Raw genomic sequence first — 52,106 nt, 5'->3', positions numbered from 1 at the left:
ATGCATAACTATCTATCTACATTATATAAGTTTTGTTGAATAATTTTTAAATAAAGGGTAAGGTGATGATTTTGTATCAAAGTCAAAATGTACTCGTTTCATATAAATTAAATCAACAAACATCTATTCAAGTAAAACAGATAGACCTTCAACTTAGAAATCAACATTTAACAAAACCTATGCCACAAAAAATCATTGAGCGTATCTTTGACAAACATATTTATGCGCGTAATATTGCGATTGGTGTCAGCCAAGATCCTACTTTAATAGAGAGTGCAGAGCAGTTTAAAGCGCAATTGGAAGACTATTTGGAGCAACAAGGGGCTTATCCTTATGTCGTTAAAATTGTCAAATGGAATGATCATAGTAAAAATATGAAGAAATTTGAGCGCGCTTTTGTTGAGCATGAGCCAGATTTATGGTTCGTGTTTTCAAATGCGTTAGGTTTTTCACGAATGTTAAAACGTTTATATCGAAATGAACATTTTGATGCATCTCGAACATATTGCTTAAGTAATTTGTGTTCTAACTATCTTTTGAACGTGTTAGGTGAGAAATATTTTGAAGGTATGAAAGGTGTAACGCCGACTGGAGAATCTTGGTTTGTAAATAGAGGTGAAATACATATTTTATCTTCATGATATACCAGTAACCAGCTTTTTGATAAACTATAGTTAAGGATTAAATATATTTTAGGAGGAAATCATATGGCATCAAAAGGTTATATTGGCTCTTATACTAAAAAAAATGGTAAAGGATTATACTTTTTTGAATTAGATGAGCAGACCAATCACATCTCTAAACTTGAAACAGCGTATGAAATTAATGCATCTACATACTTTGATATATATGAGAACACTTTAGTGGCGATTACAAAAAATGATACGCATAGTGGGATAGCCACATTTAATATTAAAGATGACGGTAAGTTGGAAAAAGTAAGTGAATGTTTAGATTCACTTAAAGGGTCAGGTTGTTATGTGTCATTCTCACCCGATGGTCAATATATTTTTGAAGCGGTATATGGAGATGGTATTGCACGCATATATGAATTTGATAAATCTTCTCAAAAAATATTGCGTTTAATCGAAGAAGTGTACCACGAATATCCTAAAGGGCCAAATGTAGAACGTCAGGACCAATCACATGTGCACTATTTAGAAGTCACGCCTGAACATAAATATGCTGTCGCTGTCGATTTAGGTGCAGATTTAATTGTTGCATATCATTTCGGTCAAAAAGGATTAGAAGTTGCGCACCGTACTCAAATGCTTCCGGGCGATGGTCCAAGGCACATTGCATACCATAAAACTGGTGCGTATGGTTATGTCGTAAACGAATTATCAAATACTGTTGTGGTCATGTCGTATCAAGATGGACAATTTAAAGAAATTGAGCGTCATTTGACGATTCCAGATGCCTATTTACAACCAACGAAACTGGCAGCGATTCATATTTCAGATGATCAACGGTTTATGTATATTAGTAATCGTGGGCATGATAGCATTGCCATATTCGAAATTTTACAAGATGGTGCACAGTTGCGTTTAGTTGATTTCGTTTCAACAGGAGGCAGTTTCCCTAGAGATTTTAACCTTTCACCATCAGGTCAACATGTTGTCGTAGCTCATCAAGAGGATGAAAGTAACGTAGTTGTGTTTGAACGTAATGAAGAGACCGGCATTTTGACTAAGTGTGATGACACATCATCTGCCCCAGAAGGGGTTTGTGTGAAATTTGTCACTATAGATGGATAAGTACTTAGTTCAAAATCATTTGTTTCATTAATGCAATCTATATTATGAAATTCAATTAGCCTTCAAAATGCATAACAACATGCGTTTTGAAGGCTTTGTAGTATTAACTTTATTTATTTTTGTTGAAAAATTGTTTAATCATATTAAATTTTCCTTTGTATGGAGGAAATAAAATACCTGTTTCGAGTTTTGTAGTTTTAAAAATGTAAGGCTTTTCGTGTGTAAATGTATCAAATGTATATTTTCCATGATAGCGTCCCATACCTGATGCGCCCACACCACCAAATGGTAATTTTGGATTAGCTAATTGTAAAAGCGTATCGTTGACAGCCCCGCTACCAAAAGAGAGTGTGTCTAAAACTAAATTTGATGTATTTTCATCTTCTGTAAAAACATATAGCGCCAACGGTTTAGGTAAGGTTTGTAACCATGCTAATGCCTCATTAAATGACTGATAAGTGACGATAGGGAGTATAGGGCCGAATATTTCATTTTGCATAATTTTATCTGAAGGATGAATATCGTCTAATACTGTTGGTTCTATAAATCTAGAAGCAACATCTTTAGTTCCACCAATGACAATATTATTTTCATGTTCAGTTAACAAAGAAGAAAGACGTTCAAAGTGGTTATGATTCACTATGCGTCCCAAATCTTGGCTTTTTTCAGGATGTTTTCCATAAAATTCTTTTAACGTGGTACGCATTGCATCGATAAATTCATCTTTAACGGTTTCATCAATGAGGACATAATCTGGAGCTACACACGTTTGCCCCAAATTCATAAATTTACCAAAACAAATGCGTTCACTAGCTACTTTTAAATTTGCTGTTTTATCGATAATCGTTGGAGATTTACCTCCCAATTCTAAAGTAACCGGTGTCAGATGCTTGCTGGCAGCTTCATAAACGATTTGACCTACTTTTGTACTCCCTGTAAAGAAGATATGGTCAAAAGGTAATGTTAATAATGATTGAAGTGTGTCTTTACCGCCTTGTACAACTGTGACATGCGTTTCTTCAAAAGTTGCTTCTATGATGGATTGAATCACTTTAGAGACATTAGGGGTTAATTCTGAAGGTTTTACTATCACCGTATTCCCAGCAGCGACTGCGCCAATTAGAGGTTCCATTACAAGTTGAAAAGGATAATTAAACGGTCCAATAATTAAAACAGTGCCTAGAGGCTCTTTCATTAAAAAGCTTTTTGCTGGAAATAAGTAAAACGGTGTTTCAATGGCACGTTTACGCGCCCATTTTTTGAGATCTTTACGATAATGATTAATGGAATTTAACGTATAACCAATTTCAGTTGCGAAAGCTTCTACTGCGTGCTTTCCTAAATCATCTTTTAATGCTTGATATAACGCTTTTTCATGGGACTTAATATTTTTTTTTAAGGATTTTAGTTTTTGTTTTCTAAATGCGAGAGGCTTTGTGGCTTGAGATTTAAAGTATGTTTGAGATGCGTCGAAAAGCATTTGATAATTCAAATCTATCCCTCCTATAAATGATAAAAAAGGTTGAGACATTGCAAATACATTTATGTCTCAACCGTTAGCGTTATGATTTTTTTAAATGCGCAAGTGATGCATCTCGTTCAAATTGAGCATGCACATAAGAACAAGAAGGAATAATTTTTAAGTCTTCTTCTTGCGCCTTTTTAATGACAGCATTAAATAATTGTTTTGCGACACCATGTCCTCTTAAACTCGGATCAACAAATGTATGGTTCACATCTATTGTGTGAGCATCTACAAATGTATAGGTAATTTCTGCATCGGGTGCTTGCGCGTCGTCTCCGATATAAAATTTATGATTACCTTCATTGACTTGAATTGACATCATATCACCTTCGATATTTTTTATGATAATGCGTCGGTAACTTGAGGAACGATTTGTTTCTTACGTGACACTACGCCAGGTAAAAATGCAGTATTGTTGTCTAGTGTTGTGTTAAAAGCACTAGCAATTTTATCTGTATCTGCGCCAGTCACTAAGATTTTTGAATTACTATTTAAGATGTCAGTGACTACTAAAATAAATGATGTATAGTTATGATCTGCGATTTCTTTATTCATTGCATTTTCTAAAGCCTCTTGACGTGCGATAACTTCATCAATATCTACAGTGTTGACTTGTGCGATACGTACTGTACGTTCACCCATATCAAATGATTTCGCATCTTTGTTAAGTAATTGCTCTTCTGTGCTATCTTTTGTAGAAGCACCTGCTTTAAGCATATCAAGACCATATTGATCAACATCTACATTAGCGATGCTTGCAAGCGCACGTGCTGCATTCACATCTTGTTCTGTACAAGTTGGAGATTTAAATAAAAGACTATCTGAGACAATTGCAGAAATCATTAATCCTGCGATTTCAGGTTTGATGTCATAACCACGTTCATTGTACATTTTGTAAAGAATTGTAGCTGTACAGCCTACTGGTTCTGCACGGTAATAGAGTGGTCCAGCTGTTTCGAAGTTCGCAATACGGTGATGATCGATAACGTGTTTAACTTTTGCTTTATTAATCGTTTCAGCACTTTGTTGAAATTCATTATGATCAACTAAAATCACTTCTTGGTCAGTTAAATCATCTGTCAAAAGTTCTGGTGCTTCAACATTAAAATAATCTAAAGCATATTGTGTTTCAGGAGCAACATTTCCTAAGCGATATGCTTTAGCGTCTTTGTTGCCGTGAAGTTGTTCAAAGTCTGCCATAATAATCGCTGATGTGATGGCATCTGTATCTGGATTTTGATGTCCGAAAATATATGTTGTCATTTGATAAACTCCTTATATCTTTACTATTGATTTATTACATATTTTAGCATGGCACACGTATGTTATTCCACCGTTGCGCCTAAAGTATTTTTAAAATGAGCAAGTGCCCATTCATGTCCTAATTCATTGAATGATGCTACGCCATCTTTAGGAATGACTAATTGATAATTTAAATTATAAGCAGTAGATGCTGTGTGTAACACACAAATATCTGTACAAACACCTACTATCTCCAAAGTGTCGATTTTTCTTTCTCTAAGTAATGTATCTAAAGGTGTGCCAAAGAAAGAATCATAGCGCCTTTTATCTATAAAAAATACATGTTCTTCATGTTCAATTGTTTGAAATACTGAACCGACTTGTCCGTATAATTTTCGTCCTTCAGTACCGATAATATTATGTGGAGGAAAACTTTTAGACTCTGGGTGGGTAGGATCATTTTCAAAATGTAAATCCATCATAAAAAAGATATTTTCTTTTTTATCATGATAATGTTGAATGCGATCTACAATGTACCCCTCGATGGCTTGACCAGCGCCCCCACAAGTCAATTTTCCATTGTCTGCGATGAAGTCATTAGAATAGTCAACTACGATTAAAGCTCTTTTTGACATAATGTCCTCCTAAAATTGGGTATACTATCTATAAATCAGAGATGATTATAGTATAACCTAAATATGGAAGGATACTAGACCAATGTTAAAAAATGTTAAAAATTTTGGCGCTAAAACAAAAAATAAATGGTTTGACACTTATGGCATTCAACGTGCATTAAATGTAGTGGCTAGAAATGGGGGTGGTACGGTCTATATACCTAAAGGTGAATATCATATTGCGAAAGCTTTAAAAATATATCAAAATACAACCCTAAAACTTGATGATGAAGCGGTGCTATTACGTAAAGGGCGTGATGCATTATTGAAAAATGGATCAAGTCGTAAAAAATATTATCGTTATGAAGGGAATGGCTATATTAAAATTGAAGGCGGTACTTTTGATATGAATGGAACGGAATGTCCCTATAACAATACCGCCATGTGTTTAGGGCATGCACGTGAAATAGAAGTATCTCATGTTACTTTTAAAAATATTGTTGGTGGTCATGGTATTGATGCTTGTGGCTTAGATGGGGTACACATACATGATTGTGCATTTTTAGGTTTTGCTGATTATGCAGGGGATCGTTGGTTTTCAGAAGCCATTCAACTTGATTTGTTCATTGAGGGTGCTTTTCCAAAATTTGGTGTCAATGACGGTACAATTACTAAAAATGTAGTAATAGAAAATTGTTATTTTGGCAATTCTGGTGAGGGTAACATGGGACCGTGGAATCGCGCAATTGGCTCACATGCTAGCAGACTTTTTCATTATTATGAGAACATCGTCATCCAACATAATGTATTTGAAGGTACTCAATCGTATGCACTCACCCCTTTAAAAGCTAAAAATTTATTTATTGCTTATAATTCGTTTATCAACTGTGCTGGCGTATTACGCTATTTAGGCGTTTACAAAGGGAAGCATATGGTGTCGTTTGATGGACGCATAGAAGGTAAAGAGGGGGGCAAAGATTTAATATTTATTCACAATGATATTCAAAACACAAAAATGCTAGATACGTTGCACATACGCAGTCATAAAGATGCGCCTCATCAGAATATAGATATTTTGCACAATACTTTTTCGGGAGAAAATAATCCAATCCAATTAACAGGTTCTACAGATATTTATATCCACAACAATGAAAATCTCCCTGATATTAATCAAAAAGACGTAGAAAACCTTTATCAAGAGCATCTAAACTAAATGAGAGAATATATATAAATCCCCTTTCAACATATTGAAGGGGGATTTAAATTTGGAGGTTTTCTATATCAACTATGTATGGCATTATGCATCGAAACGACCTAAATGACGGATTTCAAAATCGAGCGTTTCTAAAATGGTTGTGATTTTATGCATATCCTCATCACTAGGGTAGACGCATTGAACAAAAAAGCGATACATGCCTAGTTGCGTTTTTAATGGTCTAGATTCAATCCAACTTAGGTTCACATTAAATAAAGCAAAAGTGTTTAAAATACTTGCTAACAAACCAGGTTTGTCATAACTTGGCGTAATGATGAGCATGCATTGATGACCTTTATTCGGTACAGTAGCCTCACGAGTTAATACTAAAAAACGTGTCATATTATGTGGGAAATCTTCAATATTTTCGATGAGCGGGACGTAACCATAAGCCTCACCACTTCCTTTGGGGGCAATTGCAGCTGTAGTGGCATTAATATATTTTAATGCGTCTACCGTACTTTGTGCATACGCGTAGTCTAACTGTCGTTCGTGAATGAATTTTTGGGTTTGGCTAATGGCTGGTCCAATAGAATACACTCGAGTAATATCCTCTAAACTTGTAGTTGATTGGGTGTATAACGAAAACTCTATATCTAAATGAATTTCTTTAATGATTGTTAAATCATGTTCAACTAGGTTATCCGCGACCACGTTAATCGTACCTTCTATTGCATTTTCAATAGGGACAATTGCTTTTGATTGAGGATTTGCTTGTACAGCTTGAATGACTTCATAAAGATTTTCTTTTGGGATTAATTGATTAAGGTCTTTCTCATATTTTAAGGCAGCTAAATATGAAAAAGTGCCTTTGGGTCCTAAATAAAATAAGGACATAACCTCACCTCACTCGTGAATGTTTGTCCTTATTTTACACAAATCTAATGAAAAGGGCACCCACTCGGGTCCTTTTTTTTATAATAAAAGTTTGTTTCACGCATTGTATTATCGTATCCATGATGGTAATTAGGCGTTAAAGTAGGCGATAATGGTGGTGCAAGCCACGACCATTTTCCTGTCACTGTACGACCTTTAGCGCTTTCTATCGCTTCAAATTTTTCAAACTGCTTGGACGCTGTTAAATGGTCTACCATAGAGACACCATTATCTTTAAAAGATTGGTAGACAGCATCATTTATTTCAACTAATACACGATCTTTATTGAAGCTACTGTTTCTTAACGTATCAAAATCCATTGCGTCTGCTAAAGGTTGCATTAAGTTGTATCGATAAGGGTCAATAAAGTTTCGAACGGCAATCTCATTAACCATATACCAACCGTTAAAAGGCGCTGTTGGGTATGTGATACCGCCAATTTTCAAGTCCATACTGGATATAATTGGCACGGCATACCATTTTAAATTTAACTGTTCTATTTTAGGGTATGCATGATGTCGAATGGGCACTTCCAAAATAAGTGATTTTGGGTAGTCAAAATATTTGATTGGTTGGTCAGGAAGTTGATATATAAGTGGTAAGATATCAAAGTCACTGTGAGTGCCACGCCAACCTAAATGTTCGGCGAGTTGTGTGATATTCTTTTCAGCGGGATCCCCTTTATTTTCATAACCGGCATATCGAATCAACTGATGATTAAAAATTTTCGGTGAATCCTCAAATGAGGGGGCGAAAATTGTAATATATGGTACGATCTTACCATGATTCGTAGCTTTTTCGATGTGAGTAGTGATAGCATTTAAAAATGCTGGTTCGTCTTTAATATGTCTTGCATCTTGAACTTTTAAACTTTCCCAAAACAAGCGACCGATACAACGATTTGAATTGCGCCATGCGAGACGCGCGCCATAAATTAATTCTTCTGATGTATGGTGATAAAAGCCCGTTGTATTAATGTCATGTTCAACCTCTTTAATGCGCTCTAACTTTTTGTAATGAGGTTGATTCGTTTCCTCATAATATTGCGTTATAAATGATATTGCCTCTTTTAACATCGTACCACCTCACCGTTCATTATAATCGATAAATGAAAAATCTTTAGAAAAATTGTATTAATTGTCATATTTTTGTCGATGTTCTTATTAAAAGATGGCAAACATAGTCTAAAAGTGTTATATCATAGATATGACTAAAAGGACGAGGAGAAATTATATGTACCAATATCAAGATGATAGTTTAATGTTACACAACGACTTATACCAAATTAATATGGCTGAATCTTATTGGAATGACGGTATTCATGAACGTACAGCTATTTTTGATCTTTATTTTAGAAAAATGCCTTTCGAAAGTGGCTATGCCGTTTTTAATGGATTGAGAAGAGTAATAGATTTTATCAATCATCTCCATTTTTCTGATACGGATTTAGCTTATTTAAAAGACATAGGGTATGAAGCGGATTTTTTAAATTATTTAAAAGAACTTAAATTTACAGGGCATATTCGTTCTATGCAGGAGGGAGAACTATGTTTTGGGAACGAACCCTTAATGCGTATTGAAGCACCACTTATCCAAGCTCAACTGATTGAAACAGCTTTATTAAATATTATTAATTTCCAAACGTTAATTACAACTAAAGCAAGCAGAATTAAGCAAGTGGCTCCAAATGATACGTTAATGGAATTTGGTACACGACGTGCTCATGAACTTGATGCGGCTGTATGGGGGGCAAGAGCAGCGATTATTGGTGGTTTTGATGCTACGAGTAATGTGAGAGCAGGTAAATTATTTAATATACCTGTCTCCGGCACACACGCTCATGCATTTGTTCAAACGTATGGAGATGAGTACATTGCTTTCAAAAAATATGCAGAACGTCATAAAAATTGTGTGTTTTTAGTAGACACATTTCACACGTTAAAATCAGGGGTACCCAACGCAATCCGTGTCGCAAAAGAATTAGGCGATCAAATTAATTTCATAGGAATACGCCTTGACTCTGGAGATATTGCATACTTATCAAAAGAAGCGCGTAAAATGTTAGATGAAGCAGGTTTTCCTGATGCCAAAATTATCGCGTCTAACGATTTAGATGAAGAAACCATTTCTAGTTTAAAAGCACAAGGAGCTACTGTTGACAGCTGGGGTGTAGGTACGAAATTAATTACAGCATATCAACAACCTGCATTAGGTGCTGTATATAAAATGGTCGCTGTCGAAGATGACAATGGCCAACTTGTAGACCGTATAAAACTCTCAAACAATGCTGAAAAAGTAACAACACCAGGAAAAAAACGTGTATATCGCATTATTAATACGAAAACAAATAAATCAGAAGGCGATTATATTACATTGGATCATGAAAATCCTAATGAAACAACGAAACTTAAAATGTTCCATCCTATTCATACTTACAAAATGAAATATATTAAAAAGTTTAAAGCGATTGACTTACATCACGATATTTTTATAAACGGAAAATGTGTCTATGACTTACCAAGTGAAAATGATGCTAAAACTTTTTTACAACAGAATTTAGAGCTACTATGGGATGAAAATAAACGCTATCTCAATCCTGAAGAATATCCAGTTGATTTAAGTACCGCATGTTGGGAAAATAAACAGCGTCGCATTTTCGAAGTAGCTGAACATGTGAAAGAAATGGAGGAAGAACATGAACATGAGTAAAATGCAAACGATTATTGTGAATGAAATGAAAGTACAACCTGAAATAGATGTCGTTAAGACTATCGAAGAGATAAAACATTTCATTAAAGCATATGTGACGTCTCATTCTTTTATTCGCACGCTTGTATTAGGCATTTCAGGAGGTCAAGACTCTACATTAGTTGGTAAATTAACGCAGCTTGCGGTAAATGAACTCAATGAAAATAGTAGTAAAACGTATGAATTTATTGCTGTAAAACTACCTTATGGCGTTCAACGAGACGCAGATGAAGTAGATGACGCACTCAAATTTATCCAACCTGATAAAACGATTACAGTGAATATTAAACCTGCCGTAGACCAAAGTGTTGCGTCTTTAAAACAAGCAGGTATCACGTTAACAGATTTTCAAAAAGGTAATGAGAAAGCAAGAGAAAGAATGAAAGTTCAATTCTCAATTGCGTCGCATACAGGTGGTATCGTTGTTGGGACTGACCATTCTGCAGAAAATGTTACAGGATTTTTCACGAAATATGGAGACGGTGCTGCTGACATTGCACCTATATTCGGACTAAACAAACGTCAAGGGCGACAATTGTTACAACACTTAAATGCACCTGCTCATCTTTATGAAAAAACACCAACTGCAGATTTAGAAGATGACAAACCACAATTACCAGATGAAACGGCTTTAGGTGTCACGTATCAGGAAATTGATGACTATTTAGAGGGGAAAGCAGTGTCACAACAAGCGGCCACAAGAATTGAAGATTTATATGTACGTAATGCGCACAAACGTGAATTAGCATATACACGATATACATGGCCAAAATAAAAATTTTAATGACATTTGAAATAAATCCTGATACAATGAGCTAAATTTCAAGAAGTGAGGTAAGTTATGAGTGCGATAAATGATAACCCTTTACTACTCATATTGGCAATATTTCTAATTAATGTTGCCTATGTAACTGCGCTAACGATGCGCCTAATATTAACACTGAAAGGGTATAGATATTATGCAGCGGCTTTAAGTTTTGTTGAAGTTTTAGTTTATGTTATTGGTTTAGGTATGGTAATGTCAGGACTAGATCAATTTCAAAACGTCATCGCATACGCATTAGGTTTTTCAGTAGGTATTATTGTAGGTATGAAAATTGAAGAAAAATTAGCATTAGGCTATTCTGTTGTAAATGTTACTACGGCAGATTATGAATTGGACATCCCAAGACAACTTAGAGATTTAGGCTATGGAGTCACACACTTTGCAGCTCATGGTCGAGATGGTGATCGCCTTGTCATGCAAATTTTAACGCCGAAGCGCTATGAGCTCAAATTAATGGATACAATTAAAGCATTGGATCCGAAAGCGTTTATCATTGCTTATGAGCCACGTAATATACATGGTGGATTCTGGGTTAAAGGTGTTCGAAGTAAGAAAGTGAAGGCGTATGACACAGATGAAATTTAAAGTAGAAGACGGCGAAACGATAGAAGCGTGTTTATTGCGCATGAAAGAGGCTGGTTATATGCCAATTAAACGTTATGAAAAACCAGTCTTCAAAGAGAATAAAGATGGCAGTATTGACGTTTTAAAACAGGAAATTATTTTTACTGGGAAGAAAATGAGTCATTAACATTAATTAAGAGACGATTCAAACGCTAGCGTTGACGTCTCTTTTTAAATGCGTATGTTTTTGTTTGAGAATCCGTTAACGTTCGTTTTTAGTAGTTTTTACGAAAAATATTTTAGGATAAATATAAATAAATGGATTGATTCCGAACGTTATATCTGTTTATATAGATAATGTACATATGATGTCCGTTTGCTATAATGTGACTGAATACAATTTTATGTTAGAAGTGTAAGCATACGAAAAAACAAGTTAGGAGATTTTATAATGATTGAACGCTATTCAAGAAAAGAAATGTCAAACATTTGGACAGATCAAAACCGCTATGAGGCATGGTTAGAAGTTGAAATTTTAGCTTGTGAAGCTTGGAGTGAGTTAGGAGAGATACCTAAAGAAGACGTAAAAAAAATTCGTGAACATGCGAAAGTCGATGTTGCGCGTGCTCAAGAAATCGAATTAGAGACACGCCACGATGTCGTTGCCTTTACTCGTCAAGTTTCTGAAACACTTGGTGAAGAGCGTAAATGGGTGCATTACGGGCTCACTTCAACAGATGTAGTCGATACTGCACTAAGTTACCAAGTTAAGCAAGCAAATGACATTATCGAAAAAGACTTGGAACGATTTATAGAAGTCCTAGCAAACAAAGCGAAAGCATATAAGTATACATTAATGATGGGACGTACGCATGGCGTGCATGCTGAACCAACTACATTTGGCTTAAAGATGGCGTTATGGTATGCAGAAATGCAGCGCAATCTTGAACGTTTCAAACGCGTACGAGAAGAAATTGAAGTTGGAAAAATGAGTGGAGCGGTAGGAACATTCGCTAATATCCCGCCTGAAATTGAAGCCTATGTATGTAAGCATTTAGGTATTGGGACAGCACCGATTTCTACTCAAACGTTACAACGTGATCGTCATGCATACTACATTGCGACGTTAAGTCTTATTGCTACTTCGCTTGAAAAATTTGCAGTTGAAATTAGAAACTTACAAAAAACAGAAACACGTGAAGTTGAAGAAGCATTTGCGAAAGGTCAAAAAGGATCATCTGCAATGCCTCATAAACGTAATCCTATTGGTTCAGAGAACATTACTGGTATAGCGCGAGTGATTCGTGGTTACATTACAACAGCGTATGAAAATGTGGCACTTTGGCATGAACGAGATATTTCACATTCATCAGCAGAACGAATTATGTTACCAGATGTGACAATTGCACTTGATTACGCGTTGAATCGCTTTACTAACATTGTTGATCGTTTAACAGTTTATGAAGAGAACATGACAGAAAACATGAATAAAACGTTTGGTCTCATTTATTCACAACGTGTGTTATTAGCGTTAATTGATAAAGGTATGGTACGTGAAGAGGCTTATGATACAGTACAACCTAAAGCAATGGAATCTTGGGCAACAAAGACCCCATTTAGAACACTTGTTGAAGGGGACGCTAAAATTACAGAAAAATTATCAGAAGATGAACTGAATGCTTGTTTTGACCCTAGACATCACTTGAATCAAGTTGATACAATATTTAAAAGAGTAGGTTTAGCATAAAAATACTACACTTTAATGTATTAATTCGTTAAAATATCCTTAAACATATAAAAAATAGGGGTTGTATACCATGCAAATTGAAAAGTTACGTGGACAAGCATTAGATGAATTATTTGATGCAATTTTGACACTAGAAACACGCGAGGAATGTTATCAATTTTTTGATGATTTATGTACAGTAAATGAGCTCCAATCGTTATCACAGCGCCTACAAGTCGCGAAGATGATTAAACAAGGTTACACTTATGCAACAATAGAAGCTGAATCTGGCGCATCTACTGCGACGATTTCTCGAGTGAAACGCTCACTTCAGTGGGGAAATGATGCATATACAATGATTTTAGAACGAATGGATATTGAGACGAAGCATTAAAAATAAAGTAAAAAAGTAAGTGATAAAGTGAACGTTTAACGTGCAGTTTATCGCTTGCTTTTTTTATGTAATTTTTCCTATAAATCCCAAGGTGTTACTTAGAATATCAGTCTTAAAAATGCTATAATATTATCTATGATATTTAAAGGAGTATTCGGTTATGTATGATATAAAACAATGGCACCATATCTTTAAATTAGATCCAGCAAAACCCATTTCTGATGCGGATCTTGAAAAAGTATGTATGTCTCAAACTGATGCCATCATGATTGGCGGCACTGATAATGTTACAGAAGATAACGTATTACATTTAATGAGTCGTGTGCGACGTTATCCGCTACCATTAGCTTTGGAAATCTCAAACATTGAAAGTGTTGTACCTGGATTTGATTTCTATTTTGTCCCAACAGTTATGAATAGTACTGATGTGACTTATCATAATGGATTGTTGTTAGAAGCCATCAAAATGTATGGGCATATGATTCATTTTGAAGATATTATTTTCGAGGGATATGTCGTACTGAATGCTGAAAGTAAAGTAGCGCGACATACGAAAGCGAATACTACATTAGTCACTGAGGATATTGAAGCTTATGCACAAATGGCAAATGACATGTACCGATTACCGATATTATATTTAGAATATAGTGGCACTAAAGGAAGCTTAGAAGATATTCAAGCTGCAAAACCACACTTAAATACCACTCAATTATTCTATGGTGGGGGCATTGATAGTTATGAAAGTGCACAATCATTTGCGTCCATTGCCGATACCATAATTGTTGGGAATTTAGTATATGAGAATATCAAGAAAGCGATACAAACGACTAAAATAAAGGAGAGAACATAATGAATCCACTTGTAAAACATATGAATACTGAACAAAGTGAAGCGGTACGCACAACGGAAGGGCCGCTTTTAATTATGGCAGGTGCTGGATCTGGTAAAACGCGCGTTTTGACACATCGCATTGCGTACTTACTTGATGAAAAAGGCATATCTCCTTATAACATTTTAGCGATTACATTTACGAATAAAGCAGCAAAAGAAATGAAAGAGCGTGTTCAAAAATTAGTAGGTGAAGAAGCTGAAGTCATTTGGATGTCTACGTTTCACTCAATGTGTGTACGCATTTTACGTCGTGACGCAGATCGGATAGGTATAGAGCGCAATTTCACAATTATTGATCCGACAGACCAAAAATCAGTGATTAAAGATGTGTTGAAACGTGAAAATATAGACCCTAAACGCTATGAACCACGCATGTTTATTGGGGCCATTAGCAATTTGAAAAATGAATTGAAAACACCTCAAGATGCATTAGAATCGGCGAACGATTTTTATACACAAATGGTTGCTAAAGTATACGAAGGGTATCAAAAACAGCTGATTCGAAACCAAGCTTTAGACTTTGACGATTTAATTATGACGACAATTAAATTATTTGAGCGCGTACCAGAAGTATTAGATTACTATCAAAACAAATTTCAATACATACATGTTGATGAGTATCAAGATACGAATAAGGCACAGTACACGCTTGTTAATTTAATGGCACAAAAGTTTAAAAACTTATGTGTTGTAGGGGATTCAGACCAATCCATTTATGGTTGGCGTGGTGCAGATATTCAAAATATTCTATCGTTTGAGGAAGATTATCCAAAAGCGAAAACGATATTTCTAGAACAAAATTATCGTTCAACGAAAACCATTTTAAATGCTGCGAATGAGGTTATTAGAAACAATACAGAGCGTAAACCAAAAGGCTTATGGACAGCGAATGCGAACGGTGAAAAAATAAACTATTATGAAGCATTTAGCGAACGTGATGAGTCCGAATATGTGGTGCGTGAAATCTTCAAACAACAGAAAAAAGGACGACAATTAAAAGATATTGCAGTGCTCTATCGCACAAATGCGCAATCTCGTGTTCTTGAAGAAACGTTTTTAAAATCTAATCTACCTTATGTCATGGTTGGAGGACAGAAATTCTATGATCGCAAAGAGATTAAGGATGTATTAAGCTATTTGCGTTTAATTGCGAATAGTGCAGATGATATCAGTTTACGCCGTGTTATCAATGTTCCTAAAAGAGGAATAGGGCCATCATCTGTGGACAAAATCGCAGCGTATGCCTCATCGAACAATATTAGTATGTTTGAAGCTTTAGCTGAAGTTGACTTTATAGGATTATCTAAAAAAGTAACACAAGCTGCATCTGAATTTTATCAATTGATCAATCATCTCATGCGAGAACAAGAGTTTTTAGAAATAAGTGACATCGTAGAGGAAGCGCTCATTAAGTCAGGTTATCGTGAGATGTTAGAACGCGAACAAACGTTAGAAGCACGCAGCCGTTTAGAAAATATAGACGAATTTATGTCTGTTCCGAAAGATTATGAAAAAAATACGCCTTTAGAAGAACAATCTTTGATTAACTTCTTAACAGATTTATCTCTTGTAGCTGATGTTGATGAAGCCAATTTAGAAGACGGTGTGACATTAATGACTATGCACTCTGCGAAAGGTTTAGAGTATCCTGTAGTGTTTATCATAGGGATGGAGGAAAGCATTTTCCCACATGTCCGTGCAATTAAAAGCGATGATGATCATGAAATGGAGGAAGAGCGCCGTATTAGTTATGTAGCCATTACACGTGCGGAAGAAGAATTGTATCTGACGCATGCGACATCACGTACATTGTTCGGACGTTCTCAATCAAATCCACGTTCACGTTTCCTAAATGAGATACCAGATGATTTATTAGCGATACCAGAACGTAAACAATCTTCTCATGTAGCACAAAAACGGACGTCACCTAAGAGAGGATTTAGCCAACGAACAGTAGTGAATAAGCAGGCATCAACGACATCTGATTGGAACGTTGGAGATAAAGTGACGCATAAAAGTTGGGGAGAGGGTATGGTGTCTAATGTGAACGTTAAAAATGGTTCGGTTGAGTTAGATATTATCTTTAAATCGCAAGGGCCTAAACGTTTATTAGCACAATTTGCTCCAATTGAGAAAAAGGAGGACTAAGATTTATGGATTTGAAGGCGCGCGTGCGTGTATTGCATGAACGGTTACATCAATACAATTATGAATATCACGTATTAGATAACCCAAGTGTTCCAGACAGTGAATATGATAAATTGTTGCATGAATTAATAGAAATTGAATCACAACACCCTGAACTTAAAGCTGCAGATTCACCAACGGTACGTGTGGGTGGAGAAGCACAATCGACGTTTGAAAAAGTTCGACATGACACGCCGATGCTAAGTTTATCTAATGCATTTAATGAGACAGATTTACGTCGTTTTGATCAACGTGTAAGAGATGCTGTAGGGGAAGTCGAATACATGTGTGAATTGAAAATAGACGGTTTAGCTGTGTCATTGAAATATGTTGACGGTCGTTTTGTCCAAGGATTAACGCGTGGAGATGGAACGACAGGTGAAGATATAACAGAAAATTTAAAAACGATTCACGCAATCCCACTCACATTAAAAGAACCGATTTCTTTTGAAGTACGTGGAGAGGCTTATATGCCTCGTCAATCGTTTTTGAGGCTTAACGATGAAAAAGAGAAAAAGGGTGAACAACCGTTTGCTAACCCCCGCAATGCGGCTGCGGGTTCGCTACGTCAACTAGATTCAAAATTAGCCGCAGCACGTAAACTTGATATTTTTCTATACAGTATAAATGATTTCACAGAGTTAGATGCCACATCACAAAGTGAAGCATTAGCTGAATTGGATCAACTAGGATTCAAAACAAATCCTGAACGGATGAATGTCAAAACCATAGACGATGTACTGGCGTATATTGACAAGTGGACCTCAGAACGTGATACATTAAGTTATGATATCGATGGTATTGTTATCAAAGTGAACGCCATTGAGCATCAAGAGGAGATGGGTTTTACCCAAAAATCACCGAGATGGGCCATTGCATATAAGTTTCCTGCTGAAGAAGTTGTCACTACTTTAGAAGACATTGAGTTAAGTATTGGTCGTACTGGTGTGGTGACACCTACTGCAATTTTAACTCCAGTTCATGTAGCAGGGACGACTGTTTCTAGAGCCTCATTACATAATGAAGACCTAATTCATGAAAGAGATATACGAATAGGTGATCATGTTGTTGTGAAAAAAGCCGGTGATATCATACCTGAAGTGGTTAAAGTCATTTTAGATCGTCGGTCAGATGACGCTCAGCCTTATCGCATGCCAACACATTGCCCGAGTTGTGGTCATGAACTTGTACGCATTGAAGGTGAAGTTGCATTAAGGTGTATCAACCCAAAATGCCAAGCGCAACTGATAGAAGGATTAAAACATTTTGTATCGAGACAAGCGATGAATATTGATGGTTTAGGCACTAAAATCATAGAACAACTTTATCATCATCATTTAATCAAAGACGTGGCAGATATATTTTATCTTGAAAAGAACGATCTATTACCTCTTGAACGTATGGGTGAAAAGAAAGCAGATAACCTTATTAAGGCGATTGAAAAATCTAAATCACAATCATTAGAACATCTATTATTTGGCCTAGGTATTCGTCACTTAGGTGTCAAAGCCAGTCAAGTGCTTGCAGAAAAGTATGATACGATGGAACGTTTAATGCAAGTCACAGAAGCGGAACTTGTGGAAATATATGACGTAGGTGAAAAGTTAGCACAATCCTTTGTAACTTATATGAGCAATGAGGATATTCAAAAGTTAATTCAAAAAATGTCACAACAACATGTAAACATGACTTACACTGGTCAAAAATCATCACAAATTGATGGCCATCCTGATTTTAAAAATAAAACTGTTGTATTGACTGGTAAATTAGAGCAAATGACAAGAACTGAGGCATCACAATGGTTGAAAAATCATGGTGCCAAAGTGACAAGTAGTGTAACAAAATCAACAGACCTTGTTATTGCAGGTAAAGATGCTGGCTCTAAGTTAACGAAAGCAGAGACATTAGGGACACCAATTTGGAATGAACAAGACTTTATTGATAAGCAAAATGAAATCAATTAAAAAGGGAGATTGTGCCTATGAAAAAAAGGTCTTTTATCATCGTTGGTTTATCATTGGTATTAGTCGCGTGTGGTCCAAATCAATCTGAAAACCAATCTTCAAATGATTCATCTTCTAAAAAAGAAAATAATGTTAAACACATTGCGACTGATAAAAACGTTCAAGGTGATAATTATCGGACAATTTTACCATTTAAAGAGAGTCAAGCGCGTGGTTTAACACAAGAAAAAATGTCTAATCATTTTAATGGTGAAGATTTTGAATCAGGTTTATTAGAAATCAGTAAAGAAATTTATCCTACAGATGACTATTTATATCAAGATGGACAGTTTTTAGATAAAAAGACAATTCAAGCTTATTTAAAGCCTAAATTGACTAAAGATGAATTAAATAAAATGAGCGATAAGGAAAAAGAAGAGAAGCAAGCAAGTGAAAATCTCGGACTCAATCCTTCTGTTCATGGTGAAAAAGATGAAGAAAAAATAGCTAAACAATCACCACAAGTGTTATCACATATTTTAGAACAAAATTTCTATGACAATGGCGACACGAGTGGTAAGAAAGTTAAAGGACTTACGATTGGTCTTGCGATGAATCAAGTTTATTATTATCAAAAAGAAAAATACGGTGAGACATTTAGTGTTGATTTAGATAAGAAGAAAGTTGAAAAACAAGGTCGAGAAATCGCTGAAGAAATGTTATCTCGACTACGTGAAAACGATCAGTTAAAAGACGTTCCAATTACTTTTGCGATATATATGCAATCGGGTAAAGATCAAATCGTTCCGGGATCGTTTGTAAGTTATGCGACATCAGATGAGAATGGTGCTGAATTAAAAGAATGGAATAAAGTGAAGGAACAAACCGTATTGATGCCTTCAGGTGAAGCTGCAGATTTGAATGAGCAACTCAATGCCAATTTCCGTGATTTTAATAATAATCTTCAATCTTACTTTACGAACTTTACACAAGCGGTAGGAAAAGCAAAGTTTAAAGATAAAAAAGTGCAATCTTTATCTGTTGATTTGCCAATCGATTATTATGGAAGAGCTGAATTAATAGGTATTACGCAGTACGTGACGCAACTTGCTGAAAAAGACTTCGGAAGTGTAGATACGTATGAAATTCACATTAAAGATGGTAATGAACCACGCGCACTTATCACAAAATCCAAAGATGACAATAGTCCTAAAGTGCACATCTACAATCAATAAAACGGCATATGTGTCATAGTTATAGTTTGACGTGTAGGCATTAGTTACGTCAAGTCAATGCAAATGAAAATAGCCTTCAAAATTCTTTAAAACGAATTTTGAAGGCTATTTTATGTTTAAGTGATTGTACGCAGAGGATTGAACTTATTCATTCAATTCTAGTCTACGTTTAACTTCGTTCATATCATCAATAACGAATGCGTCAGGTTTTTTCGTAAATTTTGAAACTACAATTGTAACGAGTAAACTCATAATAAAGCCAGGAACAATTTCATAAAGTGAAAAAATTTCATATGTTTTACCCAAAGGTAACGCAAAAACTATCCACAATATAACAGTGACTGCACCGGCAATCATACCACTAATAGCACCAGTTCTTGTTAATGATTTCCAATATAAAGATAAAATAACAAGAGGTCCAAATGCAGCACCAAATCCTGCCCAAGCATTACCAACTAAGTTTAATATCGTATCATTTGGTGACCAAGCAATCGCAATTGCGATAATGGCAACTAAAATAACTGAAAGACGACCCACTAATACAAATTCTTTTTCATGTTTTTTTGTATTTGCTTTATCACCACGGATTAACTTATAAAAGTCCTCTGTTAGTGAGCTTGATGTAACGAGTAATTGTGACGAAATCGTACTCATAATGGCAGCTAAAATGGCCGCTAATAAAAAGCCACCAACTAAAGGATGAAACAGTACTTGTCCCATTAAAATAAATAATGTTTCAGGATCCTTAATTTCTACTCCTTGAGCAGGAATAAATGCAATACCTAGAAGACCTACTAATACTGCGCCAATTAATCCAACAGCCATCCATGAAATACCAATTCTTCTAGTGAATGGGAAGAGTTTAATTGAACGAATAGACATAAAACGCACTAAAATATGTGGTTGTCCAAAATACCCTAATCCCCAAGCGAAGAATGAAATGATACCAATGACAGTCGTACCTCTAAATAAATCTAAGTTGGTAGGTTTTAATTCTGCGACTGAATGAAACGTATCTAATCCATTAAGTTTAAGCATGACAACGATAGGGACCATTATCATTGCGATGAGCATGATGACACCTTGGAAAAAGTCTGTAATCGACACGGCAAGGTAACCACCAAAAAATGTATAAGCAATAACGATAACCGCAACTAATAATAATCCAAAACGATAATCTAATCCAAAAGCACTATCAAATAATTTTCCTCCCGACACAAAACCTGCATGTGTATATAATGTGAAGAAAACTACGATAATACCTCCAGAAATAATTTTAATTAAATTAGACTTATCGTTTAAACGATTTTTGAAAAAATCTGGAAGTGTTATAGCGTCACCAGCGATTTCAGTATGTAAGCGTAATCGCGGTGCTACAAGTAAATAGTTGATCCAAGCACCTAACGTTAACCCGATGGCTAACCAAGCAGCTGATAGACCTGTAGAATACACTTCACCTGGTAACCCCATAATCATCCAACCACTCATGTCAGATGCACCAGCTGAAAGTGCAGTAACCCAAGGCCCGATATTACGACCGCCTAACATGTATTCACTTAAGTTACTCGTAGCTTGTTTATAGCCATAATAACCAATACCAAGCAAGATAATAAAATAGAGTGCAATCATAATATACGTTTGCCAGTCAGGGTTGACTTGACTTGATAAAGTTGACCCAAAAATTAACATATATATCCCCCTTTTTGTTACATAAACTAATTATACAGAATTATCGCTAGAATAAAAGTGTAATTTCATACAAAAAGTTAACAATTCGAACTAAAAATAGGACATAAATGTTAAATTAGACTATTGAAGAGGTCAGAGGTGAAATATTGGCCTTATTTGTTATTACTTTTTATGCAAAAATATAACCCTGTGTTATTTCATTTAATGATAAACCTATATTTGAGTAACATTTAACAATAAAAGGGGAACAAGAAAGTCATTTAGCTTGTTAGTGGTTTAAAAGTTAATTAAATGTGCTTGGAAACAATGGAGAGTTGTAGAAAATACTTAGATTTTTACCTTGAAATTTGGTACAATTTTAAGATAAAAGAGTATTTTTAAGGAGGCTAATGAAGTCATGACCGAAATAACACATGAACAAGTGAAGCACATTGCTAACCTTGCACGTTTAAATGTGTCGGATAATGAATCGAAAGAAATTCAAGAGACGTTAGCAGGTGTGTTAGATTTTTGTCATCAAATTGATTCAGTTGATACAGAAAATGTTAAACCTACGAATCACGTATTAGATTTGCAAAATGTTTTAAGAGATGATGTGGCGCATAAAGGATTACCACAAGAAAAAGCATTAGCAAATGCCAAAGAGGTAGAGGCGGGTCAATTTAAAGTGCCTGCAGTGATGAATGGGGAGGACGCATAATTATGAGCATCCGTTATGAATCAATTGAAAATTTACAAAAATTAATTAAAGAAAATAAAATTAAGCCTTCAGAAATCGTAAAAGATATATATGATGCAATTGAAGAAACTGATCCACAAATCAAATCTTTTTTAGCTTTAGATAAAGAAAATGCACTTAAAAAAGCTGAAGAGTTAGATCAAAAGCAAGCTGCAGGTGAAATTGAAGGTAAATTATTCGGTATTCCTATGGGAATTAAAGATAACATTATCACTGAAGGCTTAGAAACAACTTGTGCAAGTAAAATGTTAGAAGGCTTCGTGCCGATTTATGAATCCACTGTCATGAAAAAATTACATGCTGAAAACGGCGTGTTAATCGGTAAAGTCAATTTAGATGAGTTTGCGATGGGTGGTTCTACGGAAACTTCTTATTTCAAGAAGACTGTAAATCCATTTGATCATAAAGCTGTACCAGGTGGTTCTTCTGGTGGTTCTGCTGCTGCAGTTGCTGCTGGTTTAGTTCCATTTACTTTAGGAACAGATACAGGTGGTTCGATTCGTCAACCAGCTGCGTATTGTGGTGTCGTTGGGTTAAAACCAACATATGGACGTGTTTCTCGTTTTGGTTTAGTTGCTTTTGCATCTTCATTAGACCAAATTGGTCCTTTAACACGTAATGTAAAGGACAATGCCATCGTGTTAGAAGCGATTGTAGGTGAAGATGAACTTGACTCTACAAGCGCACCAAATGTATCAAATGACTTTACATCTGATATTGGTAAAGACATTTCTGGAATGAAAATTGCCTTGCCTAAAGAATACATTGGTGAGGGCGTAGACGAAGAAGTGAAGGCTTCTGTGCTTAAAGCAGTAGAAACTTTAAAATCATTAGGTGCGACAGTAGAAGAAGTGTCATTACCACGTACACCTTATGGCATCCCTTCATATTATGTTATTGCGTCAGCAGAGGCTTCTTCTAACTTAGCACGCTTTGACGGTATTCGTTACGGATATCATTCAAAAGATGCTTCTAATTTAGAGGAACTTTATAAAATGTCACGTAGCGAAGGTTTTGGTGAAGAAGTTAAACGTCGTATCTTCCTTGGAACATACGTATTAAGCTCTGGATATTACGATGCATACTATAAAAAGGCGCAAAAAGTGAGAACGTTAATTAAAAATGATTTTGAGAATGTTTTTGATAATTATGATGTAGTCATTGGACCAACAACGCCAACAGTTGCTTTTGATATAGGTTCTGAAATTGATGATCCATTAACTATGTATGCGAATGATTTACTTACAACGCCAGTTAACTTAGCAGGTTTACCAGGTATTTCTATACCTTGTGGTTTAGCTGAAAATGGTCGACCTATCGGCTTACAATTAATTGGTAAACCATTCGATGAAAAAACTTTATACCGTGTGGCATATCAATTTGAAACGCAATTTAATTTACATGATCATTATCATAAATTATAAGGAGTGGCAGTAAATGCATTTTGAAACCGTAATTGGACTTGAAGTCCATGTAGAACTGAAAACAGATTCAAAAATGTTTTCTAACGCACCTGTAGCATATGGCGCAGAGCCTAACACGAATACATCCGTCATTGACTTAGGTTATCCGGGTGTTTTACCTACTGTAAACCGTCGCGCGGTAGACTGGTCGATGCGTGCAGCAATGGCGTTAAATATGGAGATTGCGACAGAATCTAAATTTGACCGTAAAAACTATTTTTATCCAGATAATCCAAAAGCATATCAAATTTCTCAATTAGATCAACCGATTGGTGAGCATGGGTATATTGATATCGAAGTGAATGGCGAAACAAAACGCATCGGCATTACACGTCTTCATATGGAAGAAGATGCTGGAAAATCAACGCATAAAAATGGTTATTCGTTAGTCGACCTCAACCGCCAAGGGACACCATTAGTCGAAATCGTTTCAGAACCAGATATGCGTTCTCCTGAAGAAGCGTACGCTTACCTTGAAAAGCTACGTGCGATTATTCAATATACAGGTGTATCTGATGGCAAAATGGAAGAGGGTTCATTGCGTTGTGATGCCAATATCTCTTTACGTCCATATGGTCAAAAAGAATTTGGTACGAAAGCTGAGCTTAAAAACTTAAACTCATTTAACAACGTGAGAAAAGGTCTTGAATATGAAGTTAAACGTCAAGCTGAAGAGCTATTAAATGGTGGCCAAATTTTACAAGAAACGCGTCGTTTTGATGAATCAACTGGTAAAACAATTCTCATGCGTGTAAAAGAGGCATCTGATGATTACAGATACTTCCCAGAGCCGGATATTGTACCTTTATACATTGATGAAGCTTGGAAAGCACGTGTACGTGAAACGATTCCTGAACTTCCAGATGCACGTAAAGAAAAGTATGTTAAAGAATACGGCCTTCCAGAATATGATGCTCATGTTTTAACGTTAACGAAAGAAATGTCAGATTTCTTTGAAGCGGCAGTGCGTGAAGGTGCCGATGTTAAAATGACATCAAACTGGTTAATGGGTGGCGTTAATGAGTACCTTAATAAAAATCAAATCGAGCTTCAAGATACAGGTTTAACGCCTGAGAACTTAGCAGGTATGATTAAGTTAATTGAAGATGGTACGATGAGTAGTAAAATTGCGAAAAAAGTCTTCCCTGAACTTGCGAAAAATGGTGGAGATGCAAAACAAATTATGAAAGATAAAGGTCTTGTTCAAATTTCTGATGAAGGTGCAGTACTTGAATTCGTTCGTCAAGCCATTGAACAAAATCCACAATCTGTTGAAGACTTTAAAAATGGTAAAGGTAAAGCGATGGGCTTCTTAGTTGGACAAATTATGAAATTGTCTAAAGGTCAAGCGAACCCACAACTTGCGAATAAGTTATTAAAAGAAGAACTAGACAAACTTTAATTAAAACCATGTACGCATAGCTACTTAATGCAATGAAAAAAAGAGTTTATATACCCTTCAAAGGATACAAAATGGGATCTTTTGAAGGGTATTTTTCGTTAATGTCGAGAACTCAAACTTGTTTAACATTGATGTATACAAAATTGGAAAGCGATACTAAAATAGTAATGTAAATAACTTTTAATAGAAGTGAAGTTGCTATAATATAAATGATGAGTATACAAAAATTGAGGGATCTAAATGAGAAAACGTGCGAGAATTATTTATAATCCAACGTCTGGTAAGGAGTTGTTCAAAAAAGCATTACCAGATGTATTAATTAAATTAGAACAAGCTGGTTATGAAACAAGTGCTTATGCGACACAAAAAGTTGGCGATGCGACCGAAGAAGCGGCCCGTGCTATTGATCGAAATTATGATTTACTCATTGTTGCTGGGGGAGATGGGACGCTTAACGAAGTGGTCAATGGTATAGCTGAAAAGCCAAATCGACCTAAACTTGGACTCATTCCAATGGGGACAGTTAATGACTTTGGACGCGCACTCCATTTACCAAATGACATTTTTGAAGCTGTAGACGTCATTATTCAAGGTAAAACTGTTCAAGTAGATATAGGTAAAATGAATAGTCGCTATTTTATTAATTTAGCCGGTGGTGGGAAACCGACTGAAGTATCTTATGAGGCACCAAGTAAGCTCAAATCTATGATAGGTTCCTTTGCATATTATGTAAAAGGGTTTGAAATGTTGCCTCAAATGCATGCAGTTGATGTTCGCATCGAACATGATGAACATGTGTTTGAAGGAGAAATTATGCTATTTCTCCTAGGTTTAACCAATTCGATGGCTGGTTTTGAAAAACTCGTACCGGATGCAAAACTAGACGATGGGAATTTCACTTTATTAATTGTCGAAAAGTGTAATCTTGCTGAAATGGGACATATTATGACATTAGCATCACGCGGTGAACATATTAATCATCCAAAGGTGCATTATTATAAAGCGCAATCTGTTAATATTTCATCATATAGTGATATGGCATTGAATGTAGATGGTGAGTATGGTGGACAATTACCGGCAAACTTTTTAAATTTAGTGCGTCACATCGAAGTATTCTCTCAAACAAAAAAAGAAAATGAATTACTAATAGATAAACCTAAGCAATCTGAATAATAGGGAGTGGATCGACAATATGTGAGCAACAGTTGTTGATCTTCTCCCTTCAGTTTTGAAAACAAATTTTATAGTTAAGAAACGGGGAAAGTATGATGTCAGTGGTACATAAAAATCAAATGTTAGAAGGAGAAGTTGTCGATTTAACTTATGAAGGGCATGGTGTTGTTAAAATTGATGCTTATCCTATTTTTGTCCCACAAACGCTCGTTGGAGAACGTATCGATTACAAAATCATTAAAGTGAAAAAGAATTTCGCTATTGGAAAAGTCATCACAATAAAAAAGGAAAGTGATGCACGAATGGTGCCACCTTGCGACTATTATGATAAATGTGGCGGATGTCAACTTCAACACTTAAATTATGAGGCACAATTAGAAATGAAACGTAATCAAGTGGTGAATTTGTTTCATAGAAAAGGAAAATTGCCACATGTACCGATTCATCCTACAGTAGGTATGGATCATCCATGGTTTTATCGTAACAAGTCACAAATTCCTGTGGGTGGTGAGAAGCAACAAGTTGAAATAGGCTATTATCGCCAACGCAGTCACCATATTATCAATATGGATCAGTGTTTGATACAATATCAAGCTCAAAATGGCATTATGCGCTTATTGAAAGACTTATTAAATCAATACAACATTGCACCTTATCAAGAAACAGTACATCAAGGTTTAGTAAGACATGTCGTTATTCGTAAAGGATACCATAGCGATGAAATCATGGTGACCATTGTGATTAATGGAACCGAACTTCCACACACTCATGACATTATCAATGCGTTAGTCGAAGCCTTCCCTCAAATTAAAAGCATTAAAATCAATATCAATAAAGAGAAGTCTAACGTCATCATGGGTGCTAAAAGCATAACGCTTTATGGTGAGGAAACGATTTCAGATTCATTAGGGGAATTGAATTTTAAAATAAATGACAAGTCTTTTTACCAAATTAATGTATTGCAAACTGAAAAACTTTATAACATTGCGGTTAATTATGCAGGATTAACTGGAGCAGAGACGGTATTAGACGCGTATTGTGGTATTGGCACAATCGCATTATCAATGGCAGACCGAGCTAAACACGTTTATGGTGTTGAAGTTGTTCCTGAGGCGATTAAGGATGCAAAACGCAATGCCCAATTAAATCATTTTAATAATACGACTTTTGTAGCAGGTCCGGCAGAAAAGGTTATTTTAGATTGGCAAAAACAAGGGATACGCCCCGATGTGGTTACAGTAGATCCGCCTCGAAAAGGGTGTGACAATACATTTATTGAAACACTGAATCAGTTGGAACCTGACAAAATCGTCTATGTATCTTGTAATCCAAGCACGCAACTTAGAGATATTCAACTTTTATTAAATAAGTATGATTTAATCGAAGTGACACCAGTAGACATGTTCCCTCATACAACACATGTTGAAACTGTCGCACTTTTAAAACGCAAAAAAAGTGATGAATAGGAGATTTTTGTATGACTAATAAGGAAGTTCGCTTTGAAACGCGTGTAGGACAAGTGACGGGGATAGAATTAAACGATGTTCAAAAATTTTTAGGTATTCGATATGCACATGCGCATAGATTTGCCCAACCAGAGCCATATTCGTATCAAAATGGTACAATTCAGGCAACGTCGCATGCGCCAATAGCATGGCAGTCACAATCGTTTTTTGAGTCATTTTATTTAGGGACTGATTATGAAAACCTCCCACAAACTGAATTTCCTCAATATCTATCGATTACACGTCCTAAAGTGCATCAAGAAAACTTACTTCCTGTCATGGTTTGGATACACGGAGGTTCCTTTGTAAATGGTAGCGGTGAAAATCCTGAATATGATCCAACACCACTCGTCAAACAAGAAGAAGTCATCGTAGTCAATTTAAGTTATCGTCTAGGTGTCTTAGGCTTTATGTATAATCAACACGGAGAATTAGCCAATTTAGGACTTTTAGATCAAATTGAAGGATTAAAATGGGTAAAAGCACATATTGAAGATTTTGGTGGAGATCCAAACAATATTACTATCTTTGGACAATCTGCAGGCGGAGAATCAGTTAGAGCATTACTGGTTGCCGATGGAACAGAGAATTTATTTCAAAGAGCAATTATACAAAGTGCCCCAATCGGATTAATGAAAGGGCGCCAGCACATGACGACAAAAATGTTAACAGCTTTAAAATCGTTAGCATACGATGCAGATTTAGATGAATTTAAATCGATGCAATCGTTTTTAACAAAACATAATCACGGTAAAGGCTTAACTAAGTTGATGCCCTTTGGTCCACACTACGGTGTATATCCTTTACCGAAAGAGGCAGATGTTCAGCGAATCATTGAACGACGTGCGAAACACATAGACTTACTCATCGGTCATACCTCAAGGGAAGTCAATGTCTTCATTTACATTAATGCATTTCAACGAAAATTGAGCGAAATACCTATAATAAAGTGGGGAGTAGCTTCATTTGTAAAACTTTTAACAAAAATGATTTATGCGCGCCCTTCTTATGCGTTTTATCGTCATTTTCTTAATCAACAAGGACGTGCATATTATTATCAATTTAATTGGTTAAAGCATGAACATTTCTTTGCAGCTGGCCATAGTTCTGAGCTTGCATTGTTATTTGATTCTGAACCTTATATGAAATCGCCACTTTTTGCTTTATTACCTAAAGAGAGAATAGAAAAAGCGGGCCAAATCATGAAAAAATTATGGGGTGATTTTGCACGTAATGGTAAAGTTGAAACATCACAACCTAAAGAAGTCATTACTTTTTTAAAGTAGGTTGATAATCTTTAAAATAGAGTTCTACAATATCTTTCATGATTCGGGTATACTATATGTAAGCCTAACAGTAAGAGGGTGTTACGATGTATACGATTAATTTATTTGAAGATTCTAAAGTGCGTAAGCGATTGATACTGACACAATTTATCGTAGCATTGGTATTTATCGTCTTAAGTTATAAGTGGTCGATGGCGTTAACTGGTTTAGAGGAAAAAAACATTATCGCAAATCTCATTATTGGCATACTAGGATTATTAGTTCTTGTTGTGATTCAAGAGCTTATTCGTTACGTGTTATTACGAATGTTATATACGAAAGCAAGGCCTAAGTACAAGCTTACACCATCTTTTATATTAAGTTATTTACCAGATGTAAAGATGAATCGTAAGTCATTTAGTACAATTATGTTATTACCAAGTATGCTTGTAAGTATGATGCTGTTACTTGCATTTATTAATTTGCCTAATACGTATATTATATTTATTTTTTCATTTTACATGGGATATACCTTTTTATCTGTTTATCTTGTTATGCTCGTATTTAGTAACAAACAAGCACAGTCGATTGAACTGACAGAAGAAGGATTGGTCATTTGTTGTGATGAATCGAAAAACAAGGATTAAAATTGCTACGGCTCACTATCAATTGTAATGGATGTAATACGTTGACTTTAGGCTAGGACACACGTGTCTTGGCCTTTCTCTTTATTAAGAATGAGATCAAAGTAATCGTTAATGATATGAGTAGTGATATTTAATAAAATACGATTGGAGGTGGAACGATGGTCGAGAGAAGAATCATTCACATTGATATGGATTTCTTTTTCGCGCAAGTTGAAGTTCGAGACCAACCGCACCTTAGAGGTAAGCCTGTTATTGTCGGAGGTAAGGCAAGTGGGAGAGGTGTAGTTGCAACAGCATCTTATGAAGCGAGGAAATTTGGAGTGCACTCAGCAATGCCCATGGCACGTGCGCATCAACTTTGTCCTGATGGTTATTTTATTACACCGCGTTTTGAAATGTATAAAGCAGTTTCGAAAGAGATTATGTCAATATTTAAAAGTTATACTGAATTCGTTGAGCCATTATCTTTAGATGAAGCATATTTAGATATAACTGAGCTTGTACGACCAGATCTTTCCGCTTCTCAAATCGCTCAATTTATTCGGCGTGATATTTATGAACAAACTCAATTAACTGCGAGTGCAGGTGTCTCATACAACAAATTTCTAGCGAAGTTAGCGAGTGGTATGAATAAGCCTAACGGTCTCACTGTCATTACCTATGATAATGTGCATGACATTCTAATGGCTTTAGATATTGGAGATTTTCCAGGTGTAGGACGGGCTTCAAAAGAAAAGATGCATGCACACGGCATTTTTACAGGAAAAGATTTGTATCGTAAAAGTGAACGAGAATTGATTTATTTGTTTGGTAAAAGAGGGCATCATTTATACGAACGGGCAAGAGGTATCGATCATCGCGTTGTAAAATCCGAACGAATTCGAAAAAGTGTAGGTGCTGAACGTACATTTTCTATAGATACGAATGACGACGACCAAATTTTACGTAAAGTTGAAGAATTAAGCCGTATCATTGAAAGTCGACTGAGTCACCTTAAGCAAGCTGGACGTACTGTGACGGTTAAAATAAAAACAAATGATTTTAAAAATGCATCAAAACAAAGAAGCTTATCAACACCACTTAGTGATGCAGAAACCATTTACCAAATTGCATACGATTTATATTATGAATTGAAAGCGCCTGAAATATCCATTCGATTAATTGGCGTGACTGTTGGTGGTTTAGAGGATGCTTTTTATCGAAATATGACCATTTATGACTTTTTATAAAACATCCTTATCCATTAAATTTTTACCGTAAATACGCAACACATTTTCCAAACTTGGATAATGTTGTAGTAACCGATACGTTATCATTGCACACGCTTTGGCATCATTTAGTGCATCATGATGACCATGAAAATCTAATTGAAAATAGTCCATCATATGTTTTAATCCATTCCGTTTTGATGGAACTGTTTTTCTTGAAAGTTGACACGAACAAAAATAAGTTAAATCAGGTGTTTCGAACTGATGCGCCTTTAAACTCGCATGCAATACGGACATATCAAATGCAGCATTGTGGGCGACTACAGGTAATTGATCTATAAATTGCAACATATAAGGATAAACGTATTTAAAGTCTGGCGTAGATAAAACGTCTTCAGGTTGAATACCATGAACGTCAATATTTTTAGGTGAGAAATAATCATTCGGATTGACTAGTGTATAAAACGTCTCTGTAAGTTCATGATTAACGACTTTAACCATTCCGACTGAGCACACGCTTGTTCGTTTATAATTTGCTGTTTCAAAGTCTAAAGCCACAAAACTATCTTGTATCATCATCGCCACCTCGTTTCAATGTGTGAAATAAGCATATCTTATCATAACAATAAAAAAAGCGCCATCGAGAGATTTCGAGGCGCTCACTTTACTGAATGCTATTCTGTTTCATTAAAAGAACGGCTTGCAAGTTCTTTTTCGTAAAGGTATAACGTATTACAATCATCACCGATACGTTTTAAGTAATCAATATGTCTTTCAAACATTGATTCTTCTTCAACTTGCTCATCTAAGAACCAGTTTAAGAATGAAATCGTAGCATAATCTTTTTTCTCGTTTGCGATTTCAGATAGATTATAAAAACGACGTGTTACATTTTGTTCTTGTTTTAAGCCGTCTTCAAATGTTTCTAAAATAGAATTAAATTCGACTTTAGGTGCATCTAAAGATGAAAAGATAGCTTGTTCACCACGGTCGTTAATATAATCATAAATTTTCTTACCATGAAAACGTTCTTCTTTAGCTTGTTGAATAAAGAAATTTGCAAACCCTTCGTATGCATTATGGTCACAATACGCAGCCATAGCCATATAGGCATGAGCGGCAAAATATTCGTGGTTCATCTGGTCATTCAAAGCTTCTAATAATTGTTTATCTAGCATAATATCCCTCCAAAGATGTCATCCTTCAAGTCCATTGTACCCAATGGCATTAAATATGCAAAGAATAATATCTGGATTATGCTTTTGATTTTGAATTAATGGTGAGCATGGTATAATATGCTAAGTGAAAATTGAAGGAGAATTGGTATGAGACAATGGACTGCGATTCAAATGGCCAAGTTAGCACGTAAAGCGAGTCGTGCGATTGGTAAAAAAGGGACAGACTTACCAGGTCAAGTTGCCCGAAAAATAGACCAAAATATATTACGAAAATTAGCTGGAAAAGTGGATGAAGTAGTTTTTGTAAGTGGTACCAATGGTAAAACGACGACATCTAACTTGATTGGACATACACTTAAAGTGAATCAAATTCCAATCATTCATAATAATGAAGGTGCCAATATGGCAGCAGGCATTACTTCTGCGTTTATCGTACAATCAAAAGCTAATACTAAAATGGCTATCATTGAAATAGATGAAGGCTCTATTCCACGTGTACTGAAAGAAATGACGCCAACGAAGATGGTATTTACGAACTTCTTTCGCGATCAGATGGACCGTTTTGGAGAAATAGATATTATGGTAAATAATATTATCTCTGCCATTGAAAATAAAGGTATTGCTTTAATTTTAAATACAGATGATCCATTTGTGAGTCGCTTAAAAAAAGCAAGTAATGATGTAACGTATTATGGTATGGCAAAAGAGGCTTACCCGTTCGAACAATCTACGATGAATGAAAGTCGTTATTGTCCGAACTGTGGTAAAAAGTTAAATTATGAATATATTCATTACAACCAACTAGGGCATTATACGTGTCAATGTGGTTTTAACCGCGTGGCGCCTAAATATGAAGTGTCGCATTTTGAAATCAATCCATTTTTGACAATGCATATTAATAATGAAACTTTCAACATGAAAATTGCTGGTGATTTTAATGCTTATAATGCACTTGGGGCTTATGCGGTTTTAAGAGAATTAGGTTTAAATGATGCCTCTATCCGTAAAGGATTTGAATCCTATACATCTGATAACGGACGCATGCAATATTTTGAACGAGGATCCAAAAAAGCGTTAATCAATTTAGCTAAAAACCCTGCTGGTATGAATGCTTCAATTTCGATGGGTGAAAAGTTACAAGAACGTAAAGTTTATGTGATGAGTCTGAATGATTTTGCTGCTGATGGACGTGATACGTCATGGATTTATGATGCGGATTTTGAAAAATTAGCCACTCAAGATATTGAAACGATCATTGTGACAGGGTCAAGAGCCGAAGAATTGCAACTACGTTTGAAACTGGCTGAAATTGACGTGCCTATTATTTTAGAAAAAGATATTTATAAAGCAACTGCACGCTCTATGGATTTCGAAGGCTTTACTGTAGCAATTCCTAACTATACGTCTCTCACACCGATGTTAGATCAACTCGTACGTTCTTTCAAGGAGGCGAAATAAATGCATGAATTAACGGTTTTTCATTTTATGCCAGATAAACTCAATTTATATAGTGATATAGGGAATATTATGGCTCTGAAATACAGGGCGAAACAGCGCAATATTAAGTTGAATGTTGTAGATATTAATGAAACTGATAATATTGATCTTTCTAAAGCTGATATATTCTTTATAGGAGGCGGCAGTGATCGTGAGCAATCTTTAGCAACGAAAGAATTAGCCAAAATTAAAACGCAATTGAAAAACGCTATTGAAGATGGATTGCCAGGTTTAACAATTTGTGGAGGCTATCAATTTTTAGGTGAAAAATATATTACGCCAGACGGGGAAATTTTAGAAGGATTAAATATTCTTGACTTTTATACGGAATCTCAAATCGAGCGTTTGACCGGTGATGTTGTTATTGAAAGTGACACATTCGGTACGATTGTAGGTTTTGAAAATCATGGTGGTCGTACGTATCACAAATTTGATACGTTAGGGCATGTCACTTATGGTTATGGTAACAATGCTACGGACCAAAAAGAGGGGATTCATTATAAAAATTTATTAGGTACCTATTTACATGGACCTGTATTGCCTAAAAATCCTGAGATGACCGATTATTTATTAGAAGCTGCTGCGAAACGAAAAGGGATCCCTTTTGAACCTAAACACATTGATAACACAGCAGAAGAACAAGCTAAACAAGTGTTGATTGATCGTGCGCGAAAAAATCAACAAAAGACTTAAATCTTATTATTCGATATATGTTGTTATTCACACGCATGTATGAGATAGAGCTATCCAAGATGTTTAATATCTCTATGTAAAAACAACCCTCAAAATTCAGTCAAAGTGAATTTTGAGGGTTGTTTAAATTTAACTTTTTAAAACGTAACAATAAAATACGATAAATTAATAAGATTTCATAGATTGTGTGACTTTTCACTTGATTGATATCGAATTCGTTTAACCCTTTGACAGAATTTTTAAGAGTGGTCGCTGCTTTACGTTCAGGTTCGAATGTTCCTTTAATGCTAATTTGACTAATTTTATTTGTGATTGCAATAATTGCTTTCTTTTCAGCATCGTTAAATAAAATAAGATCATCTTCAGGTAGATAAATAATATTTGATAGATGTGTAATTAAAAGGCGGTTTTCATGTGCACGGTTCGTAAGTTTTCTAATTCTGAGCCATTCATCGGAACGATTATTAGATTTGTGATATTTTAATTCATCGCGTTGAAAGCCTAACAATTCTTCAACACGTGCATTGTTAATATGTAATTTTTCAACAGCTTTATCACTTTTATCAGAATGATACTGTCCAATAAGTAATTCTTTCATCCGTTGGGTAAATAGTGCATAAATTTGAGATTCTGTTTGATCAATCAATGCATCGATTTGTGTGTAATATTTTGGTGGTAATACAATGAAATTCACTAATCCTGCGGTACCTAATCCAATAAATGCAGTAATGAGGCGTGAGACAAAGTTAAACACATAATCTTCATGAATATCTGGAATCATCGCAAGCGCAGTTAAAGTTGCGACAGTAATCCCAACATGTAAATTAAATTGAATACAAAAAAGTATGGTTAATGTTGCGGTGATCCCATACGCTAGTGCAGAGTCATCGCCAAAAATATAGGTACAAACTACAGCAATAAAAGCCCCCATAACCGTAGCGGGTAGCCGTTTGTATCCTTTTGTGATGGATGCTTTTACAGTCGGCTCAATAGTAACGACAGCAGATAATATAGCGAATATAGGATTTAGATTCAGCCATAAACAAAACAAAGCAGTTAAAAATGTAGCAAGTCCTGTTTTAATGGTTCTAGCGCCGATGACGCTTTTTATGCGTGTACCGTTCCCGTTCATCTTATATGCTCCTGTATATATGTTAAATTTAGTATAACAAATTTTTCACAAAGCGAAACGGGGAATTATGTCTTTTATTCTAAAAGCGTGATATCTTATGAGAATTAAAAACGCCTTCCTTATAAGTGTAAATACCAATGTACTATTGTGATCACAATTATGCTCCATAAACATATGATTATGATGCCCATTAACCAGTTTTTGCGTAACTGTTGCTGAGTTAGATATGTCGCTTCAACTTGATGCCGTTTTATAATGTCATTAGGAATGAACATTAAAGAAAGCCAAATTCCAAATGGAACGATTAACACATCATCTAAATAGCCAAGTATTGGAATAAAATCCGGTATTAAATCAATAGGACTTAATGCATAGGCTATAGTTAATAAAGCGATCATTTTAGCTAAGAGTGGTGTTTCCTCATCTTTATAACACAAATAAACTACAGTTAATTGTCTTTTTAGCGTCTTTATGAATGTTTTTAACTGGATCAAGCCATCACCTCTCTCATGTATTATAAAATAGTTTACATGAATTCAATTTGAATTATCAGATAAATGCTTGGCTTAAAGAAGGATGTTTAAAATTTAATAGTAAGACAATGGCAATTTAGAAAAATAATGATATAGTAAAGTAAATAAGAAATTAAAAAGGAACGGGATTCAAATGATTGTAAAAACAGAAGAAGAACTTCAAGCTTTAAAAGAAATCGGTGCAATATGTGCCAAAATCAGAGATACAATGGTCGAAGCAACAGTACCTGGTATTACAACGAAAGAATTAGATAACATTGCTAAAGAAATGTTTGAAGCTGAAGGCGCACTTTCCGCACCTATTCATGACGAAAATTTTCCGGGTCAAACATGTATTAGTGTTAATGAAGAAGTCGCTCACGGCATACCGGGTAAGCGTGTGATTAAAGAAGGAGATTTAGTGAATATTGATGTCTCTGCATTAAAAAATGGCTATTATGCAGATACCGGCATTTCTTTTGTAGTAGGTGACACAGAGGAGCCAATGAAACTAAAAGTTTGTGAAGCGGCGCAAGAGGCATTTGATGCTGCGATGACTAAAATAAAACCAGGATCCAAATTAAGTCAGATTGGTAAAGCTGTACATGCGACAGCGCGTAAAAATAATTTGAAAGTGATTAAAAATCTAACAGGTCATGGTGTAGGTTTATCATTACATGAAGCGCCTGCGCATATTATGAATTATTATGAACCGCAAGATAAAACATTATTAAAAGAGGGCATGGTATTAGCCGTAGAACCTTTTATTTCTTCTAATGCGTCATATGTGACAGAAGGTAAAAATGAATGGGCTTTTGAAACTAAAGATAAAAGTTATGTCGCTCAGGTTGAACATACAGTGATTGTAACCAAAGACGGTCCATTATTAACTACACAATCCTTAAAAGGATAATCTTCGGACTTAAGTCCTAATGAAAGATGGTTCCATAGCCTATTATAAAGGCTGTGGAACCATTTTATAATAGAGTCGTTATAAGAGGTGATTCTATTATGAAACAACTTAAACGTTATATCGAACGGGTATTAAGAACAATGTACAGCCATCAACTAAGTGCATGTCTCGTGGCATTGAAAGGAAAAATGCATGATATTGATGCAACTATACGCTACTTGCAGCACAAGAAAACACAATTACAGTTGTTAATTGACAGACAGACTATCGCATTAGAAAATAAATATATCGATTTGTTAGATGAACAACATGTGCAATGCCCTGAAAAAATTAACGGTAGAGAAATTACAAAAATGAAACGTGATTTAAATGAAATTGAATATGAGTATGCACATTTAGAGCGATTATTAAATCAATTAAACAACGAACGGAACTATACACAACAAGAGTGTGATTTATTATTAACTTTAAGATTGGCATACTAGAAAGGTGGAAATATGACACAAAAATATATTTCGACTGAGCTTTTAATCATTTTTACAGCGCTAATGATTATAGCCAATTTTTATTATATATTTTTTGAGAAAATTGGTTTTTTATTTGTTTTGTTATTAGGAAGCATCTTAATGTATGTAGGATATATTTATTTTCACAAAGTGCGTGGGCTATTATGCTTTTGGATAGGCGCATTAATGGTGTTATTCACACTCTTGTCTAATAAATATACGCTTGTGATATTATTTATTTTTATGATTATCGTAGCGATTCGTTATATTATTTATAAGCGTAAACCATTAAAGGTGATGTCATCTGAAGATATTGAAACATCCCCAGCTTTTATTAAACAGAAATGGTTTGGCGAACAAAAAACGCCAGTTTATGTTTACAAATGGGAAGATGTCCAAATTCAACATGGAATGGGTGACATTTATATTGATATGACCAAAGCAGCGAACTTAAAAGCTCAAAATACTATCGTCGTACGTCATATAGTGGGGAAAGTGCAAGTCGTTGTGCCACTCAACTATAATGTAAAGCTTAATGTATCCGCATTTTGTGGAAATGTTCATTTCGAAGACCAACGACTTAGACTTGAAAATAACAATATAAAATTGGAGTCAGCTCAAAAATCAGACCGGTACACTGTGAATGTGTTCGTTTCAACATTTATAGGTGATGTTGAGGTGATTGGTCGATGAATCAATACGTACGATCGATAGGTTCAATGCTTATATTAGTGTATAGCTTATTTACAGCTTTCTTCTTTATAGACAATGTATTTACGAATATTATTTTCTTTCAAGGTATGTTTTATACACAAATTTTTGGTATACCTGTGTTTCTGTTTTTAAATCTTATTACCATATTTTTGTGTATTATTGTTGGAAGTGTACTTGCGTATAAAAATAATCAACAAAATGATTGGCTTAAAGTTCAAATTGAACGTGCGATTGAAGGGGAAACCGTTGGTGTAAATGATCAACAAATTGAAATTTACCAAGAAACATTAGAGCTTTACGAAGCACTCGTGCCACTGAATCAAGAGTTACATCGCATGCGTATTAAAACGCAAAATTTAACGAATGAATCGTATAATATCAATGATTCAAAAGTACAAAAAATTATCGAGGATGAACGTCATCGACTTGCTAGAGAACTTCATGACAGTGTGTCACAACAATTGTTTGCGGCAAGTATGATGCTTTCTGCAATTAAAGAAACACCTTTAGAACCCCCATTAAATCAACAAATTCCGACGCTTGAAAAAATGGTGCAAGATTCACAATTAGAAATGCGCGCGCTGTTATTACATTTAAGACCGATAGGCTTGAAAGATAAATCATTAGGTGAAGGTATTCAATCTTTAGTGACGGAGTTACAACGTAAAGTTCCATTGAAAGTAGTTCAAGATATCGGTGAGTTTGATGTACCTAAGGGAATGGAAGACCATTTATTTAGAATTACACAAGAAGCGATTTCTAATACACTCCGTCATTCAAAAGGGACTGAAGTGACGGTGGAATTGTTACAACGAGAAGATTACATATTGCTACGCATTCAAGATGATGGTATCGGATTTAATGTTGATGATAAGATGGAACAAAGTTATGGATTGAAAAATATGCGTGAACGTGCAATGGAAATTGGCGCGACATTTCATATCGTATCATTACCGGATTCAGGTACTCGAATTGAAGTAAAAGCACCATTAGATAAGGAGGGACATAATGACAATTAAAGTATTATTTGTAGATGATCATGAAATGGTTAGAATTGGAATTTCGAGTTATCTTTCTACACAACCAGACATTGAAGTAGTAGGTGAAGGGGCGTCAGGTAAAGAGGCAATCTCAAAAGCACATGAACTGAAACCGGATTTAATTTTAATGGATTTAGTGATGACAGATATGGATGGGGTTGAGGCTACGACACAAATTAAAAAAGAGTTACCACGTATCAAAGTGGTGATGCTTACAAGTTACATTGAGGATAAAGAAGTTTATCGCGCTTTAGATGCCGGTGTCGACAGCTATATTTTAAAAACAACAAGTGCAAAAGATATTGCCGAAGCTATTCGTAAAACATTCCAAGGTGAATCTGTTTTTGAAGCAGAAGTATTAGTGAAAATGCGAAATCGTATGCGACAAAGAGCTGAACTTTACGAATTGTTAACGGAACGTGAAATGGAAATTTTATTGCTGATTTCCAAAGGGTATTCGAATCAAGAAATTGCGAGCGCTTCACATATTACGATTAAGACTGTAAAAACTCATGTGAGTAATATTTTAAGTAAATTGGAAGTTCAGGACCGTACTCAGGCTGTGATATATGCCTTTCAACATGGGTTAATAGAATAATTAGAAGCGGTGATAGGTATGGCAAATGTCGTACCTATCACCGCCTCTTTTTAATTTTATATTAATTATTTACAATGTTCATAGCCATTATGAACGAGTTCTAATTCGCCTGTGTGTGGTTCAATTACTAAGCCGTGCACGGGCACTTTACGATCAAATAATGGGTGACCATAAATCATTTGAATATTTTGACGCACGTTTTCATAAACGTCATCAAAACCTTTTAAAAAGTGTGATACGTCAATCCCTGAATGGCGTAAAATGTCAAACACTTGTTGATTCACACCTCGTGATTTCATCGTATCAATAACATCATCAACGTTAAGATTTCCCATTCCACAATCTTTATGACCCATAATAATGATTTCTTCAGCACCTAAGGCATAGATGCCTACAATGAGACTACGCATTGTAGAGCCATAAGGATGAGAAATAGTTGCGCCGGCATTTTTTACTACTTTTAAATCACCGTTATTAAATCCTAAAGCTTTCGTAGATAAGTCTTGTAGTCTTGTATCCATACATGTGAGCAAAACGGCTTTTTTAGAAGGTTGTTTACTTGTTTCATACGCTTCATACTCTTTATTATCTACAAAAGATTTATTAAATTCTAAAATACTATCTAACAAAGTCATTTACGTGCGCCTCCATCAGCAAGTCAAATTTTAAATTATTTCTTTGTTTTTATATGGTGTGAACGACCTTCATTCTTACGTTCTACTGTCTCTGGTGATTCATATTGGTTATGATTTTGATAATCAACTTGGTGTTTTGGGTTCTTGGCGTGATGGTGTGATTCAGATTCATCTCCCATATTGTTATATGCATCAGCTAAATCCTCTTCACCACGTGCATCCATTTCATCATACGTGATTTCCTCAGGTGTCTTACCTTTAGCGACTTTTCTATGATGGAAAATGGCATTGACCTCTGCACCTAAAATCAATATAAAGCCAGTGATGTATAACCATAGCATTAAAACAATGACACCACCGATACTACCATATGTTTTAGAATAATTACCAAAATTTGAAACATAGAAACCAAATGCAAGTGTACCTAAAATCCAAATCACGGTTGCAAATAACGCACCAGGTAATACAGATTTCATTTTAATTTTTACATTAGGTGCCATTGTATACAATAAAGTAAATACAATAAAGATTGCAATAACCGGTAACACTGTACGTAAGACACTAAATACCCATTTTACAGCTTCATCCAATCCTAAAGGTCCGAATAAAAAGTTTCCAATTTGTTGACCAAACGTAAATAACACTAATGTAATCGGCATCGTAATACCAATAAGTAAAGTGAAGAAAACGGCCATTGCTTTTGATACGAAAAAGTTACGGCTATCTTCTACATCATAGGCTACATTAAATGAATTCATTAAAGCAGTCATACCATTCGATGCTGTCCACAATGCAAGAATCAAACCGAATGATAAGATACCGCCATTTGCATTACTCATGACGTCCGTTAGTATATTTGTAATGATGGATGAGGCTTGCGCAGGTGCATTGGACTCAATTTGACTGATAATTGATTTTTGATTGATGTTAAATAATGGTATTAACGATAAGATAAAAATCAGCATAGGGAATAGTGACAACATAAAATAATATGCCAGCTGTGCCGCAAGTCCCGAAGCATCATCTTTACCTATTCGATAAAGTAAATAGGTGAAAAAGTTTGGGCGATCGGTATATTTTGCTGGTTTATTAATACGCGAAACAAAAAAAGTTTGATTGTCTTTTTTAGCTTCTTTAGATTGGAAAGGTTGTGGTTTTACGAAGTTATGTTCTTCATGGATATCTCCTTTCGCATCTCCTTGACGGTCTGGATTTGGTCCATGTTCTTTTTGATTGTTTTCATCATTTTGGAATTTTTGTTTTGCTTTATCAATGATTCCTGAAGAATGTTTTTTGTTATCTGACATAATGTGACTCCCCTATAAAGTAGTATAAAAAAAGCAATCTCAAGGGGGGAGGCATGAATGACAACTCCCCACGAAATTGCTTAGATTGTTTCATATCAAATACTGATATTAGTCCTTATCGGTTGTTTTTACGTTTTTGGAAAGTTTCTTTCGCGTCACGTAAAGAACGTTCTAATTCTGGGTTATTACGACGAATTTCTTCGATTGTATTCTTCCAGTATTTGAATTCATCTGTTAATTGAGATACTTTCGAACCTTTACCAGTCGATTGACCAGATTTAATATTTTGTACTTGTGATTTTACTGATGAACGCGTATTTTTGTCGATAAGTGCAATCGCACCTCCAACAACCGCGCCAATTAATACACCAGGAATTAATTTGTTTTGCATAATAGTGTTACCCCTTCCTAATATCTTCTAAAATATAATCGATTAAGTTGTCACATGATGATTGTATCATGTCAAAGACACCTTCGAAATTATTTGTATAATATGGATCCGGTACATCGGATGCGTCCATATCACTAAAATCAAGCAACTTAAATAATTTACCTTTAAGTTGAGGATTGATTTGTCTTATATTATCCACATTACTTTGATCCATTGCAATAATATAATCGAAATCATCGTTGTCAGTGAATAATTCACTAATCATATTATCAAAAGGAATATGATGTTGCGTCAAAATGTTTTGCGTTCCTTCGTGAGGCGGTTGCCCTAAATTCCAATGGCCTGTTCCTCTAGAGTAAACGTCTATGTCTGTAATGTGTCGTTCTTTGAGACGTTGACGCATAATGGCCTCTGCCATAGGTGAACGACATATGTTACCGAGACATACAAATGCGACTGTTGTCATGTTGTTCCCTCCATGTCTTAGTTTATATGCCCATTTTATCCCTTTTTTAAACAACTCTAAAGTAAATTTGACAAAAATTTTTCAAAAATTGTAGGACTTTGCTAAAATGATAGAAGTGAAAGGATGAAATATATGTCAAAAAATATTGAAACGATGATTATAGATATTAGAGAACAATTAAATTTAGTAAATCCAGGATTAATCGATCCTGAGAATTTTAGTGAAACACATTATGAAGAGATTGAAGAAATTCACGACTTTGTCATGTCTAAAAAAGATTTTACCCCTAGTGAAATGAATGGAATTACAGAAGCCTTAGGTGCATTACGTCAGCCAAAATAGAAAAGGGGAGATAAATTTGAATTTAAATGAAAAATTAAAACGATATGCCAAATTATTAGTTACTGTAGGATTAAACGTTCAAAAAGGACAACCAGTGTTTATCCGTTCGACAGTGGATGCTGTTGAATTCACTCGAATGATTGTTAAAGAGGCATATCTTTTAGGTGCTTCTGATGTACGAGTACAATATGCAGACCCTATATTAACGCGACTTTCCTATGAACATGAAGATGTTACTTTTTTTAACCAAGAAGTTAAAGCTTATGATGTAGATGTTCGCATGGATTATGTTCAGCGCGGTGCATGCTCATTAGCACTCATTACGGAAGATCCTGATTTACTCAATGGTATAGATTCAGAAAAATTAAAAGCAGCTCAAATTCAAAAAAGTAAAGCGTTTAAGCCCTATATGGTGGCGTCACAAAAAAATGAATTTCCATGGCTTGTCGCATGTTATCCATCAAAAGCTTGGGCTAAGCGCGTATATCCAGATTTAGACGCGGATGAAGCATTTGATCGATTTTTAGATGATATCCTTGAAATCGTAAGGGTAGACAGTAATGATCCTGTTGAAAACTGGAAACAACATACCGCTTTATTGAAAGAAAAAGCAGATATGTTAAATGCCAAAGCATTTACTGCCTTACATTATAAATCTAAAGGTACAGACTTAGTGATAGGCTTACCGAAAGGACATATTTGGGAAGATGCGACAAGCTATACACAAAAGGGCCAAGCTTTCGTCGCTAATATTCCAACTGAAGAAGTATTTACTGCTCCAGATGCAATGCATGTCAACGGTTATGTATCTAATACACTTCCTTTAAGTTATAATGGCACGATTATTGACGGTTTTAAATTAACGTTTAAAGAAGGGAAAGTCGTGGATTTTACTGCTGAAAAAGGGGAAGCAGTTTTACAATCATTACTGGATACAGATGAAGGAGCAAAACGTTTAGGGGAAGTGGCGCTTGTCCCGCACGACTCTCCAATTTCTAATAGAAATACAATTTTTTACAATACGTTATTTGACGAAAATGCTTCATGCCATGTCGCTTTAGGATCTGCGTATGCCTTTAATTTAAAAGGTGGTACTGAAATGACAGAAGATGAATTAAAAGCGCACGGTTTAAATAATTCACTGACACATGTTGATTTTATGATTGGAAGTAAAGATTTAGATATTTATGGTGTCACAGAACAAGGTGAAGAAGTTCCAATTTTTAAAAATGGTAATTGGGCTGTGGAATAGAGGAGTGTAAAAATGCAAGTAAATCATAAAGCGATGAAAGATTCTAAAGTGTATAAATCACGTCAAGTGTTTCCTCAAGATACTAATCATTTAGGAACTTTGTTTGGTGGCACGATGATGGCAAATATTGATGAAGTTGCCGCAATATGTGCATGTAAACATGCTAATACGCAAGTTGTAACGGCTTCAACGGATTCCGTTGACTTTATTCGGCCAATTAAAACTGGGGATATCGTGAATTACGTCGCTATGGTGACCTATTCTGGAACATCGTCTATGGAAGTTTGTGTACAGATATTTATAGAAGATGTATATAATAATGAAGAACATTTAGCAGCACTAAGCTTTTTAACTTTTGTCGCACTGGACGAAAACGGCAAACCTACTCAAGTGCCAGAAGTTTATCCAGAATCAGAAACAGAAAAATGGTTCCATGAAACTGCACATACGCGTGTAGCACGACGTAAAGAGCGTCGACATGAAAGTAAAGACACATTGTCATTTTTAGAAAACATTAAAACACAATCATAAAAATTAAAACGCTATAGAAGTGATATTTATTTAGCTTAAAGACATCATTGTCCTTAACTCTAATGGTTTATCACTCTGTAGCGTTTTTTTAGAGTACTGATATATGAATGTTTGCGAAGCGTTAATCAAAAGATTTTAAGTTTACTGAGTACGGTGCATTTCAATTTCTTTCTGATTAAAATCAACATTAGGATAATACATATTTTTAACCAGTACATTTGGACCTAGACAACGATATTTAGGACAATGGCAATTTAATGATTGTGCGAGTGGTGACTTAAGCCATTTGTCAAAAACATCATTTAGTTCATCATATTTAATATTAGAGATTGTACCGGTTTCATCACCAAAATCTGTTACGATCACATTTCCGGTAAATACGTTTACATTTAGTCTACTACGACCATCAGGGTCATTCCGTAGTGAGACATTTGGGGTATTTAATAATCGTTGTCTTAACTGTTGATCTTCATTGTTTTGAATACATGGGAAAATAGGCAATGTGCCAAATAGCATCCAAGTAGCACTATCGCGAAAATCTAATAAATGATGAATGGTTTCTTTAATGTCAGCCAATGATAGTACGTCAAGTTGGCTTGCAAAATCTGAAGGATACATTGGATGAATTTCATGGCGCTCGCATTTCATGTCATGAACAACTTCATGATGTATGCGTTCTAAATATGGTTTTGTACTTTTGTTTAACATCGTTTCTGCAGATACAAACATTCCTTGTTCACTTAGAGTACGTGCATTTGTAATCATTTGCTCATATAATTTTTCTCGCGCTTTTAAAGGTGGTTTTTGCGCCATTGCGCCAAATCCGACTGATGTAAAAGTGTCAATCGTTCCCCAATTATGTGAAATATGCATGACATCAATATACTCTGCAATGTCTAAATAGCGGTCCAAAGGTAAGGTTAAATTTGAGTTCATCTGAACATAAATACCTCTATCATATGCATAACGTAATAAGGGTTTTACGACTTCACGAATAGATTTTTTTGAAAACATCGGTTCGCCCCCCGTAATGGATAGGGTCTTAAGGTGTGGAATTTCATCTAAGCGCTTTGTTATTAATGACATGGGTAGGGGCGTAGGATCCTGCGTTTGAAGTGTGTAGCCTACAGCGCAATGACTACAACGCATATTACATAAATTTGTCGTTGTAAATTCAATATTACTAAGTGTCAGTTGACCATAAGTATCAACATCGCTGTGCGCCTCCCATGGATCATTGTAAAGTGAAATAGGTTGTTTTTTTGTATGAATCATTCTGCAAGACTCCTCTAAAACTAAGTTTGATTTGATATTTTGAGTTGAGGAATATCAAAATCATGTTATGATAGCATTGATAAATGCAATTATAAAGGAGAATTTAAATCTATGGAAGAGCCTCGTACAATGAATCAAGTAAAAGAAAGATTGACACAATTTTTAGAGGATATCGACCAAGTGAATCCGAATGATGTAGATGTTAAAGAAGTAGATGAATGGATATCACTTTTAGATCAACTTGAAATGAAGGTCAATCAATTGCGTAAATAATCTTTGTTTAAATATCACATTTTCGGATATACATTAGATAGACATGAAATGAAGAAAGGTGATAAATATGGCAAAGAAAATCGCAGTTTTACTCGCTGACGAGTTTGAAGATATTGAATTAACAAGCCCACAAGAGGCCATCGAAAAAGCTGGTCACAAAGTTGTGATTATTGGAGACGAAGCTGATAAAGAAGTCGAAGGTAAGCATGGTGAAAAAGCTAAAGTTGAGGTGGGTATTGCTGACGCAAAACCTGAAGATTATGATGGATTATTATTACCAGGCGGCTTTTCACCTGATCATCTACGTGGTGATAAAGAAGGTCGATATGGTAAATTTGCAAAATATTTCTTAACTGAAAATTTACCAACTTTTGCCATCTGCCATGGTCCACAAATCTTAATCGATACAGATGAATTAAACGGCAGAACTTTAACAGCAGTTTTAAACGTACGTAAAGATTTAAGCAATGCAGGTGCTACGGTAAAAGACGAATCTGTTGTTGTAGATCAAAATATCGTAACAAGTCGTATTCCAGATGATTTGGATGATTTTAATAGAGAAATCACAAATTTATTAAATCAATAAGATCAAAACGTTGGTACATTGATTTATTGATGCGCGTTATTGTTAATGTACACGCGTGAACATTAAATCATTTGTATAAGCTCACGTTTTATATCAATAATAAAAGGCCATCAAAGTTCATTTTTACATGAATTTTGATGGCCTTTCGTTTTAATGATCGCCACACTGCTAAGTAATGAATCAATGATACTCTAAGTTTGATTATTTGCCTAGGACTTTATAAAAATCTTTTTATAGCAGTTGAAAGCGATGGCATGTCTTTAAAAACAAATTTGCCTTCTTCAGTTAAACTTCGATAAGCAAATTTCGCATAATTACGAGCTTCTTCAGGAACGATTTGGCCAGGAAGCGGTGCCGCATTGACATCAACATAAACATTTACAATAGTTGGTTTATGTTGTTGCATTGCAGTTTGAACCACAGCATCGATTTCTTTAGGGTCTTTTAAAGTGAATCCGACACCTCCACAGATTTCTGCAAACTTTGCAAAATCCATATCGCTAAAATCAATGCCGTATTCTAACTCTCCGGCGGCTTGTTGTTCATATTTAATAAACGATAATTCTTGATTATTTAAAACGAAAATAACCATCGGTAAACGATATTGCACCGCTGTGGCAAAATCTTGCATGACCATTTCAAATGCGCCATCACCTGTAATAGCAACCACTTGTCTACCAGGAAATGCGATACGAGATGCGATTGCGGTAGGTAATGCACATCCCATCGTTCCGAGCCAACTTGAAATAATAAACTTATTCTCTGGTCCCAAATTTAAATAGCGTGTTGACCAGACCGTTGACGTACCAACATCTGCAGCAATCACAGTATCTTTATGAATCACTTTATTAATGGCATCCATGAGTCTTTCTGGACGTATAGGTTCAGCGTCATTCTGTTTATCTTCTACCATCCATTGATCCCATGTTTCTTTACGTTTAAGCAGCGTATTCAAAAAATCACGGTTTGAGACTGGATTGATGGCGCGTGTTAGTGCTGCCAAACTTTGTTTACTATCACCGATGATGGGTGCATCGATATTAAAACGATGACCGATAATGTGTTGATCGGTATCAATTTGAATGGCTGGAATATTTTTGTGTGGTAGATAATCTATATAAGGATAATTTGTACCAACTAAAATAAGTAAATCGGCATTTTGCATCGCATAATATGCAGGTTTCGTACCTATTTTGCCAATATTTCCTAGAAGATATGGATGATCATAAGGGACAACAGTTTTTGCTGGCAAGGTAACCATCGTAGGAATTTGAGCTTTTTTGATAAATGCTTGTACTTCTTTTTTAGCATGTTGTGCACCTAAACCGACTAACATCACAGGTTTCTGACTTTCATTTATTAAACGTGCAGCTTTTTGTATATCTGATAAGTCGGGACTTGGAAGATGGGGCTCAAATGGCGTAATTTGATCTGGAATTGAAATCTCAATTTTTTTATTTAAAATATTGTTCGGTAGTGTTAAAACAGCGACGCCCTTTTTGGCGTAAGCAGTACGTATGGCTTCATCAACGATATCAAAAATCCGAGCAGCGTCATTTTCCTTTAATTGATAATTGTAGACTGCAACATCTTCAAAAAGGTGGGGTAAATCTACTTCTTGAAAGGCTTTTGTACCCAACATATCACTATTTGCTTGACCTGCTAAAATCAATTGTGGGACATTATCCATCTTTGCATCATACATACCATTTAAAAGATGGATTGCCCCAGGTCCACCTATACTTAAAGCGACACCAATTTTACCTGTTAACTTTGTGTACGCTGCAGCAGATAAACTTGCGACTTCCTCATGTCGCACGTGTATAAACTTAATACGTGCTTCTACCGATTTTAATCCATCAACAACAGCATCAATAGAATCTCCTGGAATGCCATAAACATGGTCAATGTTCCAAGCTTCTAAAGCTTTAATTAAAGCAGCATTAGCTTTCATCTTATCCATTTCACTCTTTCCTTTCTTAAATAAGTGTTCTCAACGTTATACCCAATATAAGCGTGTTCATGCACTCATGCTATGGACTGATTTTGTTGCAAACATATAGATTAATTTCAGATGTCTTGATACACTCTCATTAAGAGATTTTATAATGAGAAAGTAGGGTCATATTTATGAAGCGTACTGACCGTATTAAAACTAAAAATGCAAAACCTCCATCGAATGAACCATATTACAATACGTATTATCAACCAGTAGGACAACCCCCACGTAAACAACGTCCTAGAAAAATTTTTCGTTCGATGCTTTTAATTGCATGTCTCCTTATTTTACTATTTATTGGTGGCATGTATTTATTATCACAACGCGCGGATGTATCAGATTTATCAAATATCGAAAAGAAATCTACATATGTAGATGCCTCAAATATGCCGAACTATACAAAAGGTGCTTTTATTGCTTTAGAGGATAGACGTTTTTATAACCATAATGGTGTAGATTATAGAGGGAGTATACGTGCCATCTTCGCTTCTTTGAAAGATCGAGATCGACTACAAGGTGGGAGCACCATCACACAACAACTTGTTAAAAACTATTATTATGATAATCAGCAAACTATTACACGTAAATTAAAAGAAATGTTTGTAGCAAAACGTGTAGAGCGAGAATATGAAAAAGACAAAATTTTAAGTTATTACATGAATAACATTTATTTTGGCGATAATAACTATACAATTGAAGCAGCTGCAAACTATTATTTTGGTACCACAGTGAATACAAATCAATCATCGTTACCGCAAATAAGTGTCTTACAAAGTGCAATGTTAGCGAGTAAAATCAATGCACCATCAGTATATGATGTGCATCAAATGTCGCCGTCATTTATAAATCGTACAAAAATGACACTTGAAAAAATGAAACAGGAAAATTATATTACTGAAGCACAATATACCGAAGCGTTGCAACAACTTGGTGGGTAAGGATTTCTGTGGCATAATGTAATATATGAGGGAACTGGGAGAAGTCTAAAAAGACCTTCCAGTTTTTTATATCTCAGAGAGGTGAAATAATGAGGAAAATCACTAAAATTGAAATTCAAAAAAATAATGCATCACGTTTTAATATTTATATTGATGATCATTTTGAACTCGGCGTTTCTGAAGATACATTAGTCAAATTAAATCTAAAAAAAGGTGACAACATATCCACTCAGGACCTTGACCACATAAAACAACATGAATTTCAACAACAAGCGATTCAACAAGCATTACATCATCTTTCTTATCGGAAGCGTTCAGCTAAAGAAATCGCGAAACATCTAAAAAAGCAAGATTTTCCTGAAGCGGTTATCGAGAAAGCCATAGCTTTTTGTAGAGCACAGCGTTTAATTGATCACGAAGATTATGTTGAAAGTTTAAAGAATACGTTATTACAAACTACGGATAAGGGCCCTGAAATTTTTAAACAAAAATTGATAGAAGCTGGAATAGAGGAGACACTTATTCAAAAAGGTGTCGAACAATATGAAGCAGAGCAGTCTAAAGAGTCTATTATTAAATTGGCCAATAAAATTAAATCACGAAAAAAAGGACCTCCAAAAAAAGTACAACAACAAGTTCACCAATCTTTAATTCAAAAAGGTTATACATTTGATACAATACGTGACGTGTTAGCAGCATTAGATTTTTCAGAAGATCACGAGATAATTGATGAATTATTGCAACGTGATTTGGAGAAAGTCTATAATAAATATGTAAAAAAATATGAAGGATATCAACTAAGGATGAAGACGACAGAAGCTTTGGTACGAAAAGGCTACTCATACGATGATATATCAAGAAAATTAGAAGAAAGTGGTATTATAGATGAATCGTAAACGTTTAAGTGAAATGGAAAGACATGAAATCTATCAAGAAATTCAAAAGTATAAAGAAAAAATGCGTAAAGCTGAAATGAATGGCATTATGAATGAATATGATGTTTATGCAAACAAAATTGTCATTGCCGAAAGTTATCTTGTAGATGCTTCTCACATTAAGCTGGGTATGCGCTATACTTTAAAAGATGAAGCGGATGCAACTTTTACAGTCGAAAGGTTAAAAGGTGTATTTGCTTGGGGGTATCGAAATGACTCTAGTCATGAAGAAGGTATACCTCTATCATTATTACAATTATAAAGGGGTTTAAGTGAATGGGGAGTGCAATTGTCCTTAAGATCATTAATGTTACACATTTTTATCGAAATCAAAAAAAACAAAATATCTTAAAACCTTTTAGTTATCAGCCCGAAGACATTGAATTGAATAATATTACATTACATATATATCAAGGTGAATCGTTGGGTATTATTGGTGAAGCGGATTCCTCTAAATCACTCGTAGGGGAAATTTTAGCAGGTACGGTTAAACCTGATAAAGGGCGCATGGTGCGAACTGCGACATTATTTTATGCAAATATGAACCAAAAAACTGTAGAAACAATGTCGGTGCGTGATTATGTTCAAGATGTTATACAACTATATGAATATGAAGTCACAGCGCATAAAGTTGAGCAAATTATAAAATATGCCCATTTAGCTAGTAAGGAAAACGATGCGATACAAAATTTAGCTGACGAGGAATATGCCCAGTTATTATTTAGTATGGCACGTGCATCTAAAGCAGAAATCATTATATTAAGTCATATTTTGACATATTTAGATGAGGACTTTATGACGAAAGCATCCTCAATGGCACGTGAATATATTGATGAGGGGTTAACTTGGGTCACGATTGACAATGATATTACTAAGATCCAAGCAGTGAGTAACTACATTGCTTGGATATCACATGGTCAACTACGTCAAGAAGGGCCAGTCAAACAGGTTGTCGGAGCATTTTTAACGCATGAAAAAGACCGTTCGTCAATTAAATCTGAGGAAGCGTTAGCATATTTTGATGACGACTGGAAACGTAATCGTTCGAGAATGCCTGAACTTACGTATAATTTTAAAAGAATTGAAAGATATCATCATTCAGAGCCACCAGCATTTTTAGCACGTGTATGGATATGGTTAGCTATATTTTTTATGGGCATCGTACTAGGAAGTTTATTCATATTTACCAATTTTGGACAGTTAGAGTCTCAAAAAGTCACAACTGAAGATACAATTGCAAAAAATAATGAAGATCCATTTATTGAAAAGCTTGCTTATGGCATAGTAGATGCTAAAAATGTTCAAATTTCTGGTAAGTCTGGGCAGAAGGATTTGAAATTACCTAGATATGCTATTGCAACGATTACAGGTGAAAATAAAACGTCTTACCGAATTGAAAATAATGGAGAAATTTATACTGCATCTAAATCACAATTTAAGTATATTAACCCGGCTGCACTTTATCGGCATGTAGAGCGTGATGACATTGCACCGTATATGAAATCTAATTATATTAACT

The 52,106-nt window shown here is 35.2% G+C and carries 54 protein-coding genes; 37 read left to right on the top strand and 17 right to left on the bottom strand.

Annotation, left to right across the window (positions count from 1 at the left end; translation table 11 throughout):
- The first annotated feature begins 65 nt into the window (after positions 1 to 65).
- The gene (locus CD172_RS00390; protein WP_103345118.1) at positions 66 to 641 is read left to right on the top strand and encodes a hypothetical protein; all 576 of its coding nucleotides are present in this window, start codon (positions 66 to 68) and stop codon (positions 639 to 641) included.
- Positions 642 to 707: 66 nt separating this feature from the next.
- Positions 708 to 1,757 (top strand): 6-phosphogluconolactonase, encoded by a 1,050-nt coding sequence (pglS, locus tag CD172_RS00385; RefSeq protein WP_103345117.1) that lies wholly within the window; start codon positions 708 to 710, stop codon positions 1,755 to 1,757.
- A 109-nt stretch (positions 1,758 to 1,866) separates the two neighbouring features.
- Here the strand turns inward: pglS and CD172_RS00380 are convergent, their stop codons facing one another.
- The 4 genes from CD172_RS00380 to CD172_RS00365 form a co-directional block, all read right to left on the bottom strand.
- Entirely contained in the window at positions 1,867 to 3,255 is a 1,389-nt protein-coding gene (locus CD172_RS00380; protein WP_234022041.1) for an aldehyde dehydrogenase, read from the bottom strand.
- A 64-nt stretch (positions 3,256 to 3,319) separates the two neighbouring features.
- Complete coding sequence (locus tag CD172_RS00375) at positions 3,320 to 3,601, bottom strand: GNAT family N-acetyltransferase (protein ID WP_060551452.1); 282 nt, start codon at positions 3,599 to 3,601, stop codon at positions 3,320 to 3,322.
- A gap of 20 nt (positions 3,602 to 3,621) precedes the next feature.
- Positions 3,622 to 4,545: a manganese-dependent inorganic pyrophosphatase gene (locus tag CD172_RS00370; RefSeq protein WP_037566973.1), complete on the bottom strand. Its 924-nt coding sequence runs from the start codon at positions 4,543 to 4,545 to the stop codon at positions 3,622 to 3,624.
- Positions 4,546 to 4,607: 62 nt separating this feature from the next.
- Positions 4,608 to 5,159, bottom strand: a complete 552-nt coding sequence (locus CD172_RS00365; RefSeq protein WP_037566971.1) for a cysteine hydrolase family protein — start codon at positions 5,157 to 5,159, stop codon at positions 4,608 to 4,610.
- A gap of 82 nt (positions 5,160 to 5,241) precedes the next feature.
- Here CD172_RS00365 and CD172_RS00360 point away from each other — a divergent pair, with 82 nt between their 5' ends.
- The gene (locus CD172_RS00360; RefSeq protein WP_060551451.1) at positions 5,242 to 6,351 is read left to right on the top strand and encodes a glycosyl hydrolase family 28-related protein; all 1,110 of its coding nucleotides are present in this window, start codon (positions 5,242 to 5,244) and stop codon (positions 6,349 to 6,351) included.
- A gap of 84 nt (positions 6,352 to 6,435) precedes the next feature.
- Here CD172_RS00360 and CD172_RS00355 read toward each other — a convergent pair whose 3' ends face one another.
- Both CD172_RS00355 and CD172_RS00350 read right to left on the bottom strand, forming a co-directional pair.
- Positions 6,436 to 7,230: a prephenate dehydratase gene (locus CD172_RS00355; RefSeq protein ID WP_103345116.1), complete on the bottom strand. Its 795-nt coding sequence runs from the start codon at positions 7,228 to 7,230 to the stop codon at positions 6,436 to 6,438.
- A 44-nt stretch (positions 7,231 to 7,274) separates the two neighbouring features.
- Positions 7,275 to 8,345 (bottom strand): nitric oxide synthase oxygenase, encoded by a 1,071-nt coding sequence (locus CD172_RS00350; RefSeq protein WP_060551449.1) that lies wholly within the window; start codon positions 8,343 to 8,345, stop codon positions 7,275 to 7,277.
- Positions 8,346 to 8,502: 157 nt separating this feature from the next.
- Here CD172_RS00350 and CD172_RS00345 point away from each other — a divergent pair, with 157 nt between their 5' ends.
- The 10 genes from CD172_RS00345 to CD172_RS00300 all read left to right on the top strand — a co-directional run bounded on the left by CD172_RS00345 (position 8,503) and on the right by CD172_RS00300 (position 19,783).
- A complete protein-coding gene (locus CD172_RS00345) occupies positions 8,503 to 9,978 on the top strand; it encodes a nicotinate phosphoribosyltransferase (RefSeq protein ID WP_103345115.1) in 1,476 nt (491 codons plus the stop codon).
- The gene (nadE, locus tag CD172_RS00340) at positions 9,971 to 10,792 is read left to right on the top strand and encodes an ammonia-dependent NAD(+) synthetase (protein WP_060552495.1); all 822 of its coding nucleotides are present in this window, start codon (positions 9,971 to 9,973) and stop codon (positions 10,790 to 10,792) included. Before CD172_RS00345 ends, nadE begins: the two co-directional genes overlap by 8 nt.
- A gap of 66 nt (positions 10,793 to 10,858) precedes the next feature.
- Positions 10,859 to 11,428, top strand: a complete 570-nt coding sequence (locus tag CD172_RS00335; RefSeq protein WP_037566962.1) for a DUF2179 domain-containing protein — start codon at positions 10,859 to 10,861, stop codon at positions 11,426 to 11,428.
- Positions 11,418 to 11,594, top strand: a complete 177-nt coding sequence (locus CD172_RS00330; RefSeq protein ID WP_103345114.1) for an NETI motif-containing protein — start codon at positions 11,418 to 11,420, stop codon at positions 11,592 to 11,594. The genes CD172_RS00335 and CD172_RS00330 overlap by 11 nt, the downstream gene beginning before the upstream one ends.
- Before the next feature lie 264 nt (positions 11,595 to 11,858).
- Positions 11,859 to 13,154, top strand: coding sequence for an adenylosuccinate lyase (purB, locus tag CD172_RS00325; protein WP_103345113.1), 1,296 nt, complete (start codon positions 11,859 to 11,861; stop codon positions 13,152 to 13,154).
- A 70-nt stretch (positions 13,155 to 13,224) separates the two neighbouring features.
- Entirely contained in the window at positions 13,225 to 13,527 is a 303-nt protein-coding gene (locus tag CD172_RS00320; RefSeq protein WP_037566960.1) for a YerC/YecD family TrpR-related protein, read from the top strand.
- Between the two features lie 160 nt (positions 13,528 to 13,687).
- Positions 13,688 to 14,377, top strand: a complete 690-nt coding sequence (gene pcrB, locus CD172_RS00315) for a heptaprenylglyceryl phosphate synthase (protein ID WP_103345112.1) — start codon at positions 13,688 to 13,690, stop codon at positions 14,375 to 14,377.
- Positions 14,377 to 16,566 (top strand): DNA helicase PcrA, encoded by a 2,190-nt coding sequence (gene pcrA, locus CD172_RS00310; RefSeq protein WP_103345111.1) that lies wholly within the window; start codon positions 14,377 to 14,379, stop codon positions 16,564 to 16,566. Before pcrB ends, pcrA begins: the two co-directional genes overlap by 1 nt.
- 5 nt (positions 16,567 to 16,571) lie before the next feature.
- Entirely contained in the window at positions 16,572 to 18,569 is a 1,998-nt protein-coding gene (gene ligA, locus CD172_RS00305; protein ID WP_103345110.1) for an NAD-dependent DNA ligase LigA, read from the top strand.
- Positions 18,570 to 18,586: 17 nt separating this feature from the next.
- Positions 18,587 to 19,783 carry a CamS family sex pheromone protein gene (locus CD172_RS00300; protein ID WP_060551443.1) on the top strand — a complete coding sequence of 399 codons (1,197 nt, stop codon included), beginning with the start codon at positions 18,587 to 18,589 and terminating at the stop codon, positions 19,781 to 19,783.
- Positions 19,784 to 19,927: 144 nt separating this feature from the next.
- Here the strand turns inward: CD172_RS00300 and putP are convergent, their stop codons facing one another.
- A complete protein-coding gene (putP, locus tag CD172_RS00295; protein ID WP_103345109.1) occupies positions 19,928 to 21,472 on the bottom strand; it encodes a sodium/proline symporter PutP in 1,545 nt (514 codons plus the stop codon).
- 397 nt (positions 21,473 to 21,869) lie between these two features.
- Here putP and gatC point away from each other — a divergent pair, with 397 nt between their 5' ends.
- The 8 genes from gatC to dinB all read left to right on the top strand — a co-directional run bounded on the left by gatC (position 21,870) and on the right by dinB (position 30,895).
- Positions 21,870 to 22,172, top strand: coding sequence for an Asp-tRNA(Asn)/Glu-tRNA(Gln) amidotransferase subunit GatC (gene gatC / locus CD172_RS00290; RefSeq protein WP_103345108.1), 303 nt, complete (start codon positions 21,870 to 21,872; stop codon positions 22,170 to 22,172).
- 2 nt (positions 22,173 to 22,174) lie between these two features.
- Positions 22,175 to 23,635 (top strand): Asp-tRNA(Asn)/Glu-tRNA(Gln) amidotransferase subunit GatA, encoded by a 1,461-nt coding sequence (gatA, locus tag CD172_RS00285; RefSeq protein WP_060551441.1) that lies wholly within the window; start codon positions 22,175 to 22,177, stop codon positions 23,633 to 23,635.
- Positions 23,636 to 23,648: 13 nt separating this feature from the next.
- The gene (gene gatB / locus CD172_RS00280; protein ID WP_039644777.1) at positions 23,649 to 25,076 is read left to right on the top strand and encodes an Asp-tRNA(Asn)/Glu-tRNA(Gln) amidotransferase subunit GatB; all 1,428 of its coding nucleotides are present in this window, start codon (positions 23,649 to 23,651) and stop codon (positions 25,074 to 25,076) included.
- Between the two features lie 240 nt (positions 25,077 to 25,316).
- Positions 25,317 to 26,249 carry a diacylglycerol kinase gene (locus tag CD172_RS00275; protein ID WP_103345107.1) on the top strand — a complete coding sequence of 311 codons (933 nt, stop codon included), beginning with the start codon at positions 25,317 to 25,319 and terminating at the stop codon, positions 26,247 to 26,249.
- A gap of 95 nt (positions 26,250 to 26,344) precedes the next feature.
- Positions 26,345 to 27,715: a 23S rRNA (uracil(1939)-C(5))-methyltransferase RlmD gene (gene rlmD, locus CD172_RS00270; protein ID WP_103345106.1), complete on the top strand. Its 1,371-nt coding sequence runs from the start codon at positions 26,345 to 26,347 to the stop codon at positions 27,713 to 27,715.
- 11 nt (positions 27,716 to 27,726) lie between these two features.
- Positions 27,727 to 29,040: a carboxylesterase family protein gene (locus CD172_RS00265; RefSeq protein WP_103345105.1), complete on the top strand. Its 1,314-nt coding sequence runs from the start codon at positions 27,727 to 27,729 to the stop codon at positions 29,038 to 29,040.
- A gap of 86 nt (positions 29,041 to 29,126) precedes the next feature.
- Complete coding sequence (locus CD172_RS00260) at positions 29,127 to 29,666, top strand: metalloprotease family protein (protein WP_060551437.1); 540 nt, start codon at positions 29,127 to 29,129, stop codon at positions 29,664 to 29,666.
- A 158-nt stretch (positions 29,667 to 29,824) separates the two neighbouring features.
- Positions 29,825 to 30,895 carry a DNA polymerase IV gene (gene dinB / locus CD172_RS00255; RefSeq protein ID WP_103345104.1) on the top strand — a complete coding sequence of 357 codons (1,071 nt, stop codon included), beginning with the start codon at positions 29,825 to 29,827 and terminating at the stop codon, positions 30,893 to 30,895.
- On the opposite strand, the gene CD172_RS00250 is transcribed toward dinB, so the two are convergent.
- The gene (locus tag CD172_RS00250) at positions 30,890 to 31,450 is read right to left on the bottom strand and encodes a 3'-5' exonuclease (protein ID WP_103345103.1); all 561 of its coding nucleotides are present in this window, start codon (positions 31,448 to 31,450) and stop codon (positions 30,890 to 30,892) included. The two genes, dinB and CD172_RS00250, sit on opposite strands and share 6 nt — an antisense overlap.
- 98 nt (positions 31,451 to 31,548) lie before the next feature.
- Positions 31,549 to 32,052 (bottom strand): H-type ferritin FtnA, encoded by a 504-nt coding sequence (gene ftnA / locus CD172_RS00245; protein WP_037566941.1) that lies wholly within the window; start codon positions 32,050 to 32,052, stop codon positions 31,549 to 31,551.
- A 147-nt stretch (positions 32,053 to 32,199) separates the two neighbouring features.
- On the opposite strand from ftnA, the gene murT reads away from it, so the two are divergent.
- Together murT and gatD are read left to right on the top strand one after the other, a co-directional pair.
- A complete protein-coding gene (gene murT / locus CD172_RS00240; protein ID WP_060551434.1) occupies positions 32,200 to 33,510 on the top strand; it encodes a lipid II isoglutaminyl synthase subunit MurT in 1,311 nt (436 codons plus the stop codon).
- Complete coding sequence (gatD, locus tag CD172_RS00235; RefSeq protein WP_103345102.1) at positions 33,511 to 34,242, top strand: lipid II isoglutaminyl synthase subunit GatD; 732 nt, start codon at positions 33,511 to 33,513, stop codon at positions 34,240 to 34,242.
- 100 nt (positions 34,243 to 34,342) lie between these two features.
- Here gatD and CD172_RS00230 read toward each other — a convergent pair whose 3' ends face one another.
- Positions 34,343 to 35,374: an FUSC family protein gene (locus CD172_RS00230; protein WP_103345101.1), complete on the bottom strand. Its 1,032-nt coding sequence runs from the start codon at positions 35,372 to 35,374 to the stop codon at positions 34,343 to 34,345.
- 119 nt (positions 35,375 to 35,493) lie between these two features.
- A complete protein-coding gene (locus CD172_RS00225) occupies positions 35,494 to 35,868 on the bottom strand; it encodes a YkvA family protein (protein ID WP_209050339.1) in 375 nt (124 codons plus the stop codon).
- Positions 35,869 to 36,040: 172 nt separating this feature from the next.
- On the opposite strand from CD172_RS00225, the gene map reads away from it, so the two are divergent.
- The 5 genes from map to vraR all read left to right on the top strand — a co-directional run bounded on the left by map (position 36,041) and on the right by vraR (position 39,657).
- On the top strand, positions 36,041 to 36,799 hold the full coding sequence (gene map / locus CD172_RS00220; RefSeq protein WP_103345099.1) for a type I methionyl aminopeptidase: 759 nt from the start codon (positions 36,041 to 36,043) through the stop codon (positions 36,797 to 36,799).
- A gap of 98 nt (positions 36,800 to 36,897) precedes the next feature.
- Complete coding sequence (locus CD172_RS00215; protein WP_103345098.1) at positions 36,898 to 37,284, top strand: hypothetical protein; 387 nt, start codon at positions 36,898 to 36,900, stop codon at positions 37,282 to 37,284.
- A gap of 12 nt (positions 37,285 to 37,296) precedes the next feature.
- A complete protein-coding gene (vraT, locus tag CD172_RS00210) occupies positions 37,297 to 37,998 on the top strand; it encodes a cell wall-active antibiotics response protein VraT (RefSeq protein WP_103345097.1) in 702 nt (233 codons plus the stop codon).
- A complete protein-coding gene (locus tag CD172_RS00205; RefSeq protein ID WP_103345096.1) occupies positions 37,995 to 39,038 on the top strand; it encodes a sensor histidine kinase in 1,044 nt (347 codons plus the stop codon). The genes vraT and CD172_RS00205 overlap by 4 nt, the downstream gene beginning before the upstream one ends.
- Positions 39,028 to 39,657, top strand: a complete 630-nt coding sequence (gene vraR, locus CD172_RS00200) for a response regulator transcription factor VraR (protein ID WP_037566926.1) — start codon at positions 39,028 to 39,030, stop codon at positions 39,655 to 39,657. Before CD172_RS00205 ends, vraR begins: the two co-directional genes overlap by 11 nt.
- Before the next feature lie 65 nt (positions 39,658 to 39,722).
- Here the strand turns inward: vraR and CD172_RS00195 are convergent, their stop codons facing one another.
- The 4 genes from CD172_RS00195 to CD172_RS00180 form a co-directional block, all read right to left on the bottom strand.
- Positions 39,723 to 40,292 (bottom strand): beta-class carbonic anhydrase, encoded by a 570-nt coding sequence (locus CD172_RS00195; RefSeq protein WP_037566924.1) that lies wholly within the window; start codon positions 40,290 to 40,292, stop codon positions 39,723 to 39,725.
- A 35-nt stretch (positions 40,293 to 40,327) separates the two neighbouring features.
- A complete protein-coding gene (locus tag CD172_RS00190) occupies positions 40,328 to 41,599 on the bottom strand; it encodes a YihY/virulence factor BrkB family protein (RefSeq protein WP_103345095.1) in 1,272 nt (423 codons plus the stop codon).
- Between the two features lie 115 nt (positions 41,600 to 41,714).
- Positions 41,715 to 41,990: a hypothetical protein gene (locus CD172_RS00185; protein ID WP_037566921.1), complete on the bottom strand. Its 276-nt coding sequence runs from the start codon at positions 41,988 to 41,990 to the stop codon at positions 41,715 to 41,717.
- Between the two features lie 7 nt (positions 41,991 to 41,997).
- Positions 41,998 to 42,456: a low molecular weight protein-tyrosine-phosphatase gene (locus tag CD172_RS00180; RefSeq protein WP_060551426.1), complete on the bottom strand. Its 459-nt coding sequence runs from the start codon at positions 42,454 to 42,456 to the stop codon at positions 41,998 to 42,000.
- A 132-nt stretch (positions 42,457 to 42,588) separates the two neighbouring features.
- Here CD172_RS00180 and CD172_RS00175 point away from each other — a divergent pair, with 132 nt between their 5' ends.
- The 3 genes from CD172_RS00175 to CD172_RS00165 are packed head-to-tail and all read left to right on the top strand — an operon-like array spanning position 42,589 to position 44,581.
- Positions 42,589 to 42,798, top strand: a complete 210-nt coding sequence (locus CD172_RS00175; protein ID WP_037566916.1) for a DUF1128 domain-containing protein — start codon at positions 42,589 to 42,591, stop codon at positions 42,796 to 42,798.
- A 16-nt stretch (positions 42,799 to 42,814) separates the two neighbouring features.
- On the top strand, positions 42,815 to 44,050 hold the full coding sequence (locus tag CD172_RS00170) for an aminopeptidase (protein ID WP_103345094.1): 1,236 nt from the start codon (positions 42,815 to 42,817) through the stop codon (positions 44,048 to 44,050).
- Between the two features lie 12 nt (positions 44,051 to 44,062).
- Positions 44,063 to 44,581: an acyl-CoA thioesterase gene (locus tag CD172_RS00165; protein WP_103345093.1), complete on the top strand. Its 519-nt coding sequence runs from the start codon at positions 44,063 to 44,065 to the stop codon at positions 44,579 to 44,581.
- A 141-nt stretch (positions 44,582 to 44,722) separates the two neighbouring features.
- Here CD172_RS00165 and yfkAB read toward each other — a convergent pair whose 3' ends face one another.
- Positions 44,723 to 45,853 (bottom strand): radical SAM/CxCxxxxC motif protein YfkAB, encoded by a 1,131-nt coding sequence (gene yfkAB, locus CD172_RS00160; protein ID WP_404829385.1) that lies wholly within the window; start codon positions 45,851 to 45,853, stop codon positions 44,723 to 44,725.
- A gap of 114 nt (positions 45,854 to 45,967) precedes the next feature.
- On the opposite strand from yfkAB, the gene CD172_RS12650 reads away from it, so the two are divergent.
- Positions 45,968 to 46,129, top strand: a complete 162-nt coding sequence (locus tag CD172_RS12650; RefSeq protein WP_086375152.1) for an SE1561 family protein — start codon at positions 45,968 to 45,970, stop codon at positions 46,127 to 46,129.
- A 67-nt stretch (positions 46,130 to 46,196) separates the two neighbouring features.
- Entirely contained in the window at positions 46,197 to 46,715 is a 519-nt protein-coding gene (locus CD172_RS00155) for a type 1 glutamine amidotransferase domain-containing protein (RefSeq protein WP_060551421.1), read from the top strand.
- Positions 46,716 to 46,932: 217 nt separating this feature from the next.
- On the opposite strand, the gene CD172_RS00150 is transcribed toward CD172_RS00155, so the two are convergent.
- Positions 46,933 to 48,678 (bottom strand): pyruvate oxidase, encoded by a 1,746-nt coding sequence (locus tag CD172_RS00150; protein ID WP_103345091.1) that lies wholly within the window; start codon positions 48,676 to 48,678, stop codon positions 46,933 to 46,935.
- Positions 48,679 to 48,845: 167 nt separating this feature from the next.
- On the opposite strand from CD172_RS00150, the gene sgtB reads away from it, so the two are divergent.
- The 4 genes from sgtB to CD172_RS00130 all read left to right on the top strand — a co-directional run.
- Complete coding sequence (sgtB, locus tag CD172_RS00145; protein WP_060551419.1) at positions 48,846 to 49,652, top strand: monofunctional peptidoglycan glycosyltransferase SgtB; 807 nt, start codon at positions 48,846 to 48,848, stop codon at positions 49,650 to 49,652.
- 89 nt (positions 49,653 to 49,741) lie between these two features.
- Positions 49,742 to 50,548, top strand: coding sequence for a recombination regulator RecX (gene recX / locus CD172_RS00140; protein WP_103345090.1), 807 nt, complete (start codon positions 49,742 to 49,744; stop codon positions 50,546 to 50,548).
- Positions 50,538 to 50,849: a YfhH family protein gene (locus CD172_RS00135; RefSeq protein ID WP_085622386.1), complete on the top strand. Its 312-nt coding sequence runs from the start codon at positions 50,538 to 50,540 to the stop codon at positions 50,847 to 50,849. Before recX ends, CD172_RS00135 begins: the two co-directional genes overlap by 11 nt.
- Before the next feature lie 14 nt (positions 50,850 to 50,863).
- The coding region (locus CD172_RS00130) for an ATP-binding cassette domain-containing protein (RefSeq protein WP_103345089.1) at positions 50,864 to 52,106 on the top strand (1,243 nt) is incomplete at its 3' end.

Source organism: Staphylococcus agnetis, from assembly GCF_002901865.1.
GTDB lineage: Bacteria > Bacillota > Bacilli > Staphylococcales > Staphylococcaceae > Staphylococcus > Staphylococcus agnetis.
Note: the sequence above shows the minus strand (reverse complement) of the source record. Positions and strands in the feature narration are given on the sequence as shown.

Coding starts and splice junctions, on each gene's coding strand:
- CD172_RS00390 (WP_103345118.1), top strand. CDS start 66: ATGATTTTGTATCAAAGTCAAAATGTACTCGTTTCATATAAATTAAAT.
- pglS (WP_103345117.1), top strand. CDS start 708: ATGGCATCAAAAGGTTATATTGGCTCTTATACTAAAAAAAATGGTAAA.
- CD172_RS00375 (WP_060551452.1), bottom strand. CDS start 3,601: ATGTCAATTCAAGTCAATGAAGGTAATCATAAATTTTATATCGGAGAC.
- CD172_RS00370 (WP_037566973.1), bottom strand. CDS start 4,545: ATGACAACATATATTTTCGGACATCAAAATCCAGATACAGATGCCATC.
- CD172_RS00365 (WP_037566971.1), bottom strand. CDS start 5,159: ATGTCAAAAAGAGCTTTAATCGTAGTTGACTATTCTAATGACTTCATC.
- CD172_RS00360 (WP_060551451.1), top strand. CDS start 5,242: ATGTTAAAAAATGTTAAAAATTTTGGCGCTAAAACAAAAAATAAATGG.
- CD172_RS00355 (WP_103345116.1), bottom strand. CDS start 7,230: ATGTCCTTATTTTATTTAGGACCCAAAGGCACTTTTTCATATTTAGCT.
- CD172_RS00350 (WP_060551449.1), bottom strand. CDS start 8,345: ATGTTAAAAGAGGCAATATCATTTATAACGCAATATTATGAGGAAACG.
- CD172_RS00345 (WP_103345115.1), top strand. CDS start 8,503: ATGTACCAATATCAAGATGATAGTTTAATGTTACACAACGACTTATAC.
- nadE (WP_060552495.1), top strand. CDS start 9,971: ATGAGTAAAATGCAAACGATTATTGTGAATGAAATGAAAGTACAACCT.
- CD172_RS00335 (WP_037566962.1), top strand. CDS start 10,859: ATGAGTGCGATAAATGATAACCCTTTACTACTCATATTGGCAATATTT.
- CD172_RS00330 (WP_103345114.1), top strand. CDS start 11,418: ATGAAATTTAAAGTAGAAGACGGCGAAACGATAGAAGCGTGTTTATTG.
- purB (WP_103345113.1), top strand. CDS start 11,859: ATGATTGAACGCTATTCAAGAAAAGAAATGTCAAACATTTGGACAGAT.
- CD172_RS00320 (WP_037566960.1), top strand. CDS start 13,225: ATGCAAATTGAAAAGTTACGTGGACAAGCATTAGATGAATTATTTGAT.
- pcrB (WP_103345112.1), top strand. CDS start 13,688: ATGTATGATATAAAACAATGGCACCATATCTTTAAATTAGATCCAGCA.
- pcrA (WP_103345111.1), top strand. CDS start 14,377: ATGAATCCACTTGTAAAACATATGAATACTGAACAAAGTGAAGCGGTA.
- ligA (WP_103345110.1), top strand. CDS start 16,572: ATGGATTTGAAGGCGCGCGTGCGTGTATTGCATGAACGGTTACATCAA.
- CD172_RS00300 (WP_060551443.1), top strand. CDS start 18,587: ATGAAAAAAAGGTCTTTTATCATCGTTGGTTTATCATTGGTATTAGTC.
- putP (WP_103345109.1), bottom strand. CDS start 21,472: ATGTTAATTTTTGGGTCAACTTTATCAAGTCAAGTCAACCCTGACTGG.
- gatC (WP_103345108.1), top strand. CDS start 21,870: ATGACCGAAATAACACATGAACAAGTGAAGCACATTGCTAACCTTGCA.
- gatA (WP_060551441.1), top strand. CDS start 22,175: ATGAGCATCCGTTATGAATCAATTGAAAATTTACAAAAATTAATTAAA.
- gatB (WP_039644777.1), top strand. CDS start 23,649: ATGCATTTTGAAACCGTAATTGGACTTGAAGTCCATGTAGAACTGAAA.
- CD172_RS00275 (WP_103345107.1), top strand. CDS start 25,317: ATGAGAAAACGTGCGAGAATTATTTATAATCCAACGTCTGGTAAGGAG.
- rlmD (WP_103345106.1), top strand. CDS start 26,345: ATGTCAGTGGTACATAAAAATCAAATGTTAGAAGGAGAAGTTGTCGAT.
- CD172_RS00265 (WP_103345105.1), top strand. CDS start 27,727: ATGACTAATAAGGAAGTTCGCTTTGAAACGCGTGTAGGACAAGTGACG.
- CD172_RS00260 (WP_060551437.1), top strand. CDS start 29,127: ATGTATACGATTAATTTATTTGAAGATTCTAAAGTGCGTAAGCGATTG.
- dinB (WP_103345104.1), top strand. CDS start 29,825: ATGGTCGAGAGAAGAATCATTCACATTGATATGGATTTCTTTTTCGCG.
- CD172_RS00250 (WP_103345103.1), bottom strand. CDS start 31,450: ATGATACAAGATAGTTTTGTGGCTTTAGACTTTGAAACAGCAAATTAT.
- ftnA (WP_037566941.1), bottom strand. CDS start 32,052: ATGCTAGATAAACAATTATTAGAAGCTTTGAATGACCAGATGAACCAC.
- murT (WP_060551434.1), top strand. CDS start 32,200: ATGAGACAATGGACTGCGATTCAAATGGCCAAGTTAGCACGTAAAGCG.
- gatD (WP_103345102.1), top strand. CDS start 33,511: ATGCATGAATTAACGGTTTTTCATTTTATGCCAGATAAACTCAATTTA.
- CD172_RS00230 (WP_103345101.1), bottom strand. CDS start 35,374: ATGAACGGGAACGGTACACGCATAAAAAGCGTCATCGGCGCTAGAACC.
- map (WP_103345099.1), top strand. CDS start 36,041: ATGATTGTAAAAACAGAAGAAGAACTTCAAGCTTTAAAAGAAATCGGT.
- CD172_RS00215 (WP_103345098.1), top strand. CDS start 36,898: ATGAAACAACTTAAACGTTATATCGAACGGGTATTAAGAACAATGTAC.
- vraT (WP_103345097.1), top strand. CDS start 37,297: ATGACACAAAAATATATTTCGACTGAGCTTTTAATCATTTTTACAGCG.
- CD172_RS00205 (WP_103345096.1), top strand. CDS start 37,995: ATGAATCAATACGTACGATCGATAGGTTCAATGCTTATATTAGTGTAT.
- vraR (WP_037566926.1), top strand. CDS start 39,028: ATGACAATTAAAGTATTATTTGTAGATGATCATGAAATGGTTAGAATT.
- CD172_RS00195 (WP_037566924.1), bottom strand. CDS start 40,292: ATGACTTTGTTAGATAGTATTTTAGAATTTAATAAATCTTTTGTAGAT.
- CD172_RS00190 (WP_103345095.1), bottom strand. CDS start 41,599: ATGTCAGATAACAAAAAACATTCTTCAGGAATCATTGATAAAGCAAAA.
- CD172_RS00185 (WP_037566921.1), bottom strand. CDS start 41,990: ATGCAAAACAAATTAATTCCTGGTGTATTAATTGGCGCGGTTGTTGGA.
- CD172_RS00180 (WP_060551426.1), bottom strand. CDS start 42,456: ATGACAACAGTCGCATTTGTATGTCTCGGTAACATATGTCGTTCACCT.
- CD172_RS00175 (WP_037566916.1), top strand. CDS start 42,589: ATGTCAAAAAATATTGAAACGATGATTATAGATATTAGAGAACAATTA.
- CD172_RS00165 (WP_103345093.1), top strand. CDS start 44,063: ATGCAAGTAAATCATAAAGCGATGAAAGATTCTAAAGTGTATAAATCA.
- CD172_RS12650 (WP_086375152.1), top strand. CDS start 45,968: ATGGAAGAGCCTCGTACAATGAATCAAGTAAAAGAAAGATTGACACAA.
- CD172_RS00155 (WP_060551421.1), top strand. CDS start 46,197: ATGGCAAAGAAAATCGCAGTTTTACTCGCTGACGAGTTTGAAGATATT.
- CD172_RS00150 (WP_103345091.1), bottom strand. CDS start 48,678: ATGGATAAGATGAAAGCTAATGCTGCTTTAATTAAAGCTTTAGAAGCT.
- sgtB (WP_060551419.1), top strand. CDS start 48,846: ATGAAGCGTACTGACCGTATTAAAACTAAAAATGCAAAACCTCCATCG.
- recX (WP_103345090.1), top strand. CDS start 49,742: ATGAGGAAAATCACTAAAATTGAAATTCAAAAAAATAATGCATCACGT.
- CD172_RS00135 (WP_085622386.1), top strand. CDS start 50,538: ATGAATCGTAAACGTTTAAGTGAAATGGAAAGACATGAAATCTATCAA.